Annotated in this window: 37 protein-coding genes (1 of these 37 running past the window's edge); 15 read left to right on the top strand and 22 right to left on the bottom strand. The window is 64.4% G+C overall.

Features of this window, described 5'->3' with window-relative positions; genetic code table 11:
- Positions 1-193, top strand: a 193-nt coding sequence (locus tag AC5WS7_RS38380) for a hypothetical protein (protein ID WP_495959560.1), incomplete at its 5' end; no start/stop codon positions are given.
- A gap of 47 nt (positions 194-240) precedes the next feature.
- Here AC5WS7_RS38380 and AC5WS7_RS38375 read toward each other — a convergent pair.
- The 4 genes from AC5WS7_RS38375 to AC5WS7_RS38360 form a co-directional block, all read right to left on the bottom strand.
- The gene (locus tag AC5WS7_RS38375; RefSeq protein WP_495959559.1) at positions 241-873 is read right to left on the bottom strand and encodes a TetR/AcrR family transcriptional regulator; all 633 of its coding nucleotides are present in this window, start codon (positions 871-873) and stop codon (positions 241-243) included.
- A gap of 400 nt (positions 874-1,273) precedes the next feature.
- Positions 1,274-2,323: a 4-hydroxy-2-oxovalerate aldolase gene (gene dmpG / locus AC5WS7_RS38370; RefSeq protein WP_495959558.1), complete on the bottom strand. Its 1,050-nt coding sequence runs from the start codon at positions 2,321-2,323 to the stop codon at positions 1,274-1,276.
- 14 nt (positions 2,324-2,337) lie between these two features.
- On the bottom strand, positions 2,338-3,261 hold the full coding sequence (locus AC5WS7_RS38365; protein WP_495959557.1) for an acetaldehyde dehydrogenase (acetylating): 924 nt from the start codon (positions 3,259-3,261) through the stop codon (positions 2,338-2,340).
- A 10-nt stretch (positions 3,262-3,271) separates the two neighbouring features.
- The gene (locus tag AC5WS7_RS38360) at positions 3,272-4,057 is read right to left on the bottom strand and encodes a 2-keto-4-pentenoate hydratase (RefSeq protein WP_495959556.1); all 786 of its coding nucleotides are present in this window, start codon (positions 4,055-4,057) and stop codon (positions 3,272-3,274) included.
- A 140-nt stretch (positions 4,058-4,197) separates the two neighbouring features.
- Here AC5WS7_RS38360 and kstD point away from each other — a divergent pair, with 140 nt between their 5' ends.
- Positions 4,198-5,892, top strand: coding sequence for a 3-oxosteroid 1-dehydrogenase (gene kstD / locus AC5WS7_RS38355; protein ID WP_495959555.1), 1,695 nt, complete (start codon positions 4,198-4,200; stop codon positions 5,890-5,892).
- A gap of 40 nt (positions 5,893-5,932) precedes the next feature.
- Positions 5,933-6,796 (top strand): MaoC/PaaZ C-terminal domain-containing protein, encoded by an 864-nt coding sequence (locus AC5WS7_RS38350; RefSeq protein WP_495959554.1) that lies wholly within the window; start codon positions 5,933-5,935, stop codon positions 6,794-6,796.
- 306 nt (positions 6,797-7,102) lie between these two features.
- Here AC5WS7_RS38350 and AC5WS7_RS38345 read toward each other — a convergent pair whose 3' ends face one another.
- The 9 genes from AC5WS7_RS38345 to AC5WS7_RS38305 all read right to left on the bottom strand — a co-directional run bounded on the left by AC5WS7_RS38345 (position 7,103) and on the right by AC5WS7_RS38305 (position 14,900).
- Positions 7,103-7,735 carry a maleylpyruvate isomerase N-terminal domain-containing protein gene (locus AC5WS7_RS38345; RefSeq protein WP_495959553.1) on the bottom strand — a complete coding sequence of 211 codons (633 nt, stop codon included), beginning with the start codon at positions 7,733-7,735 and terminating at the stop codon, positions 7,103-7,105.
- Positions 7,736-8,001: 266 nt separating this feature from the next.
- Positions 8,002-8,430, bottom strand: coding sequence for a hypothetical protein (locus tag AC5WS7_RS38340; protein ID WP_495959552.1), 429 nt, complete (start codon positions 8,428-8,430; stop codon positions 8,002-8,004).
- Positions 8,427-9,701: a DUF58 domain-containing protein gene (locus AC5WS7_RS38335; RefSeq protein ID WP_495959551.1), complete on the bottom strand. Its 1,275-nt coding sequence runs from the start codon at positions 9,699-9,701 to the stop codon at positions 8,427-8,429. Before AC5WS7_RS38335 ends, AC5WS7_RS38340 begins: the two co-directional genes overlap by 4 nt.
- Positions 9,702-10,104: 403 nt before the next feature.
- Positions 10,105-11,067 carry an AAA family ATPase gene (locus AC5WS7_RS38330; RefSeq protein ID WP_495959550.1) on the bottom strand — a complete coding sequence of 321 codons (963 nt, stop codon included), beginning with the start codon at positions 11,065-11,067 and terminating at the stop codon, positions 10,105-10,107.
- 32 nt (positions 11,068-11,099) lie between these two features.
- Positions 11,100-11,621 (bottom strand): hypothetical protein, encoded by a 522-nt coding sequence (locus AC5WS7_RS38325; RefSeq protein ID WP_495959549.1) that lies wholly within the window; start codon positions 11,619-11,621, stop codon positions 11,100-11,102.
- Between the two features lie 64 nt (positions 11,622-11,685).
- A complete protein-coding gene (locus AC5WS7_RS38320; RefSeq protein WP_495959548.1) occupies positions 11,686-12,621 on the bottom strand; it encodes a DUF4129 domain-containing protein in 936 nt (311 codons plus the stop codon).
- Positions 12,622-12,828: 207 nt separating this feature from the next.
- Positions 12,829-13,974, bottom strand: coding sequence for an RNA polymerase sigma factor (locus tag AC5WS7_RS38315; protein WP_495959566.1), 1,146 nt, complete (start codon positions 13,972-13,974; stop codon positions 12,829-12,831).
- Entirely contained in the window at positions 13,971-14,378 is a 408-nt protein-coding gene (locus tag AC5WS7_RS38310) for a YciI family protein (RefSeq protein WP_495959547.1), read from the bottom strand. Before AC5WS7_RS38310 ends, AC5WS7_RS38315 begins: the two co-directional genes overlap by 4 nt.
- Positions 14,379-14,402: 24 nt before the next feature.
- Positions 14,403-14,900, bottom strand: coding sequence for a pyridoxamine 5'-phosphate oxidase family protein (locus tag AC5WS7_RS38305; protein ID WP_495959546.1), 498 nt, complete (start codon positions 14,898-14,900; stop codon positions 14,403-14,405).
- Positions 14,901-15,566: 666 nt separating this feature from the next.
- On the opposite strand from AC5WS7_RS38305, the gene AC5WS7_RS38300 reads away from it, so the two are divergent.
- Complete coding sequence (locus AC5WS7_RS38300) at positions 15,567-16,673, top strand: LppU/SCO3897 family protein (protein ID WP_495959545.1); 1,107 nt, start codon at positions 15,567-15,569, stop codon at positions 16,671-16,673.
- A 197-nt stretch (positions 16,674-16,870) separates the two neighbouring features.
- On the opposite strand, the gene AC5WS7_RS38295 is transcribed toward AC5WS7_RS38300, so the two are convergent.
- Genes AC5WS7_RS38295 through AC5WS7_RS38285 form a run of 3 tightly spaced genes read right to left on the bottom strand, consistent with a single transcriptional unit; the run spans position 16,871 to position 20,970 of the window.
- Positions 16,871-18,325: a protein kinase domain-containing protein gene (locus tag AC5WS7_RS38295; protein ID WP_495959544.1), complete on the bottom strand. Its 1,455-nt coding sequence runs from the start codon at positions 18,323-18,325 to the stop codon at positions 16,871-16,873.
- 30 nt (positions 18,326-18,355) lie between these two features.
- Positions 18,356-18,991: a restriction endonuclease subunit S domain-containing protein gene (locus AC5WS7_RS38290; RefSeq protein WP_495959543.1), complete on the bottom strand. Its 636-nt coding sequence runs from the start codon at positions 18,989-18,991 to the stop codon at positions 18,356-18,358.
- Positions 18,988-20,970: an N-6 DNA methylase gene (locus AC5WS7_RS38285; RefSeq protein WP_495959542.1), complete on the bottom strand. Its 1,983-nt coding sequence runs from the start codon at positions 20,968-20,970 to the stop codon at positions 18,988-18,990. Before AC5WS7_RS38285 ends, AC5WS7_RS38290 begins: the two co-directional genes overlap by 4 nt.
- 235 nt (positions 20,971-21,205) lie before the next feature.
- Here AC5WS7_RS38285 and AC5WS7_RS38280 point away from each other — a divergent pair, with 235 nt between their 5' ends.
- The 7 genes from AC5WS7_RS38280 (at position 21,206) to AC5WS7_RS38250 (ending at position 33,745) form a co-directional block, all read left to right on the top strand.
- On the top strand, positions 21,206-21,571 hold the full coding sequence (locus AC5WS7_RS38280; RefSeq protein ID WP_495959541.1) for a DUF732 domain-containing protein: 366 nt from the start codon (positions 21,206-21,208) through the stop codon (positions 21,569-21,571).
- Between the two features lie 132 nt (positions 21,572-21,703).
- The gene (locus tag AC5WS7_RS38275; protein ID WP_495959540.1) at positions 21,704-22,000 is read left to right on the top strand and encodes a hypothetical protein; all 297 of its coding nucleotides are present in this window, start codon (positions 21,704-21,706) and stop codon (positions 21,998-22,000) included.
- A gap of 82 nt (positions 22,001-22,082) precedes the next feature.
- On the top strand, positions 22,083-23,699 hold the full coding sequence (locus tag AC5WS7_RS38270) for a DUF6119 family protein (RefSeq protein WP_495959539.1): 1,617 nt from the start codon (positions 22,083-22,085) through the stop codon (positions 23,697-23,699).
- 60 nt (positions 23,700-23,759) lie between these two features.
- Positions 23,760-25,085, top strand: coding sequence for a DNA sulfur modification protein DndB (locus AC5WS7_RS38265; protein ID WP_495959538.1), 1,326 nt, complete (start codon positions 23,760-23,762; stop codon positions 25,083-25,085).
- Between the two features lie 165 nt (positions 25,086-25,250).
- Positions 25,251-28,136: a helicase-related protein gene (locus AC5WS7_RS38260; protein ID WP_495959537.1), complete on the top strand. Its 2,886-nt coding sequence runs from the start codon at positions 25,251-25,253 to the stop codon at positions 28,134-28,136.
- A 2-nt stretch (positions 28,137-28,138) separates the two neighbouring features.
- Positions 28,139-32,737 (top strand): DNA methyltransferase, encoded by a 4,599-nt coding sequence (locus AC5WS7_RS38255; protein ID WP_495959536.1) that lies wholly within the window; start codon positions 28,139-28,141, stop codon positions 32,735-32,737.
- 309 nt (positions 32,738-33,046) lie between these two features.
- Positions 33,047-33,745 carry a hypothetical protein gene (locus AC5WS7_RS38250; protein WP_495959535.1) on the top strand — a complete coding sequence of 233 codons (699 nt, stop codon included), beginning with the start codon at positions 33,047-33,049 and terminating at the stop codon, positions 33,743-33,745.
- Between the two features lie 108 nt (positions 33,746-33,853).
- Here AC5WS7_RS38250 and AC5WS7_RS38245 read toward each other — a convergent pair whose 3' ends face one another.
- Together AC5WS7_RS38245 and AC5WS7_RS38240 are read right to left on the bottom strand one after the other, a co-directional pair.
- Positions 33,854-34,180, bottom strand: a complete 327-nt coding sequence (locus tag AC5WS7_RS38245; RefSeq protein ID WP_495959534.1) for a 4a-hydroxytetrahydrobiopterin dehydratase — start codon at positions 34,178-34,180, stop codon at positions 33,854-33,856.
- Complete coding sequence (locus AC5WS7_RS38240) at positions 34,177-35,508, bottom strand: helix-turn-helix domain-containing protein (RefSeq protein WP_495959533.1); 1,332 nt, start codon at positions 35,506-35,508, stop codon at positions 34,177-34,179. Before AC5WS7_RS38240 ends, AC5WS7_RS38245 begins: the two co-directional genes overlap by 4 nt.
- 166 nt (positions 35,509-35,674) lie before the next feature.
- Here AC5WS7_RS38240 and AC5WS7_RS38235 point away from each other — a divergent pair, with 166 nt between their 5' ends.
- The 4 genes from AC5WS7_RS38235 to AC5WS7_RS38220 all read left to right on the top strand — a co-directional run bounded on the left by AC5WS7_RS38235 (position 35,675) and on the right by AC5WS7_RS38220 (position 41,905).
- Positions 35,675-36,019 (top strand): hypothetical protein, encoded by a 345-nt coding sequence (locus AC5WS7_RS38235; RefSeq protein WP_495959532.1) that lies wholly within the window; start codon positions 35,675-35,677, stop codon positions 36,017-36,019.
- 64 nt (positions 36,020-36,083) lie between these two features.
- Complete coding sequence (locus AC5WS7_RS38230) at positions 36,084-36,380, top strand: hypothetical protein (RefSeq protein ID WP_495959531.1); 297 nt, start codon at positions 36,084-36,086, stop codon at positions 36,378-36,380.
- Between the two features lie 648 nt (positions 36,381-37,028).
- A complete protein-coding gene (locus AC5WS7_RS38225; protein ID WP_495959530.1) occupies positions 37,029-38,189 on the top strand; it encodes a fructosamine kinase family protein in 1,161 nt (386 codons plus the stop codon).
- A gap of 131 nt (positions 38,190-38,320) precedes the next feature.
- Positions 38,321-41,905: a hypothetical protein gene (locus tag AC5WS7_RS38220; RefSeq protein ID WP_495959529.1), complete on the top strand. Its 3,585-nt coding sequence runs from the start codon at positions 38,321-38,323 to the stop codon at positions 41,903-41,905.
- A 164-nt stretch (positions 41,906-42,069) separates the two neighbouring features.
- Here the strand turns inward: AC5WS7_RS38220 and AC5WS7_RS38215 are convergent, their stop codons facing one another.
- The 4 genes from AC5WS7_RS38215 to AC5WS7_RS38200 all read right to left on the bottom strand — a co-directional run.
- The gene (locus tag AC5WS7_RS38215) at positions 42,070-42,648 is read right to left on the bottom strand and encodes a DUF3558 domain-containing protein (protein ID WP_495959528.1); all 579 of its coding nucleotides are present in this window, start codon (positions 42,646-42,648) and stop codon (positions 42,070-42,072) included.
- Positions 42,649-42,662: 14 nt separating this feature from the next.
- Positions 42,663-44,981, bottom strand: a complete 2,319-nt coding sequence (locus AC5WS7_RS38210) for a TPR repeat domain-containing protein (RefSeq protein ID WP_495959527.1) — start codon at positions 44,979-44,981, stop codon at positions 42,663-42,665.
- A 47-nt stretch (positions 44,982-45,028) separates the two neighbouring features.
- Positions 45,029-45,319, bottom strand: coding sequence for a hypothetical protein (locus tag AC5WS7_RS38205; RefSeq protein WP_495959526.1), 291 nt, complete (start codon positions 45,317-45,319; stop codon positions 45,029-45,031).
- A 159-nt stretch (positions 45,320-45,478) separates the two neighbouring features.
- Positions 45,479-46,438, bottom strand: partial view of a DUF3048 domain-containing protein gene (locus tag AC5WS7_RS38200; RefSeq protein WP_495959525.1) — the 3' portion only. The gene runs 27 nt beyond the window's last position; only the last 960 of its 987 coding nucleotides appear in the window; its start codon lies off the right edge, out of view; it ends in the stop codon at positions 45,479-45,481.

Genomic DNA, 46,438 nt, shown 5'->3' with positions numbered 1-46,438 from the left:
CCCGCGAAGCGATAGGTTCAGCAACACCAACCCCAAGGTTTTCGGCGCGGGCTCGTCGTTCAGCCCTCGAAGCGCATGGCCGAAGGCCGAGTCTCGAGGGCTGAACGACGAGCCTTACAGCGCCGAAAACAGCCGGAGCGAAGCGGAGGCCAAGGACACAGCCGAGTCGCGAGGGCTGAACGACGAACCCTGAAGCGCGCCGAAAACCCGTCGGAGCGAAGCGGAGACCAAAAATCCAGCTCAAGCGCCTACCGCGCCGATGATGATGCGGCGCAGCACCCGGATGATGTCGTCCAGGCTGGGGCGGGGGTCGGTGCCGCTCCAGGCGTCGACGACGTAGTTGACCGCGCCGATGATCGCCAGCACACGCATCTCGTAGTCGCCGGTCGGGATTTCCCCGTGCAGCGCTGCGTCTTCGGCGGCGCCGGCCAGCAGCGAGCCCCAGGCGCGGCGCAATTCGAGGCGGAACTTCTCCACCTTCGGTCCCGCGCCCACCACTTCGACCAATGCCACGCGGGCCTTGCGCGGATCGCGGCCGACGGCCTCGATATAGGCGCGCACGCACGCGTCGATGACCTCGACCGCGGGCCGATCGGCATGTGCGGCCAATGCGGCGGCGACCGCGTCCCGGGATTGCCGATCGATCTGTTCGTAGAGCTCGAGTAGCAGCGATTCGCGACCGGTGAACTCCTCGTAGAACTGTCGCGAGGAGAGGCCGGCGTCTTTGCAGATCGCGCCGACCGAGCTATTTGCGTACCCGTCTCTGGCGAACACCGTCAATCCGGACTCCAGAAAACGCGCACGTCGTTGTCGCTGCCGGTCTTCTACGGGCTGCCCGGCGTACATTCTGCCCGCATTAGTCTCCTGTGACATTGCGCCAGACAATACAGAAGGGCCCGATCCCCTCGTCATGGATCGGGCCCTTCGTTTTCACCTTCGACCAACCGAGTATTAGCCGAAAGTTGGCTGTATTACCGGCAATACCGATGACCTACCGCACCGGGCCGATGACCAGCCGTTAGCCAACTCGGAGCATTCCAAGCGGCCTTGGCAATCATAACCTTTTTATCGGATTTTTCTAGAGTTAATTCGAAACCTCTCACTGAGCGCATGCCGAACCGCCCACCATTTCCGGGAACGTCCGGTACGGCCTATCCCCACATCGCCCGGGGGCCGCAACTCGTTACAACAGAAAGAAAACTGACACCTGTTACAAGAACGACGCAGGGGCCGCGGACGGTGATCCGTCCACGGCCCCTGCGAGCGACTGCGGTCAGGCGGTGACGGCCTGCTCGCGCTGCAATTCCAGCGCGATGTCGATCAGCTGGTCCTCCTGCCCGCCGACCAGCTTGCGCTTACCCGCGCGCACCAGCATCTCCGCCGCGGAGACGCCGTACCGCTCGGCTTGGCGCTCGGCGTGCTTGAGGAAGCTCGAGTACACGCCCGCGTAGCCCATCATCAGGGCCTGGCGATCCAGCAGGCACTCCTGCGGCATGGCCGGACGCACCACATCCTCGGCCGCATCGGCGATCGCGAAGAAGTCGATCCCGGTCTTGATGCCGATCTTGTCGGCCACCCCGATGAACGCCTCCACCGGAGTGTTCCCCGCGCCCGCACCGAACCGCCGCGCGCTCCCGTCGATCTGCTTCGCGCCCGCGCGCACCGCGTAGATCGAGTTCGCCACGGCCAGATCGAGATTCTCGTGCCCGTGGAACCCGACCTGCGCGTCGTCACCCAGTTCGGCGACCAGCGCGGAGATGCGATCGGACACCTGGTCCAGCACCAGCGCGCCCGCCGAGTCGACGACGTACACACACTGGCAGCCGGCGTCGGCCATGATCCGCGCCTGCTTGGCCAGCACCTCCGGCGGCTGCGAATGCGACATCATCAGGAATCCGACCGTCTCCAGGCCCAGATCCCGCGCGTAGCCGAAGTGCTGGATCGATACGTCCGCCTCGGTGCAGTGCGTCGCGATGCGCACGATCGATGCGCCGTTGTCCTGCGAGATCTTGATGTCCTCCTTCACCCCGACACCGGGCAGCATGAGGACCGCGATCTTGGCCCGCTTCGCGGTCTGCGCCGCGATCGTGACCAGTTCCTGCTCGGGGGTCTTGGAGAATCCGTAGTTGAACGAGGAGCCGCCGAGGCCGTCGCCGTGCGTCACCTCGATCACCGGGATGCCCGAGTTATCCAGGGCCGCAACGATATCGCGCACCTCGGTCGCGGTGAACTGATGACGCTTGTGGTGCGATCCGTCCCGCAGCGAGGTATCGGTGACGCGAACGTCCAGCTCCTGCGAATAGGGCTGCTTCACGTAATTCATGGTGGTGCTCCCTTCTACACCCGGGCCGAGAGGATCTGATCGGCGACGACCTCGCCGACGCGCGTCGCGGCGGCGGTCATGATGTCCAGGTTGCCCGCGTACGGCGGCAGGAAATCACCCGCGCCCTCGACCTCCACGAACACCGAAACCTTCGCCATCCCACCGGAAATCACGCTCGGCTCGTCGAACTGCGGCTCGTTGAGCAACCGGTATCCCGGCACGTACTGCTGAATGTCCGCGACCATCCGGTGGATCGATTCGGCGATCGCGGCGGTGTCGGCGTCCTCGGGTATCGCGGCGAAGATGGTGTCGCGCATGATCATCGGCGGCTCGGCCGGGTTCAGGATGATGATCGCCTTACCCCGCTTCGCCCCGCCGATGGTCTCCACGCCCTTGGAGGTGGTCTTGGTGAATTCGTCTATGTTCGCCCGGGTTCCGGGCCCGGCCGACACCGAGGACACCGATGCGACGATCTCCGCGTAGGGCACCTCGACCACCCGGGAGACGGCCGCGACGATCGGAATCGTCGCCTGCCCACCGCAAGTGATCATGTTCACGTTCGGGGTGTCCAGATTCGCGTCCAGGTTCACCGGCGGCACCACCGCCGGGCCCACCGCGGCCGGAGTCAGATCGATCGCGCGGATGCCCGCCTCGGCGTACTTCGGCGCGTACTCGCGATGCACGTAGGCCGAGGTCGCCTCGAACAGCATGTCCGGCTTCTCCGGCAGACCCAGCAGCCAGTCCGCGCCCTCGTGCGAGGTTTCCAGGCCCAGCCCGGCCGCGCGCTTCAAACCCTCACTGTCCGGGTCGATTCCGATCATCCAACGCGGTTCGATCCGGTCCGAACGCAGCAGTTTGTACAGCAGGTCGGTGCTGATGTTGCCGGACCCGACGATCGCGGCCGAAACCTTCTTCCCGGCATTCCCGTTCTCGCTCACTCGAGCCTCCTCAGCTGAAACGCAAACGTACAGAACCGAGTCCGTCGAACTCGGCATGGAAGTCATCGCCCGGACGGGCATCGATCGCGCGCGTGCACGAACCGGGCAGCACGATGTCGCCGGCCTTCAGCCGCACGCCGAACGAGGCGACCTTGCGCGCCAGCCAGGCCACCGCGATCGTCGGGTCGCCCAGGACCGCATCGCTGCGTCCCTCGGCGATCGACTCGCCGTTGCGGGTCAGGCGCGCGTCGATCTTCTTGATATCCAAGGCATTCGGCGCGACTCGCTCCGGTCCGAGCACCCAGCCCGCCGACGAGGCGTTGTCGGCGATGGTGTCGCACAGGGCGATCTTCCAGTCCTTGATCCGGGTGTCGATCAGCTCGATCGAGGGGGCGTAGGCGACCGTTGCGGCCAGTACGTCGGCCTCGGTGCAGTCCGCACCCGGCAGATCCGCACCCAGCACGAATCCGACCTCGACCTCGACCCTCGGAAAGAGATACTTCGAGGTGTCCACCGGTGTGTTCTCGAACACTTCCATCTCACCGAGCAGATGGCCGTAGTCCGGCTCGTCCACGCCCATCATCTTCTGCATCGCCTCGGACGACAGGCCGACCTTGTGGCCGACGACCTTCGCACCGGCAGCCAGGCGAGCACGGATGTTGACCAACTGGATCTCGTAGGAATCGACCACGTCGATCTCGGGATACCGGGCGACCAGCGGGTCGATCGGCACCCGGTCACGCTCGGCGGCCGCGAGCTCCGCAGCCAGTTCCCTCCGTACCGCGTCGGACAGCACGCTACTTCCTTCCACTGGGGGCCCGGTCGGGTGGCCGAGACAGAAACTGAAACGAGTTTTCCTGCGGAAACCTGCCCCAGCAGTACCTTCTGCCAGACCAATATAGACCAAACGTAGGCCGATTCTATAACGTGTTCTACATGACTGATCGGGAATACGACGTGGTGGTGGTCGGCAGCGGCGCCGCCGGTATGACGGCCGCTCTCGCCGCGGCGCACCACGGCCTGCGCGTGGTGCTCATCGAGAAGGCCGCGCACTACGGCGGGAACACCGCGCGCAGCGGAGGCGGTGTCTGGGTCCCGGGCAACAAGGCGTTGCGGGCCTCGGGCCGCCCGGACGACCGCGAGGACGCGCGCACCTATCTGCACGCGATCATCGGCGACGGCGCACCGGCCGAGCGGATCGACACCTATATCGACCGCGGCGCGGAGGCGTTCGACTTCGTGCTGGACCACACGCCGCTGAAGATGCGGTGGGTGCCGAACTACTCCGACTACTACCCGGAGGCTCCCGGCGGCCGCTCCTCGGGACGTTCCTGTGAACCCAAGCCCTTCAACGCCAAGATCCTCGGCGATGAGCGGTTCAAGCTGGAGCCGCCGTACGCGAAGGCTCCGCTGAACGTCGTGGTCACCCAGGCCGACTTCGTCAAGCTGAACCTGATCAGGCGTCATCCGCGCGGCATGCTGACCGCCATGCGGGTCGGCGCGCGCACCTACCTGGCCAAGTGGACCGGTAAGCATCTGCTCGGCATGGGCCAGGCACTGATCGCCGCCATGCGCAAGGGCCTGATGGACGCGAATGTGCCGCTGCTGCTGAACACCCCGATGACCGGCCTGGTCGTCGAGGACGGGCGCGTGGTCGGCGTCGAGGCGACTCAGGACGGCCAGGCCGTCACCTTCCGCGCGCGGTACGGCGTCGTCCTCGGCTCCGGCGGCTTCGAGCACAACGAGCAAATGCGCCACAAGTACCAGCGTGAGCCCATCGGTACCGAATGGACAACAGGTGCGGCCGGAAATACCGGCGACGGAATCGTCGCGGGCATGGCCGCGGGCGCGGATATCGACGTCATGGAGGACTCGTGGTGGGGGCCGACCCTGTTCAAGGGCGGTAAACCGTGGTTCGCGCTCGCGGAGCGAAATCTGCCGGGCAGCATCATGGTCGACGCGGCGGGTAAGCGTTTCGGAAACGAGTCCGCTCCTTACGTCGAGGCCGTGCACACGATGTACGGCGGCAAATACGGGCAGGGCGAGGGGCCGGGCGAGCATGTGCCCGCCTGGCTGGTGTTCGATCAGCGGTACCGCAATCGCTACATTTTCGCCGGTTTGCAGCCGGGCCAGCGGATTCCGTCCCGCTGGATGGAAAACGATCTGATCGTCAAGGCCGACACCCTCGCGGAACTGGCCGCCAAGATCGGCGTTCCCGAACAGGCACTCATCGAGACGGTCGAACGGTTCAACTCCTTCGCCGAGAAGGGCAAGGACGAGGATTTCGGCCGCGGCGACAGCGCGTACGACCGCTACTACGGCGATCCGACCGTCAAACCGAATCCGAGCCTGGCCGCCCTGGTCCAGGGCCCGTACTACGCCGCCAAGATGGTGCCCGGCGATCTGGGCACCAAGGGCGGGCTGGTCACCGACACTTCCGGACGGGTGCTGCGCGAGGACGGGACCGTCATCGACGGGCTGTACGCCTCGGGCAACTGCTCGGCCCCGGTGATGGGCCACACCTACGCCGGTCCGGGCGCGACCATCGGCCCCGCGATCACCTTCGGCTATCTCGCGATCAAGGACATCACCGAGCGGGTGAAGCCCGCCGCCGGCGCGGTGAGCAAGTAGCGCCATCGACAACGCGGCCACGATCAGCTAGGAGAACTACATGCCGATTGATCCGAAAGTTGCACTGGGAGCGGCCCTCACACCGCAAGAGTTCGCCTGGACGCCCTCGGATGTGCAGCTCTACCACCTGGGTCTGGGCGCGGGCGCGCGCTGGACCGATCCGGGCGAGCTGCGTTATCTGGACGACCGGGCCCCGCAGGTACTGCCGACGTTCGCGACGGTCGCGCCGACCATGCGGGTCACCGAACCGCCGCGGGTGAGTTTCCCGGGCGTGGAGATCGACCTGGCCAAGGTGGTGCACGCCAGTCAGGAGGTGGTCGTGCACCGGCCGATTCCGGCCGCGGGCAAGGCGTCCAGCACCGGGCACATCACCGAGGTGTGGGACAAGGGTTCGGCGGCGGTGGTCGCGCACGAAACCGTGGTCACCGGTTCGGACGGCGAATTGCTGTGGACGGCCAAGTCGTCCATCTTCGCCAAGGGCGAGGGCGGCTTCGGCGGCGAGCGCGGGCCGAGCAGCAAGATCGAATTGCCGGACCGGGCACCGGATTTCAATGTGACCACGCCCACCCTGCCGCAGCAGGCCCTGCTCTACCGCATGTGCGGCGACCGCAACCCGCTGCATTCGGATCCCGAATTCGCCCGCGCCGCAGGCTTTCCCAATCCGATCCTGCACGGACTGTGCAGCTACGGCCTGGTCTGCAAGACCGCCGCGGACGCCGTGCTGGATTCGGACACCAGCCGAATCACCGGATTCCGCGCGCGATTCGCCGGTGTGCTCTACCCCGGGGAAACAATCCGGTCCCGAATGTGGTTGGAAAGCAATGAGCTCGTCATCGCGGCCACGGTGGTGGAACGGGACGAGGCTCCGGTTCTCAGCGACGTCCGACTGACCTTCACGTCCTAGAATCACCCGACTCCGCCGCCCCGGCGCCGGAGGAGGCGCGCAGCGGTCCCCTCATCCCGCTGCGACCTTCGTCCCGCCGGGGCGGCGGACTCCATCCACCGCCCTGTCACCGGTCGAGCCGGAACCAGCTGCCGCTCAGCGTCTCCCGGGATCAATGAGCCCGTCCTCGACGGTCACATCTCCATCGCGAGAAAGATTCGCGTCAACAGATCGGGAGCGGCCGGACGGTCCAGCGACACCGGCAACCACAGATCCCGCACGACGACAACCGCGGATCCGGCGTCGGCGGCGTGCGCTCGGCCGTGCTCAGAATGCGGTGATGGTTTCGGGGGCACGCTCGGCGCGGGTGAGGGCGCGCAGCACGGCGGGTTGACCGTGCCGGGCGACGGCCGAGCGGGTGAGCAGGTCGAGTACGGGCTCGAAGATCCGGGGCGGGAACGAGGGCGTCTCGATGCCGATGCTCACCGCCAGATCATCGGTGTGGACCACGATCTCGACCAGGCGAGTCAGCAGGAAGTCGTTGAGCAGCAATGGAATACCCAGGAAGGAGATGACCTGGTCCGCGGGTGCGTGCGACAGCGCGGTGTGCTGATCCGGCAGGGCCGCCTCGATCCGCTCGATCAACGCCCGCGCGCCGTCGGCCGCTGCCGCCTCACCGAATCGCCGGATACGGACATTGGCCTCGTGGTCGACATCGACACCGAAAGCGGCCGCGCGGCTGAAGAATTCGAGAGCGCCAACCGGCTCCAGCTCCGAAGCGCCGGCCTCCAGCACCCGCGATACGTGCGAGATCTGCGACGCCAGATGTCCGGCCAGCCCGCGAACGCTGAACTCCGCCAAGGCACTCGGCCCCTCCCACGCCGCCGCGATCGCCGGATCGGCGAGCAGTACCGGCACGGCACGAGCCGCTTCCAAGTAGGCATCCGCGCGGTCGATCATCGGCTTCCCTTCGGCGACAGCATGAACGACGTCGCGGTCAGGCTATCGCGGATCGCGCGCGGGCAGAATTCAGCGCCGAGCGCGAATTCAGTCCTTCGGGAAGCCGGTCGAGAACAGGCCGCCGATCGCGGCAGCGCAGACAACGGCGACAACGGGAATGATCCACATGCATCCAGACTACAAGCTGTAGTAGTTACCTCTACATAATTGTGCCCAGCATCACCGCAGGCAGGAAGGGGTAATCACCGCCGCACGAGCGATAGCGGTCAGTCATCCGCCCGTGCGGCGACACCCCGGATCACCAGCGCGAACACCAGCACCGCCAGTACCGGCGCGGCCAGCGGGACCCATTCCAGCCGGGCGGGAACCTCGGTCGCCAGGACCGCCACGGCGGCGAAACAGACCGCTCCCGCCACCGACGGCAACGTCGTCGGAACCACTCCGACCGGCGCGGACACCGTGGCCGTATTGAGCAGATAGGTGGTGGCCACCAGTCCCGTCGCGGCCGCGGCGAGGGCGCCGGAATCGGCCCAGGCCAGCGCGCCGAGCGCGACCAGAACCGCACCCACCGCGCAGATCCGCAACCACCATCCCGCGACCACCAGCGCCGCGGCCGGGATCGCGAGCCAGGGCATGACGATCCCCACCGCCGTGATCAGCAGCAGACCGGACAGCACCGCGAGGAATCTGGTCATCGCCGCACCCGCACCAGTCGTCGGCGGTCCGGGATCAACCGCATCACCTGATCCAGCCGGGTTCCCTCGGACCAGGCCACGATATCCACCCCGACCGTGCCCATGTCGCGGTACATCGCCATCCGCTCCAACTGCCACATCCGCGCCATCGTCGGATCCAGCTCGTCGCGAAACGGCGTGCCGCGCAACACATCCACGACCACCACGACATGTCCGCGCTTGCGCAGATCGATCAGCGCCAAGGCGAATTCGGTGTCCAGCAACGTCGAGAACGCCACCACGATCGCGCCGAGCGGCACCGCCGCGTGCGGGGCCAGCGAGCCGGAGGTGGACATATGCTCCTCGCCCACGTCGAGCACGGTGTCCACGATGCGGTAGAACTGCCGGCGCCCGATATCGGCCCGCAACCAGCGCGGCGACTGCCCCAGGCACACCACCGCGGTCCGGTCGCCCGCCTGCAGCGCGCTCTGGGCGACCTGCGCGGCCCCACGCACCGACAACTCCAGCGAATCCGCCGCCGGGCCCGGAGCCTGTAGCGAATGATCCAGCAGCACAACCACATCCGCGGCGCGGTTGGTGAGCCGCTCGGTGACGTGCAGCCGCCCGCGCCGCGCGCTGACCGACCAGTTCACCGTGCGCAACTGATCACCGGGCGTATACGCGCGAATGTCGGCGTATTCCACTCCGGGCCCGTGCCGGCGCGTCAGATGGGTGCCGATCCGTTCGGGATATTCGGTGCGCGGCAGCCGCATCGGCTGCGGGTCGGCGACCGGATACACGTACACCTGCCCGGCGGGCAGGCTCACCGCCGCGGTGGCCAGGCCCGCCGGACTCAGCGCAGTCACCCGGATCCGCACGGGATAGCGCCCCCAGCGCGCGGCCGACAGCGCCATCCGCAGCCCGGCCGGCGCGGTGCCGGAATCCACCGACTTCTCCACCCGCAGTTCCATACCGTCGAGTTGTTCGGGTTTGCAGCGCAGCAGGGCATGACCGTCCTCGACGAAGGCCGCCGCGGACAGCACCACCTCCTCGCCCTCGAAGCAGCGCAGCACGCCTCCGCCGTCGACCTGAATCTTGGTACGTGCCAACTGGATCGGCGCGCTCGCCAGCACGCCGAGCATGGGCGCGGCGAATACCACCAGCTGCCAGCGGCCCAGGATCACCGCCGCGGCGAGCGCGATCCCGCCCACCACCGCGAGCATGTAGACCAGGGCGGCGGGCCGCCAGCGTAGTTCGGCCTCCGTCGCCGAGCTCGAATCGCGATGTCTCATAGGCACTTCCCGTTACGAAGGCACAGCAGGCCGGGCACACGCTGCCGCGTGGCGCCCACCCCCGCGCCACTCACCCCACCCCCGAGTCCACCGCCGGCCAGGCTCGCGATCATCCCGGAGCTGCGCACCGGTGCGACGGGCCGCCGGCGGATTCCAGCCCCCCTCGCCGAACTCGAACCACTCACCAACCCGCCGCACGAGCCACTCGCGAATACGCGCGCTGCGGCGGGCCCGCGGACCGCGGCAGTGGACCGCCGATGCAGTTCTGCCTCCATCGCCGAGGCCGAACCACTGTGCCCCATCGGCGATCTCCAGCCGCGAGCCTGGTTCCCGGGCGCGGCCTCGCGCCGCATCGCCGCGCTCACGAACTCGCCAGTGGTCGCGCTCATGCCCCTGGTCGCGCTCATGTCCCCATGGCCCGCGGAACCCGCAGGCGGCGAAGCAATTCGGCGATGACGTCCTCGCCGCGAATGCGCCGCACCCACATCTCCGGGCGCAGGGTGATGCGATGTGCCATGGCCGGAACGGCGAGGGCCTTCACATCTTCCGGAATGACGTAGTCGCGTCCCTGCAACAGCGCACGGGCGCGAGCCATCTGCACCAGATCGAGTTCCGCGCGCGGGCTCGCGCCGACCTCCACCTGCGGATGGCTGCGCGTCGCCGCGGCCAGCGAGACGACGTAACCGACCACATCCGGGTGAACGGTGACGAATTCGACCGCGTGCCGCATTTCCAGCAGTCCGGCGGCATCGACGACCTGGCCGACCTGCGGTGGCACCGAACCGCGTTCGAGGCGACGGCGGATCATCTGGGTCTCGTCGTCCTCGGACAGATATCCCAGCCGAAGTTGCAGCGAGAAGCGGTCGAGCTGAGCCTCGGGCAGCGGATAGGTGCCCTCGTACTCGATCGGATTGTCGGTGGCCAGCACGATGAAAGGCTGTGGCAGCGGGAAGGTGTCGCCGTCGATGCTGACCTGCCCCTCGGCCATCGCCTCGAGCAGCGCGGCCTGGGTCTTGGGCGGCGTGCGGTTGATCTCGTCGGCCAGCAGCATATTGGCGAAGACCGGGCCCTTGCGGAAGTTGAACCGCCCCGAGTTCATGTCGTAGATGGTCGAACCGATCAGGTCCGCCGGTAGCAGGTCGGGAGTGAACTGCACCCGGGTGAAGTCCAAACCCAGTGCCGCGGCGAAAGATCGGGCGATGAGCGTCTTGCCCAGACCCGGTAGGTCCTCGATCAGGACATGACCTCCCGACAGCACCGCGATCATGATCAGCTGCAGTTCGTCCTGCTTGCCGACCACGACCCGCGACACCTCGCGCAATACCGCGTCGGTGCGTTTGACGGTCGCGTCCAAAGGTTTCGTCATAGCTGAACTCGCACGTGTTTCCAACCCTGTTTTCACATTTCCTGAAGCCGACGCAGGATCTCGTCCAGCGCGGCACGGCCCGGTGCACGCGAATTGTCATCGCGCAGTTGGGAATCGGCCGGATCCACCCAGCGCCACAATTCCGGTCCGAATTGCAACCGGCCCGCGGCCTCGGTGGCCCTCCGGTCCTTGGCGATGCGATGTCCGCTCGACAGCTCGAACTCCTTGGCCAGCAACGGCCGCAGATGCCGATCCCAGTCCGCGCGGCTGCCGTCGGCTCGGTCGACGAGCATCTCCGCGCGGGCCCGCCAGCGGAACAACATCTCCGTCGGCCCGTTCTCGATATCACTGTCCGCCGGGTCGGCCGGACCGTCGGACTTCGTCCGCTCGGCCAGCGACCGCACCAGCATTCCCACCGCGCACAACACCAGTACCCCCGTCAGTACCGGCAGCAGTGCACGTTGATTGTCGTACCCGACCGCCTCGATCAGCAGGATCAACGCGATCGATCCGCCCACGATCGCCCCGCGACCCCAATCGGACATCCCGGTCATGTGCGCACCTCACCCTTGTTCGCACATGACATACGTTGCGCCACTGGAGTATTCGGGTGGCCGGTCACGATTCGGCCCTCTGCAGATCGCCCAGCACGATGCGCAGCAACTGTTCCGCCCGCATGCGCTGCCATTCCAGCATCGAGTGCGGGCTGAATCGCGCCTCCTCGAAGAGGATGACCAGCTCACGAGCCGAGGCGTCGCGCAGGACGCCGCGGTCGAACGCGCGCGCCAGCACCTCCGAGGGAGTGTCGGAGATCAGCGGAGCCACCTCGCGGGCACGGGCGAGGCCACTTTCCATGGCGACGTAGCAGGCGATGATGGCCGCGCGCGGGTCCTTTCCCGAAGCGATCATCGCGGCCAGGCCCATCTCGGCGACCTGGGCGAGGGACACCGCCTGCTCCGCCGGTGCGGACTCCGGCTCGGCCGCCGGTGCGTGCACGCGGCGCCGAGTGCCGACCCCGACGACGATCAGTCCCACGATCGCGGCGAGGATCAGCGCACCCGCGGAAACCCCGATGACGATCATCGCGTCGGGACTCAGCGGCGATTCGACATTCGGCCCCGGTGTGGGCGGTGCGGTGGTGGACGGCTCCGCCACGGACGGTTGCGCGCCCGGACTCTGCGACGGCGACGCCGGATGCACCACACTGAGCTGATAGATCGCCCAGCTCACCGCGCCGAACACGGCGATCACCGCGAGCGAGACCAGCAGGAACAGACCGACCCGGCCCTTGCGCACCGGCCGCCGCACCCGATCCGGATGTGCGTCGGGCAGCGCCAGCGGCAGCCGATGCTGACTGGTGATCACACCCGCCAGCAGGATGACGATCGACACCAGCGAAAGGACCGGCATCAACGCCACGGCGATCACCGAAGGCGGCGACCCCACATGCGGTCCGTCACCACCCGGCAGATATCCGCGCAATGCGATGACGGCGAGCGCCAGCAGTGCGATCAGCCCGATCGCACGCGGTATCGCCGTACCCACCCCGACCACGGGCTGTTCTCCAATACTTCCGCACTGCCACGAGCAGCCACATCGTTACATGCCGAACGGTCCGTGAGAGGCGAAATGGCCAGAGCAGCCGCATTTCTACCGCGTACCGGGGGCGATGTCTCGGCACTGTCGGAAAAATTTGTGAAAAAGCACAGTGGGCCGGTCGCGGATTTCGAGACATGGACGACGCGCGTCCGGAGAAACCGGTCAGGAACGCAAAATCTCCCGCAGCCGCGCCGCCTGCCGGGTGAGGTGATCGCGCTCCGGCACACTCATGGCAGCCTCGGCCGCCTCCCGGTACAACTCGGCGGCCTGTTCCAGATCACCGGCGCGTTCGAGCAGATGCGCGCGCACCGCGGCATACCGGTGCAGACCGGGATCCACCGCCTCCAACTCCGCCAGACCGGCCAACGGTCCGTCGGCCTCCCCGACCGCGACCGCGCGATTGAGCCGAACCACCGGGTTGTCCGTGAACCGCAGCAACTCGTCGTACCACTCCACGATCTGCACCCAGTCGGTCTCGGCGGCGCTCGGGGCGTCCGCGTGTAATGCGGCGATCGCGGCCTGGGCCTGGTATTCGCCCAGCCGGTCGCGGGCCAGCGCCGCTTGCAGAATCGTCACTCCTTCCGCGATAAGCGCTGTGTCCCAACGGTTTCGGTCCTGTTCGGCGAGCGGGATCAGCCGCCCGTCCGGACCCGTGCGCGACGCCCGGCGGGCATGATGCAGCAGCATCAGCGCCAACAGCCCCGCGACCTCGGGTTCGTCGGTCGAGGCAGCGAGCTGACGGGTCAGGCGAATGGCCTCGGCCGCGAGATCGACGTCACCGCCGTAGCCCTCGTTGAACACCAGGTACAGCACTCGCAGCACCGTCGCCGGATCGCCGGGCCGGTCCAGCGACTGCCCCGCCAGGCACCGCTTGGCACGGCTGATCCGTTGCGCCATGGTCGATTCCGGCACCAGGTACGCGGTCGCGATCTGCCGCGTGGTCAGGCCGCCGACCGCGCGCAACGTCAACGCGACGGCCGAACTCGGCGACAGCGACGGATGCGCGCACAGGAAATACAGCCACAGCGAGTCGTCCGCATCCGGCACCGGACCGCTCGGCGGCTCCGTCTCGACCGCGAGTTCCCTTCCCCGCCTGGCTGTTTCGGCCCGGGTGGCATCGAGGAACTTGCGCCAGGCGACCGCGACCAGCCAGCCCTTCGGATCGCGCGGCGGATCATCGGCCCAACTCTCCGATGCCCGAATCAGCGCCTCCTGCACGGCATCCTCGGCCGATGCGAAATCCGCTCCGCGCCGGACGAGAACACCGATCACCGCGGGCACGAGTTCCCGCAGCAGCGACTCGTTCACTCGGTCGTCGTGCACGTCGCGGACAGGAACGGCCGCAGCTCCAGCCACTCCCGGATCGGCTCGCCACCCGCCCCCGGCGCCTCGGACAACTCCGCGGCCAGTTCCAGTGCACGCTCATAGGTCTCGACGTCGATCACCATCCATCCGGCGATCAGATCCTTGGTCTCCGCGAACGGGCCGTCGGTGACCGGCGCGCGCCCCGCACCGTCCGAACGCACGAACGTCCCCTGCGGCGAGAGCGCCTGATGGTCGACGTACTCACCGGTGCCCTCCAACTTCGCCGCGAAATCCTCCATGTACCGCACGTGCGCAGTGATCTCCTCCGGTGTCCAACGGTCCATCGGCTCGTCGTTCACCGCTGCGGGCGCGCCCCGATAATGTTTGAGCAGAAGGTATTTGGCCATCATCGTCTCCTCGGGTGTTCGTGCTCAGGCGCTCCGACGTTCGGTGCGCTGCCGGGCCAGTTCCTCGACCGCCGTGGGCAAGGTCGTTTCGAAGTCGATCAGCTTCACCCAGGTCGGCGTGATGACGATCCGGACCATGCCGTCGTACAGCGACCGCACCTCGGCCTCCCATTCGACGCGCTGCTCGGGCGTCATCTCATAACTCCCGTTCATCTGCAGATACTCCTCCGGAATGCCGTCCACGACATCCAGCTCGGCCGAACCGCGGATGAGCAGAATCCTGGGCGGATGCACCTCGGTGTCGATCGTCAGCGCAACCTGTGGATTGTGCCGCAGCGAGACCAGCTTCGGGGCATTCTTCGACGTGCACAGCACGATCCGCGACCCGTTCCAGGTGAAGGCGATGGGGACGTTGCGAGGCGTGCCGTCCTTGGCGACATACGCCAGCCGAGTCAGATCCCGAGCCAGCAGCTCCCGGCTGATCGGCCGGTCCAGAATTTCGGTGATCTTGTGCTGTTCCATGGCTGTCACTCCTGGTGTCGGGTCCGCGAGCGGGCCGTTCTCGGCCGCTCGTACCGCTGGGACGGAGCCGGTTACCGGTTCTCGACATCCGTGGCGAATTCTTCTCGACATTTCTTCGCGCAACCTCCGACCGGCGGAACGGTCTGGTCTTCCCATAGGACAAGCTGTGCCCGCGGCACTGTGCGCAACGCATCCAGCCGATATTCGCCGTCAGCTGTCCTCGGAAATGCCCATCGGGCACCGGTCGCAGCCCGTCGAGCAGCGCCGGGCTCGGAGTCACAAGTACGCCACGTTCGACGACGACGTGGCCTGCGGTAGCCAAGGGGCCCGGTGAAATGAGCCCCGCGCATCGGCGGAACTCCACCTCGAGCCGCCGTGATGGCGACGATCGGCGTCGGCCTGGCCGGGATCCCTGCCTCGCCCCTGGGACGTACCGCTCAGTGGGCCCTTTTCTCAGTGGCAAGTGGGGTGGTGCGACGGTAACGTTTCGGCGGTCGTGTTGAGGAACGTTGGGGGAACACTTGTGCTGTCGGCGGCTGTCGAACGCAATCCCGTGCCCGCGCAGCGATTCTCAGCGGCCGACGGGGTGTGGCGGCGGCACGCGAGGGTGCCGGACCGCGGGAATCCGGCACCCCTGGTGGACGAGAAACCGTAAGGACATCACGAATGCAACCGCAACCCCCGCCGGGATCGTCGAACAACCCGTCGGGACAGTCCGGGAACCCGCAGGACGGGAATCCCCAGCCACAGTCCGGATATCCGTCGGGACACTCCGGATATCCACAGCAGGGGCAGCCGACGCCGTGGCAGGCGGGTTATCCACAGCAGGGACAGCCTGTTGGTTATCCACAGGCGGGCCCGCCGATTCCGGGGCAGACGGGATATCCACAGGCGACCGACCCGACCACACAGATGCCGCAGGGACAACCCGCGACAGGCTGGGGACAGCAGCCCGGTTATCCACAACCACCGCAATCCGCAGGTCAGGCGGGCTATCCACAGCCGGGGCAGTCCGGCGCGGAGCCGACGACCCATCTGCAGCAGACGCCCGGTCAGGCGAACTATCCCCAGCCCGGACAGGCATCGGGCCAGCCGGGTCAGCCCGCACCCGGTCAGGCGAGTTATCCACAGGGACAATTCGCGCCCGGCCAGGCGTACGACCCGAACGCCTATCCACAGGGGCCGACGATCGCTCCCGGTGGACAGCCGCAATCGTGGAGTAGCGGCGCGGCGTCCGGACTCGGTGCGGGTGCGGCAGGGGTCGGCCGACGTCTGAGATCCGGCCTCGGCTCCTTGGCCGGACTCGCGATCGTGTCCGGCCTGATCTACCTCGTCAGCTGGGGTTGCCACCAGATCAACAAGCCCGATGCGGAGAAGGTCCAGGTGGGCCAGTGCGTCAAGGTCGCGGGCACCACCAACGACCCCAAGGTCGACATCACCGACTGCAGCAGCATGGACGCCAACTACAAGGTGGCCGAACGCCAGGACAAGAGCACCGCCACCTGCCCCGACGGCAACTACGCGAGCGTCTGGCAGACCGGCTCCGGCGGCTACAACCTCTGCCTGCAACTGAACGTCAAGGACGGCGACTGCCTCGACAAACAGTCCGACAACACCGTCAAGGTCGCCTGCGACAGCCCCGAAGCCAACTACAAGGTCACCAACGTCCTGAACAACACCACCAGCGACAGCGCCTGCAGCAACTCCGCCACCAAATACCTCACCTACTCCAAACCCGAGGAAATGGTCGTCTGCCTGAGCACGGTGCACTGACCACATCGGCCCCGGAGACCTGCGCGCACATGGAGCTCCGGGGCCGAATGCCCTCGCCATTCGGCCGGTGAGTCGATGCAGGAGCCTCCGGATGAGGCAACGCAGCCGACACCCGCAAGGCCGGCTGCCTCCGCGCCGGACAGGTGAGGCTCGGGCGACCCCATCGCTCGTCTACTACCCGCCGGATCGCTGCACCATCAGTTCGAACCCGGATTCTCGGCAGGCCTGGCCCCCACTTCGATGTGCCGAATCTGCTTACCCAATTCGAATGCCCGACGATCGTTCTCCCCGTACCGAATCGACATCTGACCGTGCAGTCGCCGCAGCCGCGCCAACGCCGCGTCGATGTCTCCGGCCTGCACGTTACAAGCGGCCAGCTGTCGTTGACAGGCCATCACCTGTTCGTCGTACGGTCCGCGTTCCGCGGTGAGGTCATCTATGAGTGCGCGGAACAGCTCAGCCGCGGCAGCGAATTCGCTGTTGTCGACGTACAGCGCGGCCAGGTTCGAACGCGCCTCGACAACGTCGGCATCACGCGCACCCAAATGCGAAACCGCGGACTCTACAACTTTTTTCAACCCATCGATGGCCCGGGTGTATCGAGATTCGGCGGCGAGATCACGGGCACGATGGATCGCGCGGCGGATGTCGGACCGGCTGAAATCAGAGTCGCGAGGCGGTGACGCGACCGTCGCGCCGGTGGTGATGATCCTGGACGATGCCACGGTTGTCGGTGTGACAGCTACGGCCGAGCTCACCGCGGCTGCGTACATTCGCGCCGGACCGTGGAAGTCGCCTACCTCCGGTAGATCACCGAGGCCGTCCGCATGTCGCATCAGCACGGTGTGCACGGTGGCGGCGTCCTCGGGTCGGCGTTCGGGCGACTTCGCGAGCATGCTCATGATCAATCGCGCCATATCGGTCGGAACCTCGGGACATTCGCGGCGAATCTCGGGCGGCACCCACTTGACTTGGTTCTCCCACACCACGTACGGCGAACTACCGGTCATCACACGATCACCGGTGAGCAGCTCGTACAGCACGAGCCCGAGTGCGTAGAGATCGGTTTGCGGTACTACTGTGCGCCCCTCGACCTGCTCGGGAGCCATGAATGCCGGTGTGCCCGGGGCATTTCCGGTGTTGGTGTAGCGGGTCATCCCAAAGTCGGTGGTAACAGCCAGCCCGAAGTCGAGCACTTTCACCGTCCCATCGCCGCAGAGCATCAGATTCGATGGTTTGAGATCACGGTGATAGATCCGGTTGCGGTGCGTCGCTGCCAGAACCGCCGACACCTGCGCACCCAGCGCGGCTACTACCCTGACGGATAGCGGTCCACGGCGAGCGAGCAGGTCGTCGAAGGTGATGCCCTCGATGAATTCCATGACGAGGTAGGGACGTTCCGGCGGGCCGGGCGCGATACCGGCGTCGTGGATCGCAGGCATACCGGGATGGCTGAGCTGGGCCATCAGCTCGGCCTCGCGCAGAAATCGCTTGGCCCAGTTCGGGTCCCGGTCCAGATTCGAGTGGGTGAGTTTCACCGCGATCCGGCGTTTGAGGTGCCTGTCGTAGCCCTCGTACACCTGTCCCATCCCACCGGCGCCGATCTCCCGGACGAACTCGTACCGATCTCCGTCGATCTGTGGTTGCTCCACCACTACCTCCGCGAGTACCGAAGCGCCGGCCTACTCCTGGACCTCAGCCGGTCGCAACTCCCCTGCCGCCAGCCCCCGTACACCAGACCGCACCAGCTGCTCGATCATCGTACGTCTATGCCGCCATGTCACTTCGAGTTCATGTAGCTGCCGGAACGCCATGCCGATTCGGCGCTGTTCCGCAAGCGGAACCCGCGGGATCGCCACCCGATACAGGTCGGTGGGACCGGATTCGACGGCCGCCCGCAGGACTCCAGCAAGAAACTGTGGATCGATGGAGTTCGGATTCCCGCGCACCAGATGGATCCCGGGCCCCAGCAGCACGTCGGTCTCGGAGCACACGTGGACTGTCCCTTCACCTTCCATAACCACTGCCACATCCGAGGACCGCACGACAATCACACCCGGCACAGCCGCATTCCCCCGCCGCGAGGCGGCTCGACCCAATCGAATGTCCTTGGCGGACAACATCGGTGTGTCGCCACCATTCAGTCCGACGGTCGGGGGCGACTCGTGAATGCTCAGCGCGTCGGCCGCGACCAGATCCTCGAGCGATACGGTGTCACGCGCTGCCTGACCTGTAACGAGATCCGGTGGGACAGTGAGCGGCTCGTCGATCAACGCCGTCCGCAGCTGGGCGTAACCACCCGCCGAATCGCCGTTCACGGCTTACCCCCGCGCCTTTCGCGATTGTCCTCTGGTGCCAACGCGCCCGCGGTCAATCCGGTTGTGATGAGTTCAGCGGCCTGCTCGGCAGCCTCGTCCGCCCGACGCGCGGCGGTGCGCAACAGGAACAATTGCCGGAACACCGCACCATACCGACGTTGTTCGTCGAGTGCGAGCACCGGAACACGGAGCCGGCTCGGATCGAATCGCACGGTGGATGTTCTTGTCGCCGAGACGTTTTCGGCACCGGTCAGGAAGCCGGCCAGGAACCATGGGTCCAGGCGCCGATTATCGACTCGCAGGACGTGGATATGCGCTCCGAGCACCGCACCGGCATCCGCCGGCGTGGCGACGCGAGCAGTCCGGCCACCACTGCGCGCACTACGCACGGCGGGCATGAGAACGTCACCGGAACACACTTCTACGGGTTCGTCGGGCGCCGAGCCCATATCACCGGTGGCGGGGTTACCTTTCGCCACATCCGGCGCGGTCAGTACCCGACGCCGGTCATCGGCGTCCGCCTCCGATCGTGGTGGCGCGGCCCGAAACCATTGCAGCTGACCGTGGTTGGCCAAATCTGCGACGGTGACGAACCGCCGTGCTTTCCCATCCGATTCCACACAGCCGGGCACAGCGGTAACGACGGAGTCCAATTCCGCCGCGGCGGCGCTCAAACTGTTGAGGGAGACGGCGACCTGTTGAGATATCGCCGCCGAATCGAGCGACGAGCGCACATATCGAGCGGGAGTGAGATCGATGTCGTCATCGAGCAGATCGACCAGGCGCACTACCGCCGAAGCTCCTGACTCCGCCGCCGCGTCCGGACTCTCACCGTCGAAGGCGCGCCACATATCGACCACGACGTCACGATCGAGACGGTCCCCGTCCGAATGCACAGCAGCACCTGTGGAGTCGACGAATAACAGTGAATCCGGCACCCCGGCACCAGGTTCGGGCCGACGCAGGACCCAGATCTGTAACCCGACGTGCCATGGCTGCGCGACTCCTGGTACCAGGCCGATCACCGCACGCAGGGCTCCAGTGCGCACGAGATTGGACCGAATCTTGCGTCCGGAAGTCCGAGTCGCGACAGCGGGCGGCAGCAGCAGCACCGCGATGCCGCCAGGCCGCAGATGCGCGAGCGCGTGCTGCACCCAGGCGAGTTCCGGTTCACCGCGCGGCGGTAGACCATAATCCCAGCGCGTATCGAAGGCCAACTCCCCTGAGCCCCAATCGCGTTGGCCGTAGGGCGGATTGCACAGCACCGCGTCTACCCGCAGTCCGGTGTACGCATCGTCGATCAGGCTGTCTCCAACTCGCGCGGTCGCTCGTACCGAAGTCTCCGCCTCGATCAGCAACCGGGTGCGCTGCACCTGCACCGGCAGCGAATCCTGGCCATACAGCTCAACGGCGCCCTCCTGCGCGGCCGCGAGCAAGAGGGAACCGCTGCCACACGCCGGATCGAGCACACTACGCACAGTTGTCGTGGTCGAGGACCTCGACAAGGCGGCCATCACCGACGCGACGCCGGGCGGGGTGATGTAAACACCGGTCGCAGTGGCCTCGTCCAAGGCACGTTCGGACAAGATGTCCAGCGCGGCGCGAACCCCGTCGGCCGCCGCAGCGGAGCTCACCGCCGAAGCGACCTCGTCGGCCAGTCGGCGATCCGCTACGCCGGGGGCGGACCACGTGTCACCGGAGCGGCGCAGGGCCGTCATCACCTCGATGATCACCTGGGGCGTCGCGCGCGACCGCACCAGTGTGCGCAGCTGTGCCTCCGGCGACTGTGCGGCCTCGACATTGTGTTCTACCAGCCACTTTCGCACCGCGTGCAGATCGAACAGCGGCCGAGTCTCACTGCCGTCGATCGGATCGGGGAAGTCCTCGTGACGGCGCCGCCAGTTACTGACCGTGGCCCGGGTGACGCCGGCGAGCCGAGAGATCTCCGCCGCACTGATCTTCGATACAGGTTCCGACATACCCCTCCTCTAAATGTCCTGCTCACACCCTGCTCGACGGTTGACCAAAAATCAATCTCCAAATCTCTGTTGACAATGTTTTCAGCACATCATACTGTTTGCATCAGCTTCAAAGACCCGCCGGAACTCATCGGCCCGGTTCGAGAACAGCTCGTATCGACACTCGCGAAGACCGATCCGGTCGCCGTCCGAATCCACACGGCTCCAACCGTTTTCCACCCTCACAGGAAGCATCATGAACGCCGCTCGCACCCTCGCGTCCCTGCTCGCCGCCGGCGCCACCGCCGCTCTGCTCACCGCCACCGCCGCAAGCGCTCTGGCCGCGCCTGACACCGGCTCTGCCTCGGGCTCGAGCGGTTGCGGCACCCGAAGTCCGGCCGACCAGCTGTTCCTGAACAGCTATGCCGAGGCCTACGACACCTGCGACAGCCAGGACGCGGCGATACAACTCGCTCAGGCGGAATGCAATTGGCTTCGGGCATATGGCAATTCGGCACACAACCAGATCGTGATCGCGGAACGCTCCCGCCCCAGCGTGAAGTACCCGTACATCTTTCTCGACGCCGCCATCACGGCCTACTGCCCGCAGTACGAAATCTGATTCGCCCTTGCCGGTAACGGTTCCGCCCCGCGGACCGAGAGACCCACACGCCGGGCCGGTGTCCGCTCTGGCCTGACATCCGAAACCTGCTCCGACACTTCGCCGGAACTCCATCCACAACATCGAGGAATCATGAACAAACGCACCATCGGCGCCGCTCTGCTCGCCTCTACGGCGGTCGGCGTACTCGCTACCGCCAACGCTGGCTCGGCATCGGCGGAAACCAATATCCGCTCCTACTCCGGCTACGGTGCCGAACAAGCCTGCGCTTTCGACAAGGTTCGCCTGCCGTATCACGCGGGCCAGGAGGTCGTGCTGTGCGATCGCGGTAACCAGGGCGTCTACCACCTCACCGTGGTGCCCAACTCCGAAATCCCCTTGCACCTGGCTCGACTCATGGTCACCGGCAGCTTCGACGGGTTGTCGTAGCGAGCCCTTGGATCAGGCCCCGCGCACGCAAGTCCACGGGGCCGCACTGCCTCGAAACACTGATCACGGAAAGGAATGCTCGATGTCTCGCCGAAGTTCGATCTCCAAACGCATGAATCTCTATCGGATGGCCGAAGATACGACCCTCCCGGACGCGCTTCGAGAGCAGTACCGGGAGCCTTCGGAGAAATTCCACGTCAGGCGTGTCAGCGTCGCCGGAGCGACGGCGCTGCTGGTCGACGGCGCTTTCGAAGGCCCCAGTGCATGGGCCGGGGACGTGTCGCTCCTGACCGATGTCGACGTATCTCAGGCCAACCGCTCACCCGGCGCCGTCCTGGTCATCAAGGACAGCTCCGCCGCGCTGTGGGCGTTGACCTGGGGCGTCGGTTTCCAGCTGCTCGATCAGGAGAAGGTCGACTTCCGCTTCGGAACCCGGGTTCTGGCCCGGTCCGCCCTGCCGACCGAAATCAAGTCGATCACCAAGTCGGTCCTGGACCACCGCGCCCGTGTCGACCACACTGTTCTGCCCGGTGGCAGCACGATGCGCGGGTTCGGTGTCGATGGATACGGCGAGATCGTCAACCGAGTCGACGCGAAGGCGCAGATCCCCGGACTGGCCTGCGGTAGCGCGCCGATTCCGTTGCACGCCAGGGATTCTCTGAGCGTACCGCTCGGCAAGCGGCCCGAAAGCTTGATGTCCGATCTGCAGGTGCTGAACACGCTGCTGGACGAGCCGGTCCTGCCGGGCCTGGAAAGTGTCGAGCAATTGGTCGCGTTGAAACCGAAGGATCCCATGGTCGCCGAGCTGGACCGCCGCCTCGCTGCGCGCCTGCTGGGAAAATCGACGGAACCGATCGGCATAAGCTGGCCGCACGCACGGGCCGACGTCTCCGGCCTGATGGAAAGTTGCAAGATCAGCGGCCTCGGCACTCGCCGAGCAGGGATCCACGAGGAGATCCCGGATATCGAAGAGGTGTCGACCTGGTTTACCGGGCAGAACGAGCAGTCCGTCCTGCGGCGTCTGGGATCGATATCGCTGGAGATCCATAGCGAGGCGGAACCGTCTACGACGACCGCGATTTCGCGGCCATTGGCACTTCGCCGCTGGCTGGCTTTCGAGGTGCGGGACAACGCCGCTCGCTACTGCCTCCATGACGGATCCTGGTACCGCATGGACGACCGCTATCTGGATCGAATCGACCAGCGGGTGGAGAAAATCCTTTCCGCGCCTGCCTCGATCACGCTTCCGCCGTGGCGGCGGGGTCTCGACGAGAGGGATTACAACATCCAGGCGGCGCAGAAGATCGGTGGCTACTCGATCGACCGCAACCTGATGAAAACCGCGCTGCACACCCATGGCATCGAGCCGTGCGACATCCATGTTCGGCCAGGGATCTTCGTGCACGTCAAGCGCGGCCGCGGATCGTCTGATCTGAGCCATCTGTTCGCGCAGACCCTGGTCTCCTGGGAGGCGCTCACCTACGACGAGACCGCGAGATCCGCTTGGCTGGAAAAGATCTCGGAGCAGGTGGGCAGTCCGGTCACGGATGTAGCCCTGGACGAGGTGGTGATCGCCATCGGCAAGGCTAAGCCGATCACGAAGGACACCCTGTTCACCTTCTCGAAGGTGAACTTGGTCAAGCAGTGCGACCTACTGCGTGATGTGCGGGTTCGGGTCATCGGCATCCCGGAGAGTTGAAACCGGCCGGATGGTATTCGCCTGCGGCGTAACGGTTTTGCTCCGCAGACCGAGACAGCGATGGCCGAGTATCGACCACTACCGAACAGATCCTCGACCAAATCTTGGAATCACTACCGTTTCAGGGGATTTCACATGTCAGAAAACCATATGGGGCTGATGGAGCACGACGGCCTCGACAACGCACTGAAGGCGGCGTCCGCCGACGCCGCGGCAGCCGGGGCACGTGTGTTCCCCTGCACCGTCTTCCAACAGGGCCGACGCACCATGGTTTCCACGTCGTTCCCGTATTCCTTTCTCGCCCGCCAGGTCGTCTCCGAATCGGTGGAGAAGGGCGGCGATCCCGCGAACACCACGAACCGGCCGCTGCTGGCCGATCACGTCAAGAACATCAACGCCTACGTGCGCGACAACGCCGAGAACTACATCCTGCCGCCGGTGACGCTCAACGCCCGCCAACTTCCCGCTCTCCACGTCCCGCGGGGCAACTTCAAGAATCGCCTGGGCTTCATGGTGATCGGCGATAATGTCAGGTTCTACGTCACCGACGGCCAGCATCGCATCACCGCGATCAAAGGCCACGGCTCCGGCCGCGGCGCTGTACCCAGCTTGGTCGATTTGGGCTGCGGCTTCGAAGACGACAGCCTGGCGGTGTTGATCGTCGTCGAAGACGAGCTCAAGCGGATTCACCAGGACTTCGCCGATGCCGCGCAGACGAAGCAGATTCCGGCGAGCCTGCTGGCGGTGTACAACACTCGCGAGCCGGTCAATGGTGTCCTCGCCGACCTGGTCGACCGGACCCAGTTCTTCCGGGGTCGTGTCGACGCCACGTCCAAGACGCTGCCGAAGGCCTCGCAGTCGGTCTTCCTGCTCAACCAGGTCCGCCAGTTCGTCAAGGAACTGCTCTTCGCCGACTACGCCCTCTCCGAGGATTCGGTCGCTCGGCAGAGTGCCCAGCAGTTGGCCGACGAGTCCGCACGCGAAGAGTTCGTCACCGATGCGGTCACCTTGATCGACTCGCTGTCGGAACATATGGATCCATGGCGGGAAATCTGCGCCCTGCCGACCACCGGCGGGCCGGCGAATCAGGTTGCGGGCTTCCGAGACAAGTATCTGAACATGACCGCGACCGGGTTGGTCGTCATCGGGCGGGTCGCGTACGAGATCCGCAAGAGCCCGGATCTGGGATGGCGGAAAGAGATGTACCAGCGGCTTGCGACGCAGGTTGATTGGCGTCGAACCGCACTGATCTGGCAGGGGAACGTCGTGACCAAAGACGAGAAAGCACCGACCGATCAAGTACCGAAAGTATCGACCCATCGTGGACCGGTCCGCGATGCCGCGGATCGAGTGAAAACCGAACTGGGCTTGGGATCAGCCGTCTGAGAACGACTGCGCCGACTGGATGGCGTGTCGCTTCGGTCGGCACGAAGACCGCCACCGGGCGAAGCGACGTCCGGTCGGCATCCCCGCCCAGCCACGTGTCACATGACGCCCACAACCGCCGATACTGATTTGGTCTGCCCACCCCGACCCGCAGGAGCACCGTCGATGACCATCGCCGAACAGCCCGATACCTTCGAGGTAGCCCCCGGCTCGATCGTCGTTGTCCGCGACGAGGAGTGGCTGGTCACCTCGGCCGAGCAAGGCTCGGACGGATGGCTGTTACGGGTGCGCGGACTGTCCGAGCTGGTCGCAGACACCACGGCGACCTTCTACCGCAGCCTCGACGACATCGAGGTCCTGGATCCGGCGAAGGCGCATATCGTCCCCGACGGTTCCTCCGGCTACCGTGACTCCCGCCTGTGGCTGGAATCGCTGCTGCGCAAAACCCCGTTCCCCTACGGCGATCAGACGCTGACGGTCGCGACCCGCATGCTCGCCGACTCGCTCAGCTACCAGCGTGCCGCGGTCGCGAAAGCTCTGGACCCGCAACATATTCGGCCCCGCATTCTCCTGGCCGACGCGGTGGGTCTGGGCAAGACCCTCGAGATCGGCATGATCCTGTCGGAGCTGGTGCGGCGTGGCCGCGGCGAACGCATCCTCATCGTCACGCCGCGCCACGTCCTCGAGCAGATGCAGCACGAGCTGTGGTGCCGTTTCGCGCTGCCGTTCGTGCGCCTCGATTCGGCAGGTATCCAGAAGGTCCGGCAGAAACTGCCCGCGACCCGCAACCCGTTCACCTACTACAAGCGTGCCATCATCTCGATCGACACCCTCAAAAGCCCCCGCTACAAGGCACATCTGGAGCGTCAGCACTGGGATGCGGTGGTGATCGACGAGTCGCACAACCTCACCAATGTCGGCACGCTGAACAATGAGCTGGCCCGAATCCTGGCACCGAATACCGAGGCACTGATTCTGGCATCGGCGACCCCGCACAACGGCCGTGAGGAGTCCTTCGCGGAGCTGTTGCGCCTGCTGGATCCCACCGCGGTGGCGGCGGATGGTTCGTTCACCAAGGACGATGTGCAATCGCTGCTGATCCGCAGGCACCGCCACCATCCGGAGGTAGCGGCCGAAGTCGGCAGCGACTGGGCCGAACGCGCAGAACCCGTGCACAGCTTGGTCACGCCATCGCCTGTGGAAGAGCTGGTGGCTCAGGAGCTTTCGCAGGTCTGGTTGCACCCGGAGTCGGGACGTTCCCCCTATTCGGGTGAGACCAGGGCCCTGTTCCCGTGGACTCTGGCGAAAGCGTTCCTGTCCTCGCCCGCCGCGCTGCGCGAATCGATCAACCAGCGCCGCAACAAACTTCAGGAGAAGGGCGGACCGCACGGCCCCGACCAGCGAACCGAACTCGATGCCCTCGACACGCTCGCCGACCTGAACGACAAGGCATTCACCGAATCGGCCGGCAAGCAAGCCGCCCTGATCGACCGCCTACGGGAGATCGGCATCGGCCAGAAGTCACCTACTCGCGCTGTGGTTTTCGCCGAACGAGTCGCCACGTTGAAATGGCTGGTCGACCTGCTGCCCACCGCGCTGGACCTGAAGCCGAACGCGGTCGCCATGCTGCACGGTGGCCTTTCCGATGTCGAGCAGCAGCAGATCGTGGACAGTTTCAAACTCGAAACCTCCCCGATCCGCGTGCTGGTCACCGGCGATGTGGCATCGGAGGGTGTGAACCTGCACGCGCAATGCCATCACCTGATCCACTACGACATCCCGTGGTCGCTGATCCGCATCGAACAGCGCAACGGCCGCGTGGATCGCTACGGCCAGAAGCATCCGCCGGTGATCTCGTCACTGATCCTGAAGCCGTCGGACCCACAGTTCTCCGGTGACCTTCGCGTGCTGTCGCGTCTGATGGAACGCGAGAACCAGGCCCACGGCACACTCGGCGACGTCGCCTCGCTGATGGGCAAACACAGTGTGGGAGAGGAGGAATCCGCAATCCTCGATGTCCTGGCAGGCAAGTCGACCCTCGACGAACAGCTGCGCTCGATCGAGGAGGTGGCCGAGGGCGACGACCTGGACGCTTTCTTCGCCCAATTCGACCTCATCGAAGACGAACCGGCCGCCCTACCCGAGGAACCTCGCCACAGCCTCTACCCCGACGACATCAGCTTCCTCGACGAGGCGTTGCGTGCGGCATTCCACGATGTCCCGCACGCGAACCCGGACGCCGGCGGTGTCGGCTGGACTCGCCACACCAATCACGGTATCGCCGAACTGATTCCACCCCGCGACCTCAAACAGCGCCTGGGACAGCTCCCGCAGAACTATCTCAGCGAAGGCCGAGTGCTCGAGCGCTTGAAGCTGGCCACCACCTCCGCCGTCGGCAACGCCCAGTTGCGCGCGGCGCGAGAAGGTAAGGGCGTCAACGACACAACGTGGCCGGAAGCGCATTTCCTCGGCCCCCTGCATCCGGTCCTGGACTGGGCCAGCGACCGAGCGCTCAGCGCCCTGGGCCGCAACCAGATCTTCGCCATCCGCGGCCAAGTCGACGCGGTCACCGTGCTGCTGATGGGCACGCTGATGAACCGTCGCGGTCAGCTCGTCTCGCGAGTCTTCTCGATCGCCGAATTCCCCAACCCCGGCAACCCGTCCTTCTGCCTGGTGGAGCCGATCGAGGACCTGAACTTCCTGACCACCGACACCGGCCTGCAGCCCGGCACCTCGAATCCGGGTGCGCTGCACGATCTCGAACAACTGCAACCACTCATCCCGGTGGCAGTCCACGAGGCCGCGCAGTCGATGAAGGTCGTCCTCGACGCGCAGAAAGCCTCCGCCCAGGAACGCCTCGACGCCTGGCGACAGCGCGCCAACCGCTGGCATACCGGCGCCGAACAGCTGGACCTGTTCAGCGGCCAGAAGAAGAAGGTCGAGAAGCTGTCGCAGCGCATCCTCGAGGAACAACGCCTCGCCGAATCCCTAGCTCCCACACAGCAGCTGGTGCGTCCCCTGCTCGTGATCGTCCCCGAAAAGGATCAGTGAACATGGCCTCCTTCGATTCCATCGTCGTCGGCGAGGATTGGATCAGCGAGCACTACTTCACCACCGATTCGGTGAAGGAATCCTTCCACGGCAAAGTCATGGACCTGCGCAAAACCTGGGACGCCGAAGCCAAGGAAGGCCGCCCCACGGTCCGCAGCACCCTGCTCGCGGCAGCCCGCGACCTGCAAACCGCCCTGGCCGCCCTCGCCGAGGACCCCCTCGCGGCTCCCAAGGCCCATGCCCAGGTCCGCGCCGCCTTCGGCTACCAAGGCGAACTCACGCCCTTCACCGCCGAACGCGCCGGTTCCGACCTGGAAATCCCCAACGCCCAGCTTTTCGACATCCCCGATGTGCTGTTCCTGCAAGCAGATCCGGTGGAAGCACTGGAAGATCTCCTCGCACCGGAAACCGGCCTGCTGATCACACCCGCCATCGAGGACGGCAAGCCCATCGAATCGGCGTCGAAGGCGGTCTCGGCAGCCTTCCGCTCCGACACCCCACCGACGTTCGTGGTGGTGCAGGCCGGTCAATGGCTTTTGCTCGCCGAAGCCGAACGCTGGGCAGAGGGCCGCTACCTGGCAATGGACCTGTTGGTGGTGGTCGAACGCCGTCACGACACGCGGGGCGGTGAGATCGACCGTGCCGCAGCCATCTTCGGATACGAATCGTTGAAGGCCGACGCCGACGGCAACATCTGGTGGACCGGCGTCCTCGAAGATTCCGTCAAGCACACGGTCGGCGTCTCCAAGGATCTGCGCGAAGGCATCCGCCTGTCCATCGAGATCATCGCCAACGAGGTGGTCCGCCGCCGCGCCGATCGCGGCCTCACCATGGACGGCATCGACGGCAACGAACTCGCCAAACACTCCCTGCGGTTCCTGTATCGAATCCTGTTCCTGCTATACGCGGAAGCCTCGCCGGAGATGCAGGTGCTGCCCACCGGTGCTGCCGAATACGAGGAGGGCTACGGGCTCGACCGGCTGCGCGAACTCACCCTCACCGAACTGGTCTCCCACCGCGCCCGCACCGGGACTCACCTCTACGACTCGTTGAAGAAGCTGTTCGACCTGGTCGACCGCGGCCACACCCCGGTCGTGCGCGAGCCAGTTCTGGACGACCCGGCACCCGGCCTCGAGTTCAATCCGCTGCGCGCGGACCTGTTCTCCCGCAAGGCAACCGAACTCATCGATGAGGTCGGTCTCGGCAACGAAGCCACTCAGCGCGTCCTCGAACACCTCCTGCTCACCAAGGAATCCAAGGGCCGCAAGGGCGGCGACCGCGGTTTCATCAGCTACGCCGAACTCGGCATCAACCAACTCGGGGCGGTATACGAGGGGCTGATGTCGTACACCGGATTCTTCGCCGGAGAGGACCTGTACGAGGTCGCCAAGAACGGTGATCCAGAGAAAGGCTCCTGGGTTGTCCCGGTCGACCGTGCCGACCACCTGTCCGAATCTGACTTCGTGCGCGCCGAAGACCCGGACACCCACGAGAAGAAGCCCGTCGTGCACCTCAAGGGCACCTTCGTCTTCCGCCTCGCCGGCCGCGAACGGCAACAATCGGCGTCGTACTACACGCCCGAGGTACTGACAAAATTCGTTGTCTCCCAGGCTTTGGAGGAGTTGCTCGACCAGAACGACACCTACACCACGGCCGACGAAATCCTCCAACTCACCATCTGCGAACCCGCCCTCGGGTCCGGGGCATTCGCCATCGAAGCCGTGCGCCAGCTCGCCCGCGAATACCTCACCCGCAAGCAGAAGGAACTCGGCAAGCGAATCGACGCGGACCAAGTTCCCGTCGAACTGCAAAAGGTGAAGGCACACATTGCACTTCACCAGGTGTACGGCGTCGACCTGAACGCCACCGCTGTAGAACTCGCCGAAATCTCCCTCTGGCTGGACACCATGGTCGCTGGCCTACAAGCGCCCTGGTTCGGTCTGCATCTCCGACGCGGCAACTCGCTGATCGGAGCCCGCCGCGCGGTATACATGCCTGGTGAACTGGCCAAGAAGGCCTGGCTGAAGACGGTCCCGAAAGATGTCCCACTCGGCGAGGAGATCGGCACCGGTATCCACCACTTCCTCCTCCCTTCCGAAGGCTGGGGCGCGATCGTTGACACAGCCGAGGCCAAGACATACGCCCGCGAGAAGCGCGAAGAACTGCGCCTGTGGCGCAACGAGATCCGCAAGTCGCCGTCCAAGGACATCGCCAAACGCCTCGCCGCGCTGGCTCAGCGGGTAGAGACGCTGTGGGAGTTCACGCTGCGTCGACTGACCATCGCCGAATCCGAGATCCGGCGAGACCTGCACCTGTGGGGCAGGGAGCCGGTCGAGCACAAGCCCGCGGTCACCCGAGAGCAAATCGAAAAAGCACTGAGCGACGAGAACGGCGCAAACCGCCGTCTGCGCCGGGTCATGGATGCCTGGTGCGCACTGTGGTCGTGGCCAGTGACCGAGGATATCGCTGCGCCGGATTGGGATCAGTGGGTTGGTGGGCTCGAAGCGCTGCTCGGGCTAACGCCCAAGGCTGGGAAGTTCGAGAAGTACGGGCAGACGAGTATCGCCTCGGACCTGAGCTGGTTCGAGCTGGATGTCGCCGAGCACACAGACCTCACATTTGGCCAGGTAAAACCGATACAGGCGGCAATGGCGGAGTTCCCATGGTTGACTGTTGCAGCGGAGATTTCCGGCGCACAAGGGTTCCACCACTGGGAGGTGGATTTCGCGCCGGTGTTCGCAGAGGGCGGATTCGACCTCCAAGTGGGTAATCCACCATGGGTGCGTCTGGACTGGGACGAAGCGGCCATACTGGCAGAGTTCGATCCTTGGTGGGCGTTGGTACACAAACCGTCCGAGACCGCCAAGGAAGACAAAGCGACGGACATGCTGGCCGCGCCGCTAATCCAGTCGACACTTCTCGATGAGCGGACAGCCCAAGCTGGCATCAGCCAGCATCTGGGCTCAGCCACCGACCGTCCCGTCCTGTCCGGTCTGCGTCCCGATATGTATCGTTGCTTCATGGAGCGTACATGGCGCTCGATGTCCACGCGTGGAATTGTTTCTTTGATACACCCTGAAAGCCATTTCACCGAATCGCGAGCTAGTAAGCTTCGCCGCCACAGCTATCTGCACCTTCGTCGACACTGGCAGTTCAGAAACCAACTCAAGCTTTTCCGAGAGATAGATAATGGCACCCAATATGGAGTGCATGTCTATGGGATAGAATCCTCTATCAGGTTCCTACAAGCATCGGTACTCTACCATCCGGATGTTGTAGTTCGTTCAATACGGCACGATGGCAATGGCCCTGCACCCGGCGCAAAAGACCCCGACGGTAATTGGGACATGCGCCCCCACGCAGAGCGAATAATCGAGGTTACTGAAGCCGAGTTATCCAGGTGGGCTGCACTCATTGACGAGCCCGACACTCCCGCCGCTGAGGCACGCATGTTGTATCCCGTCAACCGCGCAAGTGCCAATGTGCTGGACAAGATCGCGGCCGCGCCACGCTTGGCAGATGTCGGATTCGACTGGACAGCAGGGTGGAACGAAACTAATGACCGAAAGCTCGGTTACTTCGAATCCCGGTCCGCAGTTCCGAATGATTGGCGGGAGGTGATCCTCCAAGGACCACACATAGGCGTAGCAAGCCCGATCCATCAACAGGGCAACCCGACTATGCGAAGCCCCAAGGACTACACCCTGACCCAACTGCAGTCAATCTCCGAGAGCTTCATCCCGAGAACCAACTATCAGATCGCCAAGCCGATTGAGGACTATCAAGCCGCTTACCCCCGTTGGAGTGGCGAACCGAGCTCATCCTTTTTCCGCTTGGCGTGGCGCGAAATGTGTGACACCGGAACCGTTCGTACTTTGCAGTCGGCGCTAATTCCACCGGGACCGGCCCACGTGCATGCCGTATTCGCACTACGGTTGCCAGATGACGCCCTCGGTTTGGCAACGCTCGCTGGCGTTAGCCACTCGATTGTCACCGACTTCATGATCAAGGTAGTGGGCAATGCTCACATCAACGCAGCCACATGGCTACGGTTCCCCTATCCTCGCAACCATCGACTCGAGCCGTACCTCGTCTTGCGCGTCCTCCGCCTCAACTGTCTGATCCGCCCGTACGCAGCTCTCTGGTCCGAGCTCTATACGCCAAGCTGGCAGCAGGACTCCTGGGTCCCAGGCATCGCAACTACTTGCGAGGGAAGACCCGAGCTCGGGGCGGTGGAGCCAAATTGGGGGTGGCGCACCCCGCTTCGCACGGACGCCGACCGCCGGCAAGCCCTCATCGAAATCGACGCCATTGTCGCCGTCATGCTCGGCATAACCGCCGAAGAACTCCTAACCATCTACCAAACCCAATTCCCCGTCCTCCAAAAATACGAACGCGAAGCCCTCTACGACGCCAACGGCCGCCAACTCCCCACCAAACTAGCCTCCGAATACCGCAAAAAAGGCGGCCTCCCTCGATCCGACCTAACCGTCGACGGCATCACCTACGAGGAACCAATCACAGGTGTCAATCGCGAGCACGACATGCAACTAGCCCACGCCCACTTCACTCACCTCGCTACTAGCTCACGGGAACTGTGACGTATGGGAACTATTTCGCTTTCACCGCCGTTTGAGGTGAATTATAATGCGTTCACGTTTCCGCGAACGATAAAATCGCAAGGCCAATTGACCTTCCAGCCCGAAGAATTGGCCCACGCACTATTCTCCACTGGACGCGCTCCCGGCGACCTCTACAAGCATGGCCCTAGGTCTACGTGGGAATGGCTACACCGCACCGCACTTATCCCGGCATACATACGCCGCGAACCGTACGGCTCTCTCACTCGTTCACAGCTTGCGCGCGAGCTCGATCGCTCCGAGCTAGTCGGGCTCTCCTACGCTCTCGGCATGGCCATGACAACGATCTTCTGCCGCCAGGTCGTGGGCGTAAGCCATCTACTCCATATCGATCGATATGCCTCGACATTCGGAACTACCTTCGCGAATGGCCGCAAGCGGGCAGATCTACTCGGCTGTGCTCCCTTGGGGTGGGTCGTTGCCGAGGCCAAGGGGCGATCAAGAGCGATGGAGCGTAAGCTTCGCGGCAAGCTGATCGACCAGAAGCGGTCGGTGCTCTCGGTCGAAGGCAAAGCGCCTTGGCTCGCATTGGGCTGCGTCGCTTCATTTCCGAGTGGCTACAATCTGAGAGTCGACGCGTTCGATCCGGTCGAGCCCGACGAAGAGGCGATCCGACTCGATGATGTGACGCGGGACCGTTACCTGTATTCCTACTATCTGCCATTCATCGACGCCCTCAACGCTGGCGACGGTGGAACAGATGTGATACCCGCCGGCCGCACAGGAAGCATCCCTTTCGAAACCACTAGCTTCGGCAGCTTCCGTCTACAATTCGGACTCATCAGGGGTATCGCTGAACTCACCCGAGAGACGCGACCTGATGACACCGCCGGCTATGGAGAGCGTGTTCTAGCATTGCTCGACTCTGCTCGTGAGCAGGAGACTCCGATGTTTCCTGACGGGACAATAATACAGACCGATTGGTTAGAGACGATTCAATCCCGTGATTCGCATACTTGGGTCGAATAGCGCATTCAGCATGAACGGCTCGAATCCGCTCTCGTTTGGCAAAGGGCCTTCGCACTCACCGATGACGAAAATGTACTGGCCATCGTCACAGCCAGCTTTCCATCAGTATCAGCTCTTCCCATCAACCGGGGTCGAGCTGGCAGCTTCCGCGATCCGATCAATATCCCCCGCGAGATCGAAGTCCAACTCGGTCAACTTCCGCCCGACATCGTGGGTCGTGATCCGAAACTCGATCCGCTGCCAAGTGATCAGCATGTCGGGATGGTGCCCCACCTCTCGGGCCTTCGCCGCGACGTACACCGCCAAGTGCACGCACTCATGGTAAGTGTGCGCGAAGGTTCGCGTGATCTCGTCGCCATCGCGCTCCCAACCGGGCAGGGACTCAAGACGGGTGGCAATCTCGCTGTCACTCAACGGAGTTGGCAGTGTGGTCATGCGACAGACTCTACGAGAGCGCACAGCTCACGCCCGGCTGAGGTGTCCGCCCACGAACGGGCATGGGAGGCAACCTCCTTCAATTCGCTGCGGAGTCTGGCGGACCCGGTGACTCTAACTGCCTCCACCGCCTCTGCTGCTGCCCATACAGCGCGGTCGGGGTCCGGTACCGTGGACAGCACAGCCGCCTGCCTCGCTCGGAACACAGCGTTGTCCCGACGCGCAGTCTCCGGCATCGAGTCCATGATCTCGTCCCACAGTATGGCCGCATCCATGGCGTCTCGTCGGTTGCCGGTGCGCCCATAACAGGTCGCCCGCTGTACCTCCATGTGGTGCGGGGTGCGACGGCAGGAGTTTCCCCACGGGTGCTCGTCATCGATACGGTCGATCAGCGACAAAGCGTCATCGAGCAGGCGCTCCGCCGTGGGGCGATCGCCAAGCATGGCGTGGCCCTGCGCCTCGTGTTGAAGTGCCATTACGCGGACCTTCGGAGACAGTTTCGGTCCGGCCGCACGAGCCGCCCGCGCGTAGTCGACGACAGTACGGCCATCGCTGTGGTCCAATGCGAGCATCGCCATGTTTGATAGCGCATAGGAAATGAGCTCGCGGTTGCCACCGCGGTGCGCGAGGGACAAGGTGGCGTCTCGCCAATTCGCGGAGGCCGCGAGGTTACCCGCGTCTTGATGGAGCCAGCCGAGCAGAGCGGCGTACGCAGTGCCGATTTCCAGCAGGCCGAACCGTACCGATGTATCAGCGGTCCCTGCGAGACACTCGATCAGTTCCGTCTGAGCTCGCACTGTCGGGATGAGGTAGAGCGGCCCGAGGTACATGTCTGCGGTGTAATGGCCGGACAGTTGAGAGCGGAAGTAGTCGACAAGTTCGGGGGCCACACGGGCACCAGACACAAGGTCTGAAATCTCGGTGTGTGTCGCGGTCAAATCCGAGTTCGTAACACCCGCAGCGAGAGCGGCCAGCCCACCGACAGCGGCGCCGAAATCCCGTCGTCTCATGTTGTCGACCTCCTGCACACCGATCCCAACCAACGCACCATTCGGCGACGATATTTCGATGCTGGCGATATGGCGAGTATCGCCCGATTGCTGCAATGCGACATCGAAGCGCGCCCGCTGCTCGCCGTCGAGCCTTCCGTGGGTGGTGTCCATGCACTCGGAGTACTTCGCTCCCAGAGCAATGTCGGCACCTCTGCGTTCCCATTTGCCGACCGCTTCCAGAGAACACCCGATCCGGTCAGCGAACTGAATCTGCGTGTCCCGCAACGCTGTACGCAGCGCCGCGACCTCGAGACCGGTCCACTTGATGATCGTCATCTCTCGGCGTCCCCCTCCGCTGTAGTACCGCCAGGGTACGGGCTCAGTACGGGTTCGGTGTGTCCTTCTGACGCGGCGACAAGGCGAAGCTGAATGCAATCAATTACCGCAGACCGCAGAGGCGCACGCTCGACTTTCGCCCCGACAGAACCCGGAGCCGACCGCTATGCCCGTACCCGCAGCCGAAACCAGCGCCCGTGAGCTGATCAACGTGGAGCCGACCGGTATCGCCCCGGTCGACGACGGCATGCGTCAGGAACTACCGAAACTCCCCATCAGGCGCGCGCACAACCGGTCGATGGCGGCCACCCTGCGCCTCTGGAACACCCGGAACCGGGACCTTCTCGAACGAGTCGCCGCAGGCCTCCGCCACCTCGATTCTCCGGCGAGCTGCAAGAGCACCGAACCCATTCGCGGGCGAGCACACGCCATCCACGTCATGGCCGATCACGCCAAGCACGACTGTCCCCGGTTCCGGCTCGCAGCACAGTACATCGAGGCCGCACAGTGACCACCGCTCGATCCCGAATCGTGAAGGGACAAGCGCTTTGACGGAAATGAACAAACCGATACGAGTGATCGCGCTGCTGCACAGTGACCACGACCCGGCCATCTTGGAAGCACTGACGCGGCAGCACCGGCTGCAGATCGTCTACACCGTGCACACCGACACCGTCGCCGTCCTGGCCACGCTGATCGCTGTGCAGTACGCGCTCGAGTACGCCGCGGATGCGGTCGTGATCCCCCACCTCGGCACTCTCGTGCCTGGCGCGCCGTGGTTGAGGGTCACCCAAGCCGCCGACCTGATCACCAGTACACAGAGATACCCCTTGTTGCCGACAATCACCGAGCAGGCGGGAGGCGAACAGTGATCACGCTCGGATTCGTCATCGCAATCGGCCTGCCACTGGCCGTGCTGATCTTGGCGGTGACGCTGCCGGACCCCACGGGTGGGACGTCCGTCGACAATGAGATTTTCCGGGTTGAACCACACCTGTTCGACCTCGCCCGGTCGCCGACCACGGACGGCCGTTGGCCTGCTGGCGACCGTGGAGATCGACTCGGATTGATCGGTACCCCGAGACTCGAGCGACCGCCATCGAGCAGACGATCAGACTGATGTTTCATCGAAATCCGTTGTACAGCTTCAGATTCTCAAACGTGGCGCCTGATCGCCTTCCGTCACCGTTATGGGTGATTCGCGAATACTTCGATGTCTTCCAAGGCGTCTTCGGCGCGGCCGGCAGTCGCCGGATCGTCCAATAGTCGTCGGACAGCAGGCACGACTCGCGCTCGGTCGATCGACCGGTGGATACGCGCAACGTGCCCCAATGCGGTAGCAGCTGCGATCCGCAGCTCCGCGTCACTGCTGGCGATCAGCTCGAGCGCCCGATCGGTTATCCATCCGCCATCCGGATCATGAAGCGCCACACGCACTATCGCTTCCCCCGCAGCTCTCCTATCGCTCGATGACAACCTTTCGAGTGCGTCATCGCGGCTCAACGGCGTCAGGCTGTGATATGTACTCAATTGATCTGCTTCCCTTGCCTTTCGACTTTCCCATCATTGCCCATGACCTCGGATCGGGGCGATCCACCGGCGAATTGCTCTCCCCACGCAAGTTCACCAGTGGGCACGGAAAACAAAACCCAACTGCGTCAAATCTCAGATCGCGCACCCGGTCGACCAGCTATTGCCGACCGCTTCCGTCACGCCAATCTGGCGGGTCACCACCGCCGAGAGCAGCAAGCTGTCCAAACGATCGAGCCCAGTTCCGCTCTCCTCGTGGGAGACTCATGACGATGACACCGAACGAGGAAGTCGGCGGTATCGATCAATCTCGGCTGAGTGATCTCCTCAGCCGACCAGTCACCGCCGTACATGACCTGGGCGCTCGGCATTCCTGGACACTGCACCGCGTCACACTGGCCGATGGTCTCGTAGTGTTCGTCAAGGCAAGCTCGGATCATGCTGGGGTGTTCGCGGCCGAAGCCGCGGGGTTGCGGTGGCTCGGCGCGAACGCCCCGGCATCGATGGTGCCCGAAGTACTGGCTGTTGGCGACGGATTGCTTGTGCTGCCCTGGATTTCGGCCGAAGAGCCCACAACGGAAGCTGCCGCACAATTCGGTCGCGACCTGGCTGTCCTCCATAGACAATCGGCGTGCTACTACGGCGCCCCGTGGGCCGGTTATATCGCCGATATTCCATTGGACAACACGCCCTCCGACGGACGGTGGTCGCACTGGTACGCCCAGAAGCGGCTGGCACCGTTCCTGCGACGCGGTGCCGCTCACCTCTCACAGGAAGAGGTCCGATCGGTCGAGCGGGTAATCGAGGACATTGATCGATTCGCGGGCCCTCCCGAGCCTGCCCGCCGGATCCACGGCGACCTGTGGTCCGGCAACGTGATGTGGTCGAACGGCCGCGGCGTGGTGATCGACCCGGCCGCACACGGCGGGCACCGCGAAACCGACCTCGCGATGCTCGCCCTGTTCGGCGCACCCCACCTCGAACACATCCTCGCGGCCTACCACGAGACGGCTCCTCTGGCCGATGGATGGCAGGACCGCATACCACTCCACCAACTACATCCACTTCTGGTACATCTGGCCCTGTTCGGTGCCGACTACCGGCGATCAGTTGTCGCCGCGACTGCGACCATCCTGGCATCGGCAGGCTGACCAACGCGAAATATGTTGCCGTTCGGCCATATTCGGCGTATCGACCGGTACACTCGGACCCGAGCGACGCGGGGGCATGGCGTCCCGGCTCGCACCGACAGTTGAGGCGAGATCGTATTGGGGGGTGCGTAGTGTCTTCTTCGGATCTGCGCTCACTGTTCACATCCGGCGGCCGGGATCTGAATGCCCAGGAGGTCTTCACAAACCGGCACGACGAGTGGCGGGCGGTAGTCAAAAGCCTTCTTGCCCATGTCGCGACGACTGCCGCGCCCGGGTTCAGCGTCACTGACTTCGCCAGTCCCCGCCGCAACGTCCTGGTCTTCTACGGTGTCGGCGGCATCGGGAAAACCACGTTCGCGAAGAAGCTCGAAACACACATGACGGCGCAGTCTGGCGAACATCCGGCGGCAGGGTGGTCGGCACTACCCGACGAGGTCGGTCGACTACTGCCGGTGCGCATCGACCTGTCCCGTCAGTCCGGTGTGGATCTCGAGGACGCGGTCTTGGCCGTGCGGCTCGCCGTCGGCAGGCTGGGGCGGCCGCTGTGCGCGTTCGACCTGGCGATACGACATTACTGGGAGGTCAATCACCCTGGAGAACCGCTGGACGGTTATCTGCAGCGCAACAGTTTCCTGCGGCGGTTGTCACGATCGGTATCGCTTCCCAAGGACATTTCGGTGGCAGTGGAAGACATCGCCGACAAGCTGCAAATACCGACCGCGGTGGGCGCAACGGCGGCCGCCGTCACGAGAGCCCTGGTCAAGGCATTGCGCGAACATCGTGACGCGGTGCGCGCTCTGGCGGGTTGCGACCGCCTGGCGGATATTCTGGAGGCCGACCAGGACATCACTACCCTCAGCTATATGCCGTACCTGCTTGCGTGGGACCTGGCTCAATTACCGGCCAAGCACACCGGCACACCCGTCATCTTGTTCGACACCTTCGAGGAAATCGCTGGGCGCAGCTATCGCGATGTGGAGCAACTGTTCCAGCGAATGGTGTGGCTGATGCCCAACGCGCTGTTCATCATCACTGGCCGCAACCGCCTTCAATGGGATACCGAACTGTTGGAGGGACAACTCGATTGGACTGGACCGGCGCGTTGGCCGGGACTGACCGCCACTGCCGTCGGCGAGCCGCGCCAGCACCTGGTCGGTTTCCTTTCCGAAGACGACTGTGAAGAGTACTTGCGCACCAGACTCACCCGCGCCGGCGAACCCGTGATCTCCGCCCCGGTGCGCGCCGAGATCGTCGCACGCTCACACGGATTGCCGCTGTATCTGGATCTGGCCGTGATGCGATTCGTCGAATTGCTCGATCGCACCGGAACACCACCCGGACGCGAGGAGTTCCAGCGCGACTTCCCCGCCCTGGTCGCCCGAGTTGTTCGAGACCTGACCACCGACGAACGGACCGTGCTACGCACCGTTAGCCTGCTGGACTCGTTCACTGTCGACCTGGCGACCACGGCCTCCGGACTGCGCCACGACGCCCCGGTTCGTAACCTGATCGAGCGCCCGATCGTCATCGACGATCCTTTCGCGCCTTGGCCGTTCCGGCTACACGACGTCATCCGCTCCGCAGTGCGGGAAGCGGACGCCACCGCCGAAGATCGCTGGTCGCCCGATGATTGGCGACGCGCCGCACAGTCGACCTTCGATGCCCTCGGAACCCGGGTACCCGTCCGCGGCGGCTACCGCTGGCGCCAGGGTTTGATGTCATGCCTCACTGAAGGATTGCGGTTGGCGTGCGAATTCGGGCTCGCCCCCGGTTGGCTCACCGACGCGGCCTGGCAGTACGTCATCGAATCGGTGTGGGAACCCGTGGAAATACCCGAGGGGTCGCACTCCCCCAGCCCGGCAATGGCATTGGCCCGTACTCTGCACGCCATCTCCCAGGGGCAACGCGCCCACCGACGCGACAGCGCCGACGAACTGCGCACCGTGCTGAGCTGGAACCTGCTGCCTGAGCCCGCACAAGACCTCGCCAGGTACTTTCTCGCCGAGAGTCAACGCCACCTCGGTCTCTACGGTGCCTCGGCCGACAACATGCGCCGCGTCGCGGCGGGTAACAGCCCCATGGCCGGCGAGGCCCTACGCGGAGTGTCACATATCGCCCGACACGTTGGGCGCTTCGATGATGCCCTCGCCGCCATCGAGGCCCTCGACCGTGACACGCACTACCACCGCGCACTCGGCCATCTCTGGTGGACCCAGGGAAGTATCGCCGCGGCCTGCGACGCCTACGCCACCGCACGCCGAGCCGCCCTTGCCGCCGACAACCCTGGACACGCGGTATTGGCGCAAGCCGGACTCGCGTTTGCTGCCGCCCTCGACGACGGCGGCCGAGCCCGCCAGCAGATCGCCTTGGCGAACAAACTGCTGCACGGCATCAAACAAAACTGGTCGGAAACCCAGATTGAAACTGCCACTCTGCTACTGGACGCCGGGTTCGACCCCGACCTGCCCACTCGATTCGACGAACTGGAAGCCCGGGCCGATGCGGCCGGGCTCGGCTCAGCGGTCGCCTACATCCGGTTTTCCAGATGCTTCCACCACGCCATCCGCCGCGAAACAGACCACCTGATTGCCGCACGAGAGCAGCTCACGCTCAGCACCATGGGAGGGGAATACGCCTACCTCGTCGAAATCACCCACTTCTTCGACGACACCCAACCGGCCCCCGAACTTCCCACTGCGCAGTGGATCGACGGCCGTGACACCACCGCAGGGCGATGGCACCGCCTGATAGCTACCCGCCAACGTGCTCTCACCGAGGACTCGACCACGAAACCGCCTGTGTCAATTACACTTCCGACGATGACACGCGAGATCGTCGCGCCCCTCAGCCCTGAAACTGCTCGACATGCCCTAGATTTCGCCGCCCTCGAAGCAGGCATCGACACCGGCGATGCCGAGCTGATCAGAATCGGCGAAAACGCTATCTATCGTCTGCGCTCCCAAGGCATCGTCGCTCGCGTGACCCGCACGGCGCGGCAACAAGCCGTCGTAGACAAAGAACTGGCCGTCGCCCGCTGGCTCGCCCACCACGAGTATCCCGCTATCACGGTGGCCGAACGCATTCCCCAACCGATACAGGCCGACGGACGGCTCATCACGTTCTGGGACCTCGTCGACATCCACGGCGAAGCCACCAATAACGACCTGGCGGCGCTACTTCGTGACTTCCACCGACTACCCGCACCCGACCATCCGCTGCCACAATTCGATCCGTTCGCCAAAATTCCCACCCGACTGGCCAACCCCGGTCACGCCGACCCCGCCGACGTGGCCTACCTCACCGACCTCTACCACGACCTGAAAACTCGTTACGCCGCACTCGGATTCGGCAACTCGTCCACTGTCATCCACGGGGATGCCCACCTCGGCAATATCATCCCCACCGCATCAGGGCCATTGCTGTCGGACTTCGAAGTCGTTGCCCGCGGCCCCTGGCAATGGGACCTCACCACCACTGCCATGACCGTCGATCGGTTCGACATGCCCCGTGGCGAATATGGCGAATTCAGCAGAATCTACGGACGTGACGTCACCGAACTACCGGAATATCCCGTGCTACGCGCCGTTCGAGAACTCACCATGGTCACCTGGCTCATGCAGTTGGTCGACGTCAGCTCAGATCATGCACGCGAATTCACTCACCGCGTCAACTCACTCCGCGACGGCGAGCTCACTCGACGCTGGCACATATTCTGACTGTCGAGTCGCTGCGCTGATCGACGACAGCCACATGACAGCGCAAACAGCCATCACCGATACCTCGATCTCAGCGCACCCGTTGCCAGGACGGTAACGAGCGGTGGGCGCAGGTAACCGAGGTCGATTCCGCCACAGACAATGTCGCACAGGCAGCCGACGATTCAATTATTGTCCCCGATGGTCGGTTCGATTATATTGGCGATATCCAGAACACCGTCGCATGGATTGGTGTGATCCATGATAATACTGTGCCAGATTATCGCCATATCTCCCGACTTCGTCGGAAGATATATATAGCATTCATAACCAGGAAAGTTGGTCACCTCGAATCCAACTCTCCTGTTCACGGTTACCGATTTGACCGGCTGGTCCGGATGCGGTGGATCGTTCCAGTACTTTCGATCTACATCCAAGTTCTCGTTGGACGATGCTACATCCAGTGTCGACTTCGGTTTTATTAATCCGTGCAGATCATCATCGAACTTGCATCCGAATATGATCGTCGGCGGTTTCGCTGTTCCTGCGTACCGCTTACGTGTTGCAGGGTCGTATCCGGCTTTTTCGACGACACTGTCCGGGATCATCGTGCACGGATCATAAATCACTTTGGGGCTAATGTCCGGGCCTTGAGTCGGCGGCTGCAGACTTGGCGCCGTGAGCGCAGCGGAAGGGTTATCCGGCTGCCCAGAGGGCCCCTGACTGCAGCCTGCGGATCCGAATATTACGAGAATTACCAGCATCCTGCAAAGTTTTGTCACTTCGACCCCGGAGGCTTTTGCTGGCTTCGCGGCGCAATATCGGATTCGGTGATAGGTTCCGATTTCGATGGATCTGGACCAGGGAAAACAGTTTCGGGAAGTTGCAGGTTCATGTCGTGCTGGAATCGATTATAGTCGTTGCGCCATGTATTCAGCCCGTCTCCGGTAGCTACGTTATTCCAATTCGTCACGAGGTTACTTCCGTCGGACTGTTCGAAATAACTCGCCGCTTCGGGGTGCTGTTGAACATATCCCTGAGTTTGCAGGTATTCGTCTCGAATGGTGTCGTTCTGGGTGGACTTGAGGATTGATTGCAGTTCGGACGATACCTTGTCGTCAGGGAGGGGATGCGCCGGATCGGCCGGGTTGGCGATGACATCGGCCTTGATATATGAGTCCACGGTCGCGGCGATACCATTGACGACAGGCACGGCCACCGCACTTTCCGGTCCGGCAATCGCAGCACCGGTCTGGACAACGCTGGTTACCCCATCGGCGAACACACCTTTGTCCGCGTACTCCTGCGACGCTTGGTAGGAACGTTCAGCCGCGTGAGCGTTGATATCAGTGGTCAGCCCATTGGTAAGGGCCGATTGCAGATTGGACGCGTTGGCTTGCAGCGACGCCGCGTGATCGGTGTTGACTCCGGACGCGTATTCGAGCGCATCGTGCCACTGCATGCCCGCGCTATTGATGGTGCGTGCCGCCTGCGGATCGGAGTCGAGTACCGCGAGCATGCCGCCCAGTTCACTGGAATCGTGGAACGGGGATTGGATTTGGTGTCCAGCGGAGTCGACCGGCGCACTGTTGAGAATGTTCAATCCGGGAGCATCCGTGACTCCGGCGAAATTGCCCAGGTAGGGCGACAAGGTATTCGCGAGAGTCTGTGTAAGCGCTGGATTCTTTGCTCCCAGGGGATTATCGGGGCTGTTCAGCAAGGATTTGTTGTTCGAATCCCCGAGGATCGAGGCCAGGCCGTACGCCGTCTGTCCCGCCTCATTGTTGGCGAAGGTGCCCTTCGGGAGGGTCGCGTCGTCGCCGATCCATTTGAACACGTTCTGCGCGCCGTGCTGGTCCGGCGACCACTGGTGTTGGAGGATATCGAGTACGTGCTGGTTCCCGTAGTATTTTCCGCCATTGGCGCAGGTGGCGTTCATCCGATCCGCGGCGGCGCGAGCATCCGCATCCGAACTGTTGGGATTCGCGAGGATGGCATCGTGGATCGCGGCGTGATCCCCGGCCGCGTCGTTCAGGAAGGCGTTCGCTATTCCGGGGACCGGGCCGTCTTTGAGACCAGGGTGCGCAGTTGTGAAAGCCGCGAGTTCGGAGCCCTGCTTGATCAGCCCGCGATTGATATCACTGCCCTGGATCGTGGTGTCTCCCTTGGACATCAGGGTGCCGAGTGAATTGAGACTGTTGAACTCGGCCAGGTCACCCGGCTGGCTTTTCAACGCGTTCTGAATGGTGTCGGGTAGCTGGCTCATGCCACCGGTGAGGGCGCCGGTCTGGCCGTTGAGTCCGGCCGAGTGGACCTGTGTGTCGGATACCAAGCGGAAGTCGTTGGCGATGGCGGCCTGTACCTGGTCCTTGCCAGTTCCGGGGAGCTTGCTGCCCAGGTTGGCGATGTCCTGTCCACTCATACCGTTCATGCTCTTGGACAGCGCTTGCAGGTATTCGAATTGGGGCAGGTTGACGCCCTTGCCGTTCGCCAACGCGTCCTTCTCGTCGGCTGCCAAGGTGGTCGCTGCCTTCAGTCGCGCCAGGGTTGCGGCATCGGCCGTGCCGTTGCGGACCGCTTGGAGGTCGGTCTGAGCCTGTTGCGCGGTGAACTGGCCATCGGGATTCGCGGTGTGTTTCTCGGCAGCGATGGGTGCGAGCTGACCGATATCGGCCACAGCCTGGGAGATTTTCGGTGCCCACTTATCCATCGCCCGGCCCAGACTGTCGGCCAGGCTCTGCAAACTGGCGGTGTCGTTGGCGGCCTGATTGACCTCCGGCGCACTGGCCCCTTTCGGCGGGGTGACGGTGAAATCTTCGGCGACAGTCCAGGTCGTCGGCAAGTTCGCCACGGTCTGTTTGATCCTGTCGATCACCCAGCCGGTGTCGCCTTCGGCACCTGCGAGTGTGGTGCACAGGTCGTCGTAGGCGGTGGCCACAGCGCGTTGCTGGCTGCGTTCGCGGTCGGCGCGGCCCGTCGCCGCGGTGTTCGCCGCGCCGGACCAATCGAGGCCGTGAATGGTGCGCTGCATCGCATCGGCTCGTGTGTCGATGGCATCGCGGATAGTGCCCGCAGTGGTGGACACCTGTTGCAGCATGCCCGATTTCCACTTTGCGACTTGAGATTTCGTCGGCGTTCCCATGATCAGGCCCCCGTCGAGTTCAGATCGCCGAACTTGGCCAGTTTGTCCGCGAGCTCCTGGTCCTGATCTTTGAACTGCGCCGCGGTCGTGTAGAGCAAGTCGGCCACGGCGGCGTGGCGTGAGGCGATGACCTGCTGGGCAACGAGACTCGCGCCATCGACATCGCCCAACGCACCGGCGATCGGCGAACCGATCAGAGCCAGGATGCCGCGTTCGGCCTTCAGATCCGGGAAGACCTTCTTGTCCTCGATTTCATCACCGAGCTTGCCTATGGTCAGAGCTGCCTCTACCAAGGATTCCGGAGTAATTTTCATCAGAGCCCCCTCCGTGCCGATCGAACACCGATCCTCGGTCAGTATAGACACCGGTGGACGAAAACCACTGTTCGCCAGCCACTTCGACCGTTCGAGGTTCGAGAGAAGCTTCCGCCGATCCCACCACGAGGACAGGGGTCACCAGAGCTGCTCTGGAATCAGAACTGTCCAAAGCTGCCCCGGCGCGAAGGAGATGGCTGTATCGGTGGGGGTTGTATAGGTTGTGCCTGCCTGTGGGGAGGGCCGGGACCACACGGCCGGGAACGCTCGACCGTCACGAAGTACGAGTGCCCGACCGCTACCAGTCGTCCGGGCCACGGGTGAGACGCTGCCCGCGACGTCGTGGATCGCCGAATCGCGCACCTGCACACTCTGCAGCACGACCGTACTTGCCATGAGCTGTCCGGTATCGGCGGTGGTGTAGGCGGCACCGTCCATGGACACCAGCCACCGGTGGTTGCTGGGTGACCAGTCGAAACCGATCGCCGCGTCCGGATACCGCGCTTCCTCATGTTGCGTGGGCCGGCCGCCGACAGGCGCAGGACCGAAGGGCAGCTGCGAAGCCGGCGGCCAGCCGCCGCCCACGGGCAACTGATCAGAGCGGACGAACAGGTTGTGCGGCGTGGCGCGACTGTAGTCGCGGTAGTACGCCGCGGATTGCCGATCGGCCGAGGCGTTCTGGAGCGAGGCGGAATCGATCGATGCCACCAGCTCGGGTGCGGCACCAGAGGATGCCAAGGTCGGGTTGCCGAACTGGCCCAACAGCGTCAGATCCGTCTCCCGCGCGCTGCGGATAGGTCCGATCACCGGGGGTTTGTGAGTCGAGAACACGGCGGCCAACCGGCTCGAACCACCCTCGACCGGCTCGACGTAGACCACATCGGCGGCTCCGAGCCCTACCGGTGGCCGTGCCTGCGGACTGTTGTCTATCTTCGCGACCAGCACGGGCGCCCCTGCCCGGGAAGATGTGGTCGAGTCGGGTGGGGCAGGCTCGGGTCCGGTGCCGCTACTGCACGCGAACGTAGTGCACATTCCCAGTGTCATCAGGAACGCGGCAATCCACACCCACCATCGCTGTCGCATAGGGAAAACCCTCTG

The sequence above is a fragment of the Nocardia sp. PLKS1-43 genome (genome assembly GCF_059510335.1).
Note: the sequence above shows the minus strand (reverse complement) of the source record. Positions and strands in the feature narration are given on the sequence as shown.

Bases quoted from the DNA above. Each gene is read 5' to 3' on its own strand.
- AC5WS7_RS38375 (WP_495959559.1), bottom strand. From the start codon at position 873: ATGTCACAGGAGACTAATGCGGGCAGAATGTACGCCGGGCAGCCCGTA.
- dmpG (WP_495959558.1), bottom strand. From the start codon at position 2,323: ATGAATTACGTGAAGCAGCCCTATTCGCAGGAGCTGGACGTTCGCGTC.
- kstD (WP_495959555.1), top strand. From the start codon at position 4,198: ATGACTGATCGGGAATACGACGTGGTGGTGGTCGGCAGCGGCGCCGCC.
- AC5WS7_RS38350 (WP_495959554.1), top strand. From the start codon at position 5,933: ATGCCGATTGATCCGAAAGTTGCACTGGGAGCGGCCCTCACACCGCAA.
- AC5WS7_RS38345 (WP_495959553.1), bottom strand. From the start codon at position 7,735: ATGATCGACCGCGCGGATGCCTACTTGGAAGCGGCTCGTGCCGTGCCG.
- AC5WS7_RS38340 (WP_495959552.1), bottom strand. From the start codon at position 8,430: ATGACCAGATTCCTCGCGGTGCTGTCCGGTCTGCTGCTGATCACGGCG.
- AC5WS7_RS38335 (WP_495959551.1), bottom strand. From the start codon at position 9,701: ATGAGACATCGCGATTCGAGCTCGGCGACGGAGGCCGAACTACGCTGG.
- AC5WS7_RS38330 (WP_495959550.1), bottom strand. From the start codon at position 11,067: ATGACGAAACCTTTGGACGCGACCGTCAAACGCACCGACGCGGTATTG.
- AC5WS7_RS38325 (WP_495959549.1), bottom strand. From the start codon at position 11,621: ATGACCGGGATGTCCGATTGGGGTCGCGGGGCGATCGTGGGCGGATCG.
- AC5WS7_RS38310 (WP_495959547.1), bottom strand. From the start codon at position 14,378: ATGGCCAAATACCTTCTGCTCAAACATTATCGGGGCGCGCCCGCAGCG.
- AC5WS7_RS38305 (WP_495959546.1), bottom strand. From the start codon at position 14,900: ATGGAACAGCACAAGATCACCGAAATTCTGGACCGGCCGATCAGCCGG.
- AC5WS7_RS38300 (WP_495959545.1), top strand. From the start codon at position 15,567: ATGCAACCGCAACCCCCGCCGGGATCGTCGAACAACCCGTCGGGACAG.
- AC5WS7_RS38285 (WP_495959542.1), bottom strand. From the start codon at position 20,970: ATGTCGGAACCTGTATCGAAGATCAGTGCGGCGGAGATCTCTCGGCTC.
- AC5WS7_RS38280 (WP_495959541.1), top strand. From the start codon at position 21,206: ATGAACGCCGCTCGCACCCTCGCGTCCCTGCTCGCCGCCGGCGCCACC.
- AC5WS7_RS38275 (WP_495959540.1), top strand. From the start codon at position 21,704: ATGAACAAACGCACCATCGGCGCCGCTCTGCTCGCCTCTACGGCGGTC.
- AC5WS7_RS38270 (WP_495959539.1), top strand. From the start codon at position 22,083: ATGTCTCGCCGAAGTTCGATCTCCAAACGCATGAATCTCTATCGGATG.
- AC5WS7_RS38265 (WP_495959538.1), top strand. From the start codon at position 23,760: ATGGCCGAGTATCGACCACTACCGAACAGATCCTCGACCAAATCTTGG.
- AC5WS7_RS38260 (WP_495959537.1), top strand. From the start codon at position 25,251: ATGACCATCGCCGAACAGCCCGATACCTTCGAGGTAGCCCCCGGCTCG.
- AC5WS7_RS38255 (WP_495959536.1), top strand. From the start codon at position 28,139: ATGGCCTCCTTCGATTCCATCGTCGTCGGCGAGGATTGGATCAGCGAG.
- AC5WS7_RS38250 (WP_495959535.1), top strand. From the start codon at position 33,047: ATGGCCATGACAACGATCTTCTGCCGCCAGGTCGTGGGCGTAAGCCAT.
- AC5WS7_RS38245 (WP_495959534.1), bottom strand. From the start codon at position 34,180: ATGACCACACTGCCAACTCCGTTGAGTGACAGCGAGATTGCCACCCGT.
- AC5WS7_RS38240 (WP_495959533.1), bottom strand. From the start codon at position 35,508: ATGACGATCATCAAGTGGACCGGTCTCGAGGTCGCGGCGCTGCGTACA.
- AC5WS7_RS38235 (WP_495959532.1), top strand. From the start codon at position 35,675: ATGCCCGTACCCGCAGCCGAAACCAGCGCCCGTGAGCTGATCAACGTG.
- AC5WS7_RS38225 (WP_495959530.1), top strand. From the start codon at position 37,029: ATGTACTCAATTGATCTGCTTCCCTTGCCTTTCGACTTTCCCATCATT.
- AC5WS7_RS38215 (WP_495959528.1), bottom strand. From the start codon at position 42,648: ATGCTGGTAATTCTCGTAATATTCGGATCCGCAGGCTGCAGTCAGGGG.
- AC5WS7_RS38210 (WP_495959527.1), bottom strand. From the start codon at position 44,981: ATGCTGCAACAGGTGTCCACCACTGCGGGCACTATCCGCGATGCCATC.